The organism is Streptomyces sp. NPDC054813 (genome assembly GCF_053611365.1).
In genome coordinates, this window is the sequence record NZ_JBSHAF010000004.1 from 302,203 (window position 1) to 359,619 (window position 57,417).

A 57,417-nucleotide genomic window follows, 5' to 3' on the forward strand; every position below is an offset into this window, starting at 1 on the left:
CTGCGCACGAGATCCGTGAGGGAACCATGACCGACCACGCGCTACCACCCGTCGTCGACGCCGCAACCTGGGAACACCGGCTCGAGGCACTGCGTGCCCGGGAGAAGGCCGCAACGCGGGAGCTCGACGCCATCGCCGCCGAGCGTCGCCGCCTGCCGATGGTCGAGATGCCCGACTACACACTCGAGGGCGAAGACGGCCCCGTTCGGCTGGCAGACGTCTTCGAGGGCAAGAGGCAGCTGATCGTCTACAACCACATGTGGTTCACCGGCAAGGAATGGCAGTGCCCGGGCTGTACAGGGTTCACCTCGCAGTACACCCGCCTGGAGTTCCTGGACAACTACGATGCGCGGTTCGTCATCGTCACCCAGGGCCCGATCAAAGAGGCACTCGCCTACAAACAGCGGGTCGGCAACCGGATGACGTGGTACTCGACCGCGAACAGTGCGTTCGGGTCCGACGTCGGCGCACCGCCCGACGGTGGATTCGCAGTCAACGTGTTCCTGCGTGACGGCGACACCGTCTATCGCACCTGGCACACCGACGGCCGCGGCACCGAGCAGCTCAGCCACAGCTTCGCGCTGATCGATCTCCTGCCGTACGGACGTCAGGAGGAATGGCAGGACTCGCCCGGGGGCTGGCCCCAGTCCCCCACGTACAGCCGGTGGGCGACGTCCGAGAACATCGCTGCGCTCTATGGCCCGGGTTCCGACTGAACTCGTCACGGACGGCGAGCGGGTGAACCCGACGGCTTGTCAACGGCCATGGCACGCACGCGAAAGGAGGTCGCCGACACGCCCCTGCCGAATCTCAACGCCCGACGAGCGCCAGGCTCACCTCAGTGCGCGTGCCCACCCGGTGCCGACGCGGCGTTCTTGACCGTAAGAGGCAGCAGCTTCTTCCCGGTCGGGCCGATCTGGATGGCCGTGTCCATCTGCGGGCACACCCCGCAGTCGAAGCACGGGGTCCAGCGGCAGTCCTCGACCTCTGTTTCGTCGAGGGAGTCCTGCCAGTCCTCCCAGAGCCAGTCCTTGTCGAGGCCGGAGTCGAGGTGGTCCCAGGGGAGGACCTCCTCGTAGGTGCGCTCGCGGGTGGTGTACCAGTCGACGTCCACGCCGAAGGCGGGCAGGGTCTTGTCGGCGCAGGTCATCCAGCGGTCGTAGGAGAAGTGCTCGCGCCAGCCGTCGAAGCGGCCGCCGTCCTCGTAGACCGCGCGGATCACGGCGCCGATGCGGCGGTCGCCGCGGGAGAGCAGGCCCTCGACGATGCCGGGCTTGCCGTCGTGGTAGCGGAAGCCGATCGAGCGGCCGTACTTCTTGTCGCCGCGGATCTTGTCCCTCAGCTTCTCCAGGCGCGCGTCCGTCTCCTCCGCCGACAGCTGCGGGGCCCACTGGAAGGGGGTGTGGGGCTTGGGGACGAAGCCGCCGATCGAGACCGTGCAGCGGATGTCGCCCTGGCCGGAGACCTCGCGGCCCTTCTGGATGACGTTCATCGCCATGTCGGCGATCTGCAGGACGTCCTCGTCGGTCTCCGTGGGCAGGCCGCACATGAAGTAGAGCTTCACCTGGCGCCAGCCGTTGCCGTAGGCGGTGGCGACCGTGCGGATCAGGTCCTCCTCCGAGACCATCTTGTTGATGACCTTGCGCATGCGCTCGGAGCCGCCCTCGGGGGCGAAGGTGAGGCCGGAGCGGCGGCCGTTGCGCGTCAGTTCGTTCGCCAGGTCGACGTTGAAGGCGTCGACGCGGGTGGAGGGCAGGGAGAGGCCGATCTTGTCCTCGGTGTAACGGTCGGCCAGGCCCTTGGCGATGTCGCCGATCTCCGAGTGGTCCGCGGAGGAGAGGGAGAGGAGGCCGACCTCCTCGAAGCCGGTCGCCTTGAGGCCCTTGTCGACCATCTCGCCGATGCCGGTGATCGAGCGCTCGCGCACCGGGCGGGTGATCATGCCGGCCTGGCAGAAACGGCAGCCGCGGGTGCAGCCGCGGAAGATCTCGACGGACATGCGCTCGTGGACCGTCTCGGCGAGCGGGACGAGGGGCTGCTTGGGGTACGGCCACTCGTCCAGGTCCATGACGGTGTGCTTGCTGACCCGCCACGGCACGCCCGACTTGTTGGGGACCACGCGGGCGATACGGCCGTCGGGGAGGTACTCGACGTCGTAGAAGGCCGGGATGTAGACGGAGCCCGTCCTGGCGAGGCGGAAGAGGACCTCCTCGCGGCCGCCGGGGCGGCCCTCCGCCTTCCAGTCGCGGATGATCTTCGTCATGTCGAGGACGGCCTGCTCGCCGTCGCCGATGATCGCCGCGTCGATGAAGTCGGCGACGGGTTCCGGGTTGAAGGCCGCGTGGCCGCCCGCCAGGACGATCGGGTCGTCCGGGCCGCGGTCCTTCGACTCCAGGGGGATCCCGGCCAGGTCGAGGGCGGTGAGCATGTTGGTGTAGCCCAGCTCCGTGGAGAAGGACAGGCCGAACACGTCGAAGGCGCCCACCGGGCGGTGGCTGTCCACCGTGAACTGCGGGACGCGGTGCTCGCGCATCAGCGCCTCCAGGTCCGGCCACACGCTGTATGTGCGCTCGGCGAGGACGCCCGCCTGCTCGTTGAGGACCTCGTAGAGGATCATGACGCCCTGGTTGGGCAGGCCGACCTCGTACGCGTCCGGGTACATCAGCGCCCAGCGGACGTCGCAGTCCTCCCACGGCTTGACCGTGGAGTTGAGCTCTCCGCCGACGTACTGGATCGGCTTCTGCACGTGCGGGAGCAGAGCTTCGAGCTGCGGGAACACAGACTCGGCGATCTGAGCGGCGGCTTCGGCAGGCATCTCGCGGACCTTTGTGAGCTGACTGGGGGCACCCCCGGCCGGAGGCTGGGGGAGGGTGGTCATCCAGCGTAGCGCGCCCGGCGGTGTCCCCCGTACGTCCGCTCAGACGGGCGCATCCTTCTTGATCTCCTGCCAGGCGCCCGGCGTCTTCGCCTCCACCTGCGCCGCCCGCCGTTCCTCACGGCCGTACAGCAGCCCGTAGGTGAACGCGCTCTCCCCGGCCGCGTGGGCCACCGCGGACAGTTCGCGCAGGGTCTCGCGGGCCATCACGCTGTCCTGGTGCTCGCCGAGCAGGGACTGGAGCGACTTCATGGACTTGACCAGGGACTTCGCCGGGCCGCCGAGGGCGGGGCGGGCCGCCTCGGCCGCGTAGCGGGTGCGCTTGGCCTTCTTGCGGGCGTTGTGCAGGCCGAGGTCGCGGTCGTGGCCGGGGGGCTGTGCCATGGCGGCCTCGATCAGGTCGGTCACCTTCGCGAAGTCCTTGTGCACGGCCTTGGCGAGGACCTTCTCCGGGTTCCCGGCGGCCGCCTTGCGCAGCGGCGGGTCGGCGATCAGGGTGTCCAGGGTGTCCAGCAGGGCGAGGTAGCGCTGGGAGTCGAGGACACCGAGCAGTCGGCCCCGGGAGCCGCGCGCGCCGGCCTCGGCCCAGGCGTGCAGACGGTCGTGGACGGGGCCGGAGACGAGCGGGCCGGGGACCTCGTCCAGGGCGGTCATCAGGCGTTCGGCGAGGACCTCCTGGTCGCGGCCCACGCCGAGCTCCCCGGCCAGCCACTTCAGCTCGTCCGCGACCGGGTCGGTGACCTGCCGGTCGAGGACCTTGCCGAAGGAGCGGAAGGTGCTGCGCAGCCGGCGGGTGGCCACTCGCATGTCGTGGACGCCCTCCTCGGTGTCCAGGCGTACGGCGGGGTCGAGTTCGACGATCGCGTCCCGCTGGGCGCGGACATAGGCCAGGACGTGGTCGCCGGCCGTGACGGGTGCGCCGGAGTCCGGCTTCGGCGGGTGCGGTTTGCCGCCCTTGGTCTCGGCCAGGGCCCGGGCCAGTTTCGAGGCGGACTCGGACGGCCGTACGCCCGCCTTGCCCAACCGTTTCTCCACCTTGTCGAGGAAGGCCGGGTCGCCGTCGTCGGCGAGTTCCACCTCGATCTCGGTCCACTGGGCCTTGCCCGCGCCGCCGAAGAGCCGCTCGGCCCGGACGCGGTCCACGCTCACCTCGGCGAGCAGGGCGCCGTCCGCGTCGACGAGGTGGCGGATGTCGCGGGTGGTGCGCAGCCGGATCACCGGGACCAGTTGGCCCTCGCGGACCCGGGAGCGGGCCAGACCGGCCAGTTCGTCGGGGATCGTGCCGGAGAGCGGGGCGTGGATCTCGTCACGGACGCCGGGGGCCACCGGGAGTTTGAGGTGCCAGCCGGCGTCGGTGCCTCCGGTGCGGTGGCGCAGGGTGACCCGGGCCGAGGCCAGACGCAGGTCGGAGGTGTCGTGGTAGGTCGCGTCGAGTTCGGCGGTGCCCTTGTCCACGACGTTCGCCACGCCGGCGACGCCGGTCAGGTCGGGCAGTCCGCTCTCGTCGGATTCATACTTGCGCTCGATCTCACGCTTCGTATCCGCCATGAACCGAATCTAGTGTCCATCGCCGCGCAGGGACAGCGGGCACCGGAGGTGAATCGGAGGAAAAACCTGAATGAGGGCGAGGTGAACACATCGGAAGCGACATGTGCACCTCACCCTCGGGTGTCCGGCTGTGCCGGCATCGGTCCCGCTACGCCGACATCGGGCGCTGCACCCTGATCGACTGCAACAGCCCCACCGCCACCCACACCGCGAACATCGACGACCCGCCGTACGAGACGAACGGCAGCGGCAGGCCGGTGACCGGCATGATGCCGAGGGTCATCCCGATGTTCTCGAACGCCTGGAACGCGAACCACGCCACGATGCCCGCCGCCACGACCGTGCCGTACAGCTCGGTCGTCTCGCGGGCGATCCGGCAGGCGCGCCACAGGACGACGCCGAGGAGCACGATGATCAGGCCCGCGCCGGCGAAGCCCAGTTCCTCCCCCGCCACCGTGAAGACGAAGTCGGTCTGCTGCTCGGGGACGAACTGGCCGGTGGTCTGCGAGCCGTGGAAGAGGCCGGCGCCGGTCAGGCCGCCGGAGCCGATGGCGATCCGGGCCTGGTTGGTGTTGTAGCCGACGCCCGCGGGATCGAGGTCGGGGTTGGCGAAGGCCGCGAAGCGGTTGATCTGGTACTCGTCCAGGATGTGCAGCTGCCAGACCGCGATCGCGCCGAGCAGACCGGTCGCCAGCAGGCCGAAGATCCAGCGGTTGGAGGCGCCGGAGGCGAGCAACACGGCCAGGATGATGATGACCATGACCATGACCGAGCCGAGGTCGGGCATCAGGAGCACGATCAGGATCGGTACCGAGGCCAGGCCCAGGGCCTGCAGGACCGTGCGGTGGTCGGGGTACTTCTTGTCGCCGGCGTCGACCCGGGCCGCCAGTATCATCGCCATCCCCAGGATGATGGTGATCTTGACGAACTCGGACGGCTGGAGCGAGAAGCCGCCGCCGAGCACGATCCAGGAGTGCGCGCCGTTGACGGTGGAGCCCAACGGGGTGAGCACGGCGAGGATGCCGAGCAGCGACAGTCCGTAGAGGATCGGCACCGCGTTGCGCAGCTGGCGGTGGCCGATCCAGACCGTGCCGATCATCAGGGCGAGCCCGATGCCGGTGTTCATCAGGTGCCGGAACAGGAAGTAGTACTGGTCGCCCTGGTTGATCTCGGTGCGGTTGCGGGTCGCCGAGAACACCAGCAGCGAGCCCAGCAGGGACAGCGCCAGGGCGGCCATCAGCATCGGCCAGTCCAGGCGGCGGGCCAGCGAGTCCCGGGCGAAGACCCGGGTCCAGCCGGCCCGCGCGGGACCGTAGCCGGAGACGGAGAAGCTGTTGGCTCCGGTCATGCCGGGAACCTCCCGCCAGAAACGCTCGTCACGTCAGCATCCTCCGGCTTCCCCTCTTCCGCGCCCGCCTGCGGGTGTTCCGGTTGCCCGTCGACGGCGAGGCCGTGGTGGCCGGGGTCTGCTGGCCGTCGGCGCCCTTGTCGCCCTGTTGGCTCGCCTGGAAGTCCTTCGCCGGGTCCTTGGAGATCTTCGGGGAGGCGATGGTGCCGTCCGTGCGGACCTTGGGCAGGCCCTGCTGCGGGGTGGAGAGAAGCGCCTTGTTCTTGTCGATGGAGCCGTCGGCACCGACGCCGTACAGCGCGCTGTAGATGTTGCGGACCGCCTCACCGGAGGCACCGGAACCGGTACCGGCCTGGGCGATGGTCATGATGACCGTGTAGTCCTTGCTGTAGGTGGCGAGCCACGACGTGGTCTGCTTGCCGTAGACCTCGGCGGTACCGGTCTTGCCGTGCAGGGCGATCTTGTCCTGCGGCCAGCCGCCGAACTTCCAGGCCGCGGTACCGCGGGTGATGACGCCCGCGAAGGCGTCGTCCATGCCCTTGATGGTGGCCTGGCTGACGGGCAGCTTGCGCAGCGCCTTGGGCTTGATCTCCTGGACGGACTTGCCGTCGGCGCTGACGACGGCCTTGCCGATGGTCGGCTGGTACTCGGTGCCGCCGTTGGCCACCGCGCTGTAGATCATCGCCTCCTGGAGCGGCGTGACGAGGGTGTCGCCCTGGCCGATGGAGTAGTTGATCTCGTCGCCCTCGCGCATCTTGTTGCCTTCGAGGCAGTTCTCGTACTCGATCTTCTCGACGTAGGTGCCGTCCTTCTTGCCGGACTTGCACCAGGCGTCCTTGTTGGCCTTCCAGTAGTCGAGCTTCCACTGGCGGTCGGGGACCCGGCCGGTGACCTCGTTGGGGAGGTCGACGCCGGTCTCCTTGCCAAGGCCGAACTGGTGGGCGGTCTTGAAGAACCAGTCCTTGGGCTCGCCCTTCTTCGGGTTGATGCCGCCGTCCTTCTTCCACTCGCGGTCGGCGAGACCGTAGAAGACGGTGTCGCAGGACACCTCCAGGGCCCGGCCGAGCGAGATCGGGCCGAAGTTCTCGCCCTCGAAGTTCTTGAAGACCTGGCCGCCCACCGAGTACGAACTCGTGCAGGGGTAGCCGCCGTCCCACACGTAGCCGGCCTGGACCGCGGCGGCCGTGGAGACCACCTTGAACGTCGAACCGGGCGCCGCCTGACCCTGTATGGCCCTGTTGAGCAGCGGGTAGTCGGAGTTCTTGCCGGTGAGGGCCTTGTAGTCCTTGGCGGAGATGCCGCCGACCCAGACGTTCGGGTCGTAGGTCGGCGCGGAGGCCATGGCGACGATCCGGCCGGTCTTGGCCTCCATCACGACGACGGCGCCGGAGTCGGCCTTGTAGTTCTCGCTGGTGATCTTGTCGTACTGCTGGCGGGCGGCCTTCATCGCATTGTCCAGCTCGTACTCGGCGACCCGCTGGACGCGGGAGTCGATGCTGGTGACCAGGTTGGAACCGGGCTCGGCGGCATCCGACTTGGCCTTGCCGATGACCCTGCCGAGGTTGTCCACCTCGTAGCGGGTGACACCGGCCTTGCCGCGTAGTTCCTTGTCGTACTCGCGCTCCAGGCCGGAGCGGCCGACCATGTCCGAGCGCAGGTAGGGCGAGCTGGTGTTCTGGGCCTGCTGGATCTCGTCGTCGGTGACCGGGGAGAGGTAGCCGAGGACCTGGGAGGTGTTGGACTTGCCGGGGGCCGGGTAGCGGCGCACGGCCTCGGGCTCGGCGGTGATGCCGGGGAAGTCCTCGGCGCGCTCACGGATCTGCAGGGCCTGCTTGGCGGTGGCCTCGTCGGTGATCGGGATCGGCTGGTAGGGGGAGCCGTTCCAGCAGGGCTGCGGGGTCTTGGAGTCGCAGAGGCGGACCTTCTGCGTGACCTCGGTGGGGCTCATCCCGAGGACGCCGGCGAGCTTGGTGAGGACCGCCTTGCCGTCGTCCGCCTGCTTGAGCAGGTCGGTACGGGAGGCGGAGACGACCAGCCGGGTCTCGTTGTCCGCGATGGGGACTCCGCGCGCGTCCAGGATCGAGCCGCGGACGGCGGGCTCGACGACCTGCTGGACGTGGTTGCCGGAGGCTTCCTTCTGGTACTCGGCGCCCTCACGGATCTGCAGGTACCACAGGCGGCCGCCGAGGGTGCCGAGCAGGGAGAGGACCAGGATCTGGATGACGACGAGTCGGATCTGGACCCGTGGGGTCCGTCCGGTCTCGGGAATGTTGGTCACTGGGTTGCCTCCCCCTCTCAGTGCTGTACGTATGTGTCATATACGACGAAGCTGTGGGCGGCGCCGCCGGGTCGCCGGGTGAACTCCGGTGCGCTCACAGGCGCTTGACCCCCTTGATGCGGCCGACGCGGACGTTGCGGGTGCGGGCCCTGGCCCGCAGGGAGCCGAGACCGCCGCGCTGGCCGCCGACGCGCAGTCCAGTGCCGGAGGAGAGCCAGCCGGAGGAGATGTCGCCCGCCTTGGTGCCGGAGTTGGCCTCCGTCAGCGGGTCGCTGTCGGCGCGGCGGGCCAGCCACATGATGCCGGGGACCACGAACGGGGCGAGCAGCAGGTCGTAGAGGGCGGCGCTGATCAGCAGGCTGGTCATGCCGACGTGCCGGGCGGCGGTGTCGCCGACGAGGGCGCCGACACCCGCGTACAGCAGGGTGGAGCCGACGGCGGCGGCGACCACGACGAGCATCGGCCCGGTCGCGGACTTCAGCCGGCCGTTCTCCGGCTTGATCAGGCCCGCGAAGTAGCCGACGACGCACAGCACCAGGGCGTAACGCCCGGCCGCGTGGTCGGCGGGCGGGGCGAGGTCGGCGAGGAGTCCGGCGCCGAAGCCGACGAGGGCGCCGCCCACATGGCCGTACACCATGGCGAGGCCGAGGACGGTGAGCAGCATCAGGTCGGGGACGGCGCCCGGGAGGTGCAGGCGGGCGAGGACGCTCACCTGGATCACCAGGGCGACGACGACCAGGGCGGAGGAGAGCAGGATCCGGTTGACACGCATGAAGGGATTCAGCTCCTACCGCTGCTGCTGGTCGTTGGTGTCGGTCGAGCCCGTGCCCGAGTTCGTACCCGAGTCCGATCCCGTGTTCGCGCTCGCGGACGGGGTGACCGTGACGGTCACCGTCGGGGTCGGCGTCGGCTTCGGCTTGGCCGGGAGCACCTCGTCGCGCGGGTCCTTCTTCGGTGCCTCGACGACCACGCCGACGATGTCGAGCTTGGTGAAGGACACGAACGGCGTGACGTAAAGAGTGCGGGTGAGGCCGCCGTTGGACGGGTCGACGCTGGAGACCGTGCCGACCGGGACGCCTGGCACGAAGGGCCGGTCGGCCTCGGAGCCGAAGGTGACGAGCCGGTCGCCCTTCTTCACCTCGGCCTTGCCGTTGAGGAGTTCGACGCGCAGCGGGCGGTCGCCCTGCCCGGAGGCGAAGCCGAGTTCGTCGCTGCCCTCCATGCGGGTGCCGACGGTGAAGTCGGGGTCGTTGGCGAGCAGCACGGTGGAGGCGTCCGGGCCGACGGTGGTGACGCGGCCGACCAGGCCGTTGCCGTTCAGCACGGTCATGTCCCGCTTGATGCCGTCGTTGGCGCCGACGTCGATGGTGATGGTCCAGGAGAAGCCCTGCGCCGACCCTATGGCGATGACCTGGGCGCCCTTGATGCCGTACTGGCCCTCGCCGGCCATCTTCAGCATCTTGTCGAGCTGGTTGAGACGGCTGCGGTTACGGTCGTTGCTGCCGAGCTTCGCCTTGAGGGTCGCGTTCTGCTTCTCCAGCCGGGCCAGGCGGTCGTGCCGTCCGCCGGAGTCGCGGACGGCGGAGACGGCGTTGCCCACCGGGTCCACCACCGTCGACATGCCGTTCTCGATCGGGCCGAAGACCGCGGCCGCGGCCTGCCGGGCGCCGTCGACCGGGGAGTTCCTGCCACCTCGGATGTCCACCGTGATCAGCGCGAACGCGATGGCGATCAGCAGCACCAGGAGCAGCCGGCTCTCTTTCGTGTCCCTCACGTGCGGCGGCCGTGCCTTCCTCGATAGGAACTTGCGGGAGCTTGTTTTGTTGGTCGGGGGGAAGTCGGGGGGCGGAGCTCGTTCTTGCGAGCCTATGCCTCCATATCAACGATCCGCCGCACGAGAGGGGATCATCTCGTACGGCGGAATCGAAGAGTTACGTCATCTGCGCGGCTGGGCGTCCAGGACCTGCTGGAGCGCCTCGAATTCCTCGACGCACTTGCCGGAGCCGAGCGCCACGCTGTCCAGCGGGTCCTCGGCGATGTGGATCGGCATGCCGGTCTCCCGGCGCAGCCGCTCGTCCAGACCGCGCAGCAGCGCTCCGCCGCCGGTCAGAACGATTCCCCTGTCCATGATGTCGCCGGACAGCTCCGGCGGGCACTTGTCCAACGTGGTCTTGACGGCGTCCACGATCGCGTTGACGGGTTCCTCGATCGCCTTGCGGACCTCGGCGGCCGAGATGACCACGGTCTTCGGCAGCCCGGACACCAGGTCCCGGCCGCGGATTTCGGTGTGCTCGTCGGCGTCCAGGTCGTACGCCGAACCGATCGTGATCTTGATCTGCTCGGCCGTCCGCTCACCGAGAAGGAGGCTGTACTCCTTCTTGATGTGCTGGATGATCGCGTTGTCCAGCTCGTCGCCCGCGACGCGGATCGACTGGGCGGTGACGATGCCGCCCAGCGAGATGACCGCGACCTCCGTGGTGCCGCCGCCGATGTCCACCACCATGTTGCCGGTGGCCTCGTGGACCGGCAGGCCCGAGCCGATGGCGGCGGCCATGGGCTCCTCGATGATGTGCACCTGGCGGGCACCGGCCTGCGACGACGCCTCGATCACCGCGCGGCGCTCGACCCCGGTGATACCGGAGGGCACACACACGACGACCCGCGGCCGCGCCAGGTAGCGCCGCTTGTGGATCTTCAGGATGAAGTAGCGGAGCATCCGCTCGGTGATCTCGAAGTCGGCGATCACGCCGTCCTTCAGCGGCCGTACGGCGACGATGTTGCCGGGCGTGCGCCCGATCATCTTCTTCGCTTCCGCGCCGACCGCGAGAATTCCACCGGTGTTCGTATTGATCGCGACAACGGACGGCTCGTTGAGTACGATCCCGCGACCCCTGACGTACACCAGCGTGTTGGCGGTCCCGAGGTCGACAGCCATGTCACGGCCGATGAACGACATTGAGTTCCCCATCAGGATTCGTCTGGCCTTCCCGGGAGCTTTTGAGGGCATTTCAGGTCGGCGAAGTGGGTGCTGTGACGTGAAGGCTTACATCGTAGACGCGCCTGCACGAACACTGCGCGAGGGTCTTCGCCATTGTCATCACGTACAGGGCCGCCTCGCTTGTGGAGACGGTCCGACGGGGGCACTCGTTCCCCCGATCGGCACGCATATGCCGAGGGACGGCCGAAATCATTCGGCCGTCCCAGGCCAGACGGAGTAGCGGACTGACGATCCGTCAGAAAAATCTACGGAAACTCTACGGGGCCCCGCCCCGGGGAGTCAGGCGCGGCCCGGGAAGAAGATCTTGATCTCGCGTTCGGCGGACTCCTCGGAGTCGGACGCGTGGATCAGGTTCTCGCGGACGATCACGCCGAAGTCGCCGCGGATGGAGCCCGGCGCGGCGGCGATCGGGTCGGTGGGGCCGGCCAGTGCGCGGATGCCCTCGATGACACGCTCGCCCTCGACGATCAGGGCGACCACCGGGCCGGAGGCCATGAACTCGACCAGCGGCTCGTAGAACGGCTTGCCGACGTGCTCGGCGTAGTGCTGCTCCAGCGTCGCCCGCTCCAGGGAGCGCAGCTCCAGCGCGGTGATCCGCCAGTCGGCCTTGCGCTCGATACGGCCGATGATCTCGCCGGTCAGGCCGCGACGGACGGCGTCGGGCTTGAGCAGGACGAGGGTGCGCTGAGTCACGTGAGGGCTCCTTCGCGGTACTTACGTGTGCGGTGAGGAGAGGCTACAGGGCTGGTCCGGACGCCCGTCACGCAGTGTCAGCTCCCGGGGCCGAAGACTGGGCCGCCTGGTCCGCCTGTGCGGCGAAGCGGGCCTTCGCCTCGTCGATCTTCCTGCCGTAGTGCACCGACGCCCACCACAGGGCCGCGAAGACCGCGCCCAAGAAGTACATCGTCGGCACGAAGACGCCGGAGGCGATCAGCGCGATCTGCAGGGCCCAGCCGAGGGCGATGCCGCCTGGGCGGGTGATCACACCGCACAGGGCCACGCAGAGGAACATCGCGATGCCGCTGACCAGCCACACCGTGGCGGTGGACAGGTCGGGGTCCTTCATGGCGACCAGCGCGGCGAAGCCGATGACGAAGAACTCGCCGATCAGGGTGGAGGAGCAGAGCGTCCGCATGGTCAGGCCCTCCCCAGCAGCAGCCGTGCCTCGCCGACCGTGATGACCGAGCCGGTGACCAGCACCCCCGCGCCCGCGAACTCGCCCTCCTCCTCGGCCAGCGTGATCGCGGCCTCCAGGGCGTCCGGCAGCCGCGGCTCGACCTGGACGCGGTCCTCGCCGAACACCTCGACGGCCACCGCGGCCAGTTCGTCCGTGTCCATCGCGCGATGGCTGGAGTTCTGGGTGATCACGACCTCGGCGAAGATGGGCTCGAAGGCCTCCAGGAGACCCTGGACGTTCTTGTCGCCGCTCGCCCCGACCACGCCGATCAGCCGGCTGAAGTCGAAGGCCTCGCCGACCGCCTCGGCGGTGGCGCGGGCGCCGGCCGGGTTGTGCGCGGCGTCCAGGACGACGGTGGGAGAGCGCCGTACGACTTCGAGCCGGCCCGGCGAGGTGACCGCCGCGAAGGCCTTGCGGACCGTGTCGATGGCGAGGGGCTCCGGGCGCTGGGAGCCGACGCCGAAGAACGCCTCCACGGCGGCCAGCGCGACGGCCGCGTTGTGGGCCTGGTAGGGGCCGTGCAGGGGGAGGAAGACCTGGTCGTACTCGCCGCCGAGGCCGCGCAGGGTGAGCAGCTGGCCGCCGACGGCGACCTGGCGGGCGACCACGCCGAACTCCAGGCCCTCCCGGGCCACCGTCGCGTCCACCTCGACGGCCTTCTTCAGCAGCACCTGGGCCGCGTCCACCGGCTGCTGGGCCAGGATCACGGTGGCGTCCTGCTTGATGATCCCGGCCTTCTCGCCGGCGATCTCGGCGGTGGTCTCGCCGAGCCGGTCGGTGTGGTCGAGGTCGATGGGGGTGACGACGGCGACGTCACCGTCGATCACGTTGGTGGCGTCCCAGGAGCCGCCCATGCCGACCTCGACGACGGCGACGTCGACCGGGGCGTCCGCGAAGGCCGCGTACGCCATGGCGGTGAGCACCTCGAAGAAGGAGAGCCGGTACTCCTGCCGGGAGTCGACCATCTCGACGTACGGCTTGATGTCCTGGTACGTCTCGATGAACCGCTCGGCGCCGATCGGGGCGCCGTCGAGGCTGATGCGCTCGGTGATCGACTGCACATGGGGGCTGGTGTAGCGGCCGGTGCGCAGGTCGAAGGCGCCGAGCAGGGTCTCGACCATGCGGGCGGTGGACGTCTTGCCGTTGGTGCCGGTGATGTGGATCGAGGGGTACGACCGCTGGGGGTCGCCCAGGACGTCCATGAGGGCGGTGATCCGGGTGACCGACGGCTCCAGCTTGGTCTCGCCCCAGCGGGTGGCCAGCTCCGCCTCGACCTCGCGCAGGGCCCGGTCGACGTCGGGGTCCTCGGGGCGGCCCGGGACGTCGGCCTGCGCCGGGCCGCCCTGGGTACGCAGGGTCCGGCTGCCGGCCTCGATCACCGCGAGATCGGGGTCGCGTTCCGTCTCGGCCTCGACGATGTCGTCGAAGTTCTCGTCGAAGCTGTCATGGGGGTCGCGCGGGGGCAGATCACTCACGGCACCAGTCTACGGAGCCCGGCACCGGCCCGGCGGCCCAGGAGGGCTACGAGGGTTCTGCCGGGGGCAGGGCCTGTTCGCACCAGATGGTCTTGCCTGCGGCGGTCTGCCGGGTGCCCCAGCGCTGGGTGAGCTGGGCGACCAGCAGCAGGCCGCGGCCGCCCTCGTCGAAGACCCGGGCCCGCCGCAGGTGGGGGGCGGTGCTGCTGCCGTCGGAGACCTCGCAGATCAGCATCGTGGTGTCCCGGATGAGCCGCAGCTGGATCGGGGAGCCGCCGTAGCGGATGGCGTTGGTGACCAGCTCGCTGACCACCAGTTCGGTGGTGAAGGACAGGTCCTCCAACTGCCAGGCGCCGAGCTGGTCGGTGGTCAGGGTCCGGGCCCGGGCGACGTGCTCGGCGTCCGCGGGGACCTCCCAGGTGGCCACCCGGTCGCAGGGCAGGGCATGGGTGCGGGCGAGCAGCAGGGTGACGTCGTCGGCGGGTTCACCGGTGCGCAGCGCGGCCACCACGTGGTCGCAGGTGGCCTCCAGCGACTCCCCGGGCGTCGCCAGCGCACGGCGGAGCCGCTCGAGGCCCTGGCTCAGGTCGAGGTTGCGGGAGTGCACCAGGCCGTTGCTGAACAACGCGAGGGTGGTGCCTCCGGCGAGGTCCAGCTCGGTCGTCTCGAACGGCAGTCCGCCGAGCCCGAGGGGCGGTCCGGCCTGGCCGGGGGCCTTCTCCACCGCGCCCTGCGGGGTGATCACGAAGGGCAGCGGATGACCCGCGCTGGCGAGGGAGCAGCGCCGCGAGATCGGGTCGTAGACGGCGTACAGGCAGGTCGAGCCCACCTCTCCGGCCGGTTCCAGGGCGCCGTCGTCGAGGTGGAGAACGAGGTCGTCGAGGTGGGTGAGGAGTTCCTCGGGCGGCAGGTCGACGTCGGCGAGGGTGCGGACCGCCGTGCGCAGCCGGCCCATGGTGGCCGAGGCCTGGATGCCGTGGCCGACGACGTCCCCGACGACCAGCGCCACCCGGGTCCCCGACAGCGGGATCACGTCGAGCCAGTCGCCGCCGACTCCGGCCCGGGTGCCGGTCGGCAGGTAGCGGTAGGCGACGTCGACGGTCGTCCGCTCGGGCAGGTCGTGCGGCAGCAGGCTGTGCTGGAGGGCCAGCGCGGTCTCGCGCTCCCGGGTGTAGCGCCGCGCGTTGTCGATGGCGGCCGCGGTCTTCGCGGCCAGTTCCTCGGCGTCGGACAGGTCGTCCTTCTCGAACGGCGGGGAGTCCCGGGTCCGCCAGAAGGCGATCATCCCCATCTGGACGCCCTGCGCCGACAGTGGCGCGGTGATCAGCGAGCCCATGCCGAAGGCGAGCAGCCGGTCCGCGCACCGGGTGTCGGCGACCCACCCCGCCGGAGCGGTGCGCAGGTCGGAGTGGAGGGCCGCGCCGGTGCCGGGGACGGCCCGGCAGGGCGCGGCCGGTGCGCCGACCGGGCCCAGCGGCGACTCGTCGCGGATGCCGCCCCGGGCGACCCGCTGCAGGCCCGCGCCGTCGTCGTTCGCGGGCTCCCCACCGGTCAGGACGGCTGCCGCCAGGTCGACGGTGACGTAGTCGGCGAAGCGGGGGACGGCGACCCGGACGAGTTCGTCGGCGGTCCGCCGCACATCGAGGGTGTTGCCCACGGCCGTACCGGCGTCGTAGAGCAGCCTGAGCCGCCGGTGGCTCTTCTCCAGGGAGGCGGCCATGCTGTTGAACGCCGTCTCCAGCTGCCCGATCTCCCGTCTGCCGGAGGGCGGCACCCGTGCGCTGAGGTCACCGGCGGCCAGCCGGGTGGCGGTGACGGCCATCCTGCGCACCGGCCAGACGATCACCCGGGTCACATAGGCCCCGTAGCCGACGATCAGCAGGACCGCCCCGGCGACACCGATGGATGCCGCGAAGGTCAGCCGGTCCATCCGGTGCTCAAGGGCGTGCTCCTGCGTGTCGATGACGACGCGCTCGTCGGCGAGGTAGTCGCTGAGCTGGCCGCGGAGCGCCTCGACGAGCTGTCTGCCCTCCCGCGTGCGTGCGCTGGTGACCGCATCGGGGTCGCCGCGCCGGGCCGCGTCGACGAGCGGGACCGAGTAGTCGTCGATGAAGGACTGCCCGGACTCCCGGATCTGCCGGGCGAGCCGCCGCTGGGAGGGGGAGGGGCTCATGTCCACGAGCCGCTGTGCCTGCACGGGGAACGCGGCCCGTCCCGCCCGCCACGGCTTGAGGAACTCGTCCTGCCGGGTGATGACGTAGCTCAGCTGACCGCCCTCCATGTCGACCACGGCCTTCTCGACGGTCAGGGCCTGGGTAAGGGCCGGCCGGCCGCCCCGGGCGGTCACCAGGGAGCCGCGCGCGTCCTGGATCGCCCACAGCAGCATCAGGAAGACGAGGCCGATGAGCACGGCGAGCAGGGCGCCCGTGACAGCCGTCAGGGGAACCAGCCCCCTGTGCGGAGGTGTCTTCGTTCGGCCCCTGCGCAGCATGCGGGCGTTCCCTCCGCCACGAAGCATCAAAACGGAAAATTCAGGTCATGTTCCTACTTTTGGATTGTAGGGCGGTGGCCGGTCCGCGCTTGATGACGGAGGAAATACGCGCAGGCGCCCGGCGGCCCGGGGAACGGGCTGCCGGACGCCTGCCAGGACGTGCGGGTCAGGCCTGCGGAAGGCGGTCCAGCTGGGTCTGGATGCGGGCGATGGCCTCGTCCGCCTTGGCCAGCCGGCCGCGGATCTTGTCCACCACGTTGTCCGGGGCCTTCGCCAGGAACGCCTCGTTGCCCAGCTTCGCCGTCGCCTGGGCCTTCTCCTTCTCGGCGGCCGCGAGGTCCTTGGCGAGGCGCTTGCGCTCCGCCGCCACGTCGATCGTGCCGGAGAGGTCGAGGGCGACCGTGGCGCCGGCGACCGGGAGGGTGGCCGTGGCCGCGAAGGCGTCGCCCTCCGGCTGGAGGCGCAGCAGCTGGCGGATGGCCGCCTCGTGCGGGGCGAGCGCCGTGCCGTCGAGGGTGAGGCGGGCCGGGACCCGCTGGCCGGGCTGCAGGCCCTGGTCGGCGCGGAAGCGGCGGACCTCGGTGATGACGGACTGGAGGCTCTCGATCTCCCGCTCGGCCGCGTCGTCGCGGAAGCCGCTGTCGGACGGCCAGTCGGCGATGACGACCGACTCGCCGCCGGTCAGCGTCGTCCACAGGGTGTCCGTGACGAAGGGGACCACCGGGTGGAGCAGCTTCAGGGTGACGTCGAGGACCTCGCCGAGGACCCGCTGGGAGACCTCGGCGCCCCGGCCGCCCGCCTGGAACGTCGTCTTCGACAGCTCGACGTACCAGTCGAAGACCTCGTCCCACGCGAAGTGGTAGAGGGCGTCGGACAGCTTCGCGAACTGGAAGTCGTCGTAGAACGCGTCGACTTCGGCGACCGTCTTGTTGAGGCGGGACAGGATCCAGCGGTCCGTCGCCGACATCTCGGACGCGTCCGGGAGCGGGCCCTGGACGGTCGCGCCGTTCATCAGGGCGAAGCGGGTCGCGTTCCAGATCTTGTTGGCGAAGTTGCGGGAGGCCTGGACCCAGTCCTCGCCGATCGGGACGTCGGTGCCCGGGTTGGCGCCGCGGGCCAGGGTGAAGCGGACGGCGTCGGAGCCGTACTTGTCCATCCAGTCCAGCGGGTCGACGACGTTGCCGAAGGACTTCGACATCTTCTTGCCGCGCTCGTCACGGACCAGGCCGGTCAGCGCGATGGTGCGGAAGGGGACCTCGCCGTCCATCGCGTAGAGACCGAACATCATCATCCGGGCGACCCAGAAGAAGATGATGTCGTGGCCGGTCAGCAGGACGTCGGTCGGGTAGAACTTCCGCAGGTCCGCGGTCTGTTCGGGCCAGCCGAGGGTGGAGAACGGCCACAGGCCCGAGGAGAACCAGGTGTCCAGGACATCGGTGTCCTGCTTCCAGCCCTCCGCCTCGGTGCCGGGCGGCTGCTCGTCGGGGCCGACGCAGACGACCTCGCCGTCGGGGCCGTACCAGACCGGGATCCGGTGGCCCCACCACAGCTGGCGCGAGATGCACCAGTCGTGCATGTTGTCGACCCAGTCGAAGTACCGCTTCGACATGTCCTCGGGGTGGATCCTGACCCGCCCGTCGCGGACCGCGTCACCGGCCGCCTTCGCCAGCGGGCCGACCTTGACCCACCACTGCATGGACAGCCGCGGCTCGATGGTCGTGCTGCAGCGCGAGCAGTGGCCGACGCTGTGGACGTACGGCCGCTTCTCGGCGACGATCCGGCCCTGCGAGCGCAGCGCCGCGACGATCGCGGAACGCGCTTCGAAGCGGTCCAGGCCCGCGAAGGGACCGTGGACCGTGATGACGGCCCGCTCGTCCATCACGGTGATGGACTCGAGGTTGTGCCGCTGGCCGATCGCGAAGTCGTTCGGGTCGTGGGCCGGGGTGACCTTGACGGCACCCGTGCCGAACTCCGGGTCGACGTGCGTGTCGGCGACGACGGGGATCGTACGGTCCGTCAGCGGGAGCTTGATGCGCTTGCCGATCAGGTGCTTGTACCGCTCGTCGTCCGGGTGGACGGCGACGGCGGTGTCACCGAGCATCGTCTCCGCACGCGTGGTGGCGACGACGACGGTCTCGTCACCCTCGCCGTACTTGATGGAGACCAGCTCGCCGTCGTCCTCCTGGTACTCCACCTCGATGTCCGAGATGGCCGTCAGACAGCGGGGGCACCAGTTGATGATGCGCTCGGCGCGGTAGATCAGCTCGTCTTCGTAGAGCTTCTTGAAGATGGTCTGGACGGCCTTGGACAGGCCCTCGTCCATGGTGAAGCGCTCGCGGTCCCAGTCGACGCCGTCGCCGAGCCGGCGCATCTGGCCGAGGATCTTGCCGCCGTACTCTTCCTTCCACTGCCAGACGCGCTCGACGAACTCCTCGCGGCCGAGGTCCTGGCGGGACTTGCCCTCCTCGGCGAGCTGCTGCTCGACCTTGTTCTGGGTGGCGATACCGGCGTGGTCCATGCCGGGCAGCCAGAGCGACTCGAAGCCCTGCATGCGCTTGCGGCGGGTCAGCGCGTCCATCAGCGTGTGCTGGAAGGCGTGGCCCAGGTGCAGGGAGCCGGTGACGTTCGGCGGCGGGATGACGATGGTGTACGCGGGCTTGTCGCTCTTGGCGTCGGCCGCGAAGTAACCCCGCTCTACCCAGCGCTCGTACAGCGGCCCCTCTACGTCGGCCGGCGCGTACTGGGTCGGCAGTTCGGTGCTGGGCGCTGTGGGCTGCTGCTGAGCGTTCTCGGTCACGCGCTCAGTTTAGAGGTGTCACGGGGCAGTCCCGAAACGCGTTTGTTCTGTAACGGTGAGCACCCTCGTGCCATGAGCCCCCTGTGGCTGAGCCAGGATGTCAGGAACACATAAGCATCTGGAGGGGAACCCAGAGATGAGCTACAACCAGCCGGGCCCGTACGGAGGGCCGCCGCAGCAGCCGGGACCGTACGGGCAGCAGCCGGGTCCGTACGGCCAGCCGCCGCAGGCGCCCCAGCCCGGCTACGGCTACCCCCAGCAGGCCCCGCCGCAGCCGGGCTACGGCTACCCGCCCCAGGGCGTTCCCCCCGTCCCGCCGCAGCAGAACCCGTACGGCCAGCAGCAGCCGCCCTACGGCCAGCCCCCGTACGGCCAGCAGCCCTACGGCGTTCCGCAGCCGCCGGCTCCGGGCGGTGGGAAGAAGAAGACGGGGCTGGTCATCGGCGCGGTGGCGGTGGTCGCCGCCGTCGCGGTCGGCGCGTACTTCGTGCTCGCCGGGGGCGGGAGCGGCGGGCTCAAGGACGACGGGCCGCACAAGCTGACCGCGCCGGCCTCGGTCCTGTCCGCCAAGTACAAGCGAGTGGGCGACTCCAGCGAGCAGAAGACGAGTTCGAGCGACGCCGAGGACCTCGCCAAGTCCGGCGTCACCGACGCCACTTCGGTCACCGCGATCTACTCGACCGTCGACCTGGAGTCCCTGGACACCAGCAACCCGGCGGACGTGGCGAAGGCGCAGACCGCCGAGAACGTCACCCTCTTCGGCGTGTACGGGTCGGTGAAGGACCCGCAGGCCGCGCTGGATGCCACCTTCGCCAACATGAAGAAGGACAGCACCTCGGACGACGACGTGCAGTTGGTCGGCGATGCCCAGTCCGTCTCGCCCGACGGGCTGGACGGCGCGGTGATGAAGTGCCAGCAGGCGAAGGGCAAGAACCAGCTCACCGGCAAGGCCCAGACGGCCTACCTGTGTATCTGGGCGGACTACAGCACCATCGGCATGGTGGAGCCGACCGCGGCGGTGAAGACGTACGGCATCGACGAGTCGGCGAAGATCGCGGCCGATGTACGGAGTGAAGTGCGCGTCGCCAAGTAGCCACGGCCGACCCACGCGAAAGCGCCGGGCCCTCCTCGCAGGGCCCGGCGCTTCGGTGTTGACGTGGTTACGCCGACTTCTGCTCGCCCGCGCCCCGGCCGCGCGCGTCGCGCGGGATCAGGGTCGGGTTGACGTTGGAGTGGACGACGTCGGCCGTGATGACCACGCGGGCCACGTCCTTGCGGGACGGCACCTCGTACATCACGGACATGAGGACTTCCTCCATGATGGCGCGCAGGCCGCGCGCACCGGTCTGGCGGAGGATGGCCTGGTCGGCGATGGCCTCCAGGGCCTCGCGCTCGAAGTCCAGCTCCACGCCGTCGAGTTCGAAGAGGCGCTGGTACTGCTTCACCAGCGCGTTGCGCGGCTCGATCAGGATCTGGAGCAGGGCCTCGCGGTCCAGGTTGTGCACCGAGGTGATGACGGGCAGCCGGCCGATGAACTCGGGGATCATGCCGAACTTCACCAGGTCCTCGGGCATGACGTCCTCGAACTGGTCCTTGGACTGCAGCTCGCGCTTGGAGCGGATCGTCGCGCCGAAGCCGATGCCCTTGGCGCCCGCCCGGGACTCGATGATCTTCTCCAGGCCCGCGAACGCACCGCCCACGATGAACAGCACGTTCGTCGTGTCGATCTGGATGAACTCCTGGTGCGGGTGTTTGCGGCCACCCTGCGGCGGGACGGAGGCCGTGGTGCCTTCGAGGATCTTGAGAAGGGCCTGCTGCACACCCTCGCCGGAGACGTCTCGCGTGATCGAAGGATTTTCGCTCTTACGGGCTACCTTGTCGATCTCGTCGATGTAGATGATCCCGGTCTCGGCCTTCTTGACGTCGTAGTCGGCCGCCTGGATCAGCTTGAGGAGGATGTTCTCGACGTCCTCGCCCACATAGCCCGCCTCCGTCAGCGCGGTCGCGTCGGCGATCGCGAACGGGACGTTCAGCATGCGGGCCAGGGTCTGCGCCAGGAGCGTCTTGCCGGAGCCCGTGGGGCCCAGTAGCAGGATGTTGGACTTCGCCAACTCGATGGCGTCCTCGCGGCTTTGGCCGCCGCCGTTCTCACCCGCCTGGACCCGCTTGTAGTGGTTGTACACCGCGACCGAGAGGGCCTTCTTGGCGGGCTCCTGCCCGACCACGTAGCCCTCCAGGAACTCGTAGATCTCGCGGGGCTTGGGGAGTTCCTCCCAGCGCACCTCGCTCGTCTCGGCGAGTTCCTCCTCGATGATCTCGTTGCAGAGGTCGATGCACTCGTCGCAGATGTACACACCGGGCCCTGCGATGAGCTTCTTGACCTGCTTCTGGCTCTTGCCGCAGAACGAGCACTTGAGCAGATCGCCGCCGTCACCGATGCGTGCCACGGTGTGCTTCCCCTTCGCCTGGGAGACGCCTGGACTCTTTCGAATCCAGCGGCTCCTGGTGCTGCCTTATGTCGACGGTACCTTGCCGGGCCCCCCGTACGGGCCCCCCTTGGCACGGTTCACTTTGACGTGCACCTTGCCGAGCCCGCAGTCAAACCGGGCCAAGGGCGGCAGAGACTACATCCTCTGTCAGCGGACGTCAGCGTTGTTCATCTTCCGGGTGGAGATGATCTGGTCCACGATGCCGTACTCCAGCGCTTCCTCGGCCGTGAGGATCTTGTCGCGCTCGATGTCCTCGCGGACCTGCTCGATCGGCCGGTTGGAGTGCTTGGCCAGCATGTCCTCCAGCTGCTCACGCATCCGCGTGAACTCGTTGGCGATGATCTCCAGGTCGGAGAGCTGCCCGCGGCCGGTGGAACCGGCCGGCTGGTGGATCAGCACACGGGAGTTCGGCAGCGCCATGCGCTTGCCGGGCGTGCCGGCGGCCAGCAGGATGGCCGCGGCGGAGGCCGCCTGGCCCATGCAGACCGTCTGGATGTCGGGCTTCACGAACTGCATCGTGTCGTAGATCGCCGTGAGGGCGGTCATGTCGCCGCCCGGGCTGTTGATGTAGATCGAGATGTCCCGGTCGGGGTCCATCGACTCCAGGCACAGCAGCTGCGCCATGACGTCGTTGGCGGAGGCGTCGTCGATCTGGACGCCGAGGAAGATCACGCGCTCCTCGAAGAGCTTCGCGTACGGGTCGTACTCGCGAATGCCCTGGGAGGTGCGCTCCACGAAGCGCGGGATGACATAGCGGGCGTCGGGCCGGGGACCGTCGTAACGGGCGTCGGCGGCGCCGGGGAAGTTGCTCATGAGGGTGTTCACCGTCCTGGTGGCGTTCGGGGGGCTGGAGTCTCGGCGGAGCGTGGCGTGGCCGGGCTCAGGAGGCGCCGGTGCCGCCGCCTCCCGGAACACCGGAGGCATGCGTGATGATCTCGTCAATGAGACCGTACTCCTTGGCCTCTTCCGGGGTGAACCAGCGGTCGCGGTCGCCGTCGCGGACGATCGTCTCGACGGTCTGGCCGGAGTGCAGGGCGGTCAGCTCGGACATGGTCTTCTTGGTGCGCAGCAGGTACTGGGCCTGGATCTTGATGTCCGAGACCGTACCGCCCAGGCCCGCGGAGCCCTGGTGCATCATGATGTCCGTGTGCGGCAGGGCGAAGCGCTTGCCGGAGGTGCCGCCGGTGAGCAGGAACTGGCCCATCGAGGCCGCCATGCCCATGCCGATGGTGACCACGTCGTTCGGGATGTACTGCATGGTGTCGTAGATCGCCATGCCGGCCGTCACCGAGCCGCCGGGGCTGTTGATGTAGAGGTAGATGTCCCTGCCGGGATCGGCCGCGAGCAGCAGCAGCTGCGCGGTGATCTTGTTGGCGATGTCGTCGTCCACCTGCTGACCCAGGAAGATGATCCGCTCGCCGAGCAGCCGGTTGTAGACCTGGTCGCCGAGGCCACCACCGAAGGAAGGCTCGCCGGCGGCGGAGGGCATCAGATTCGTCACGTATCCACCTGCTCGTCTTACGACGGCGCCGGGCCGTCTCACGTTTCCGTAGCCGGGGGCTTGGCTGCCCTCGTACTCATGGACCCTAACGCGATGGTCCCTTCGGGGAATCCCGGTAACAGGGCTGTTCGCCGGGGGCGTAGAGCGGGTGCCTCCGGCAGAAGGGCCGCTGTCAACCTGCCGTGACTGTGCCGGTGGGCGGGCGCCTGCGGGTGCGTGGTGGCTGGTCGCGCCCCGCGGCGGAGCCGCTGACGTAGGCAGCCCCACGCCCCTCGGGTGGGTCTGCCTCACGCGAATGAGCAGGGGCCCCCGGGCAGTGCCCAGGAGCCCCTTGTACGTCGCTGGAGGCGCCGTGGGCTCAGCCCTCGGACTTCTCCTCGTCCGTGGCGTCCGCGGACTCGGCGGCGGCCTCGGGGGCCTCCGTCTCGTCCTCGTCCTCGTCGTCCAGGTCGACGAGCTCGCCGTTGGTGTCCTTCACCGTGGCGGCCTCGACCACGACGGCCAGGGCCTTGCCGCGGGCGACCTCGCCGACCAGGAGCGGAACCTGGCCGCCCTCGACGACGGCCTGGGCGAACTGGTCGGGGGACATGCCGGAGGAGGCCGCGCGCCGCATGAGGTGCTCGGTGAGCTCCTCCTGGTTGACGTTCAGCTTCTCGACCTTGACCAGCTCGTCGAGGACGAACTGGGTCTTGATGCCCTTGACCGCGGCTTCCTTGGTCTCGGCCTCGAACTCCTCGGCGGTCTTGCCCTGGATCTCGAGGTACTTCTCCAGGTCGAGGCCCATCTGGCCGAGCTGGTGGTGCTCCAGGTTGTGCTTGCGGGTGTTGATCTCGTCCTCGAGCAGCTTCTCGGGGACGGGCACCTCGACGAGCTCCAGGAGCTTCTCCAGGACGCGCTCCTGGGCCTGGGTGGCCTGGTCGTACGTCTTCATGTTGGCCAGACGCTTGCGGCTGTCGGCCTTCAGCTCGTCCAGGGTGTCGAACTCGGAGGCGAGCTGCGCGAACTCGTCGTCCAGCTCGGGGAGTTCGCGGGCGGCGACCTGGGTGACCTTGACGGTGACCTCGGCCTCGCGGCCGGCCGCGGAGCCGCCCTTGAGCTCGGAGGTGAAGGTGGCCTCGCCACCGGCCTCCAGGCCCTTCACGGCGTCGTCGATGCCGTCCAGCAGCTCGCCGGAGCCGATGGTGTAGGAGACGCCGTCGGCGATGCCGTCCTCGAGCACCTCGCCGTCGACCTTGGCCTCCAGGTCGATGGTGACGACGTCGCCGTCCTCGGCGGCCCGCTCGACCGGGGAGGTGGAGGCGAAGCGCTCGCGGAGCTGCTCCACGGACTTCTCGATGTCCTCGTCCGTCACCTCGACGGCGTCGACCTCGACCTCGATACCGGAGTAGTCCGGGATCTCCAGGGCGGGGCGGATGTCGACCTCGGCGGTGAAGTTCAGCGTCTCGCCGTCCTTCAGCTCCGTGATGTCGACCTCGGGCTGGCCCAGCGGGTTGAGCTCGGCCTCGTTGACCGCCTCGGTGTAGAACTTCGGGAGCGCGTCGTTGACGGCCTCCTCCAGCACCGCACCGCGGCCGAACCGCTGGTCGATGACGCGGGCCGGGATCTTGCCCTTGCGGAAGCCCTTCACCGTGACCTGCTGGTTGATCTTCTTGTACGCCGCGTCGAGGCTGTCCTTGAGCTCCTCGAAGGGCACCTCGACAGTGAGCCGAACCCGGGTCGGGTTCAGGGTCTCCACGGCGCTCTTCACGGTTCGGTCTCCTTGTGGCTGACTGCTTGGGTTCTGCCGGGACCAGAGAGGCACCGGCGGAGTTTCGCCGCCCGGAGGAGTTCGTAGGCCGCCGAGTGGGGGCCGGGACACGCGGGCGCGCAGCTTGCATAGTAACCGCAGCCGCTCAGCGCCCCAAAAGGCGATCAAGACGGACGCCGTCATTCAGTGGTCGGGGTGGCGGGATTTGAACCCACGGCCTTCCGCTCCCAAAGCGGACGCGCTACCAAGCTGCGCCACACCCCGTTTCGGTGCGACACGTAGGGTACATGCCCGGGCCGCCCGCGGCGGCCGCTTTGTTCACCCGCGTCGGCATCACATCCGTGCAGACCAACACGTTGGCCTACGCGGTGGACGACCCGCTACGATGCCTTCTGTGCCGCGGTCAGGGACCTGCGGCGCGTGTTGTGCGGGCGTAGCTCAATGGTAGAGCCCCAGTCTTCCAAACTGGCTACGCGGGTTCGATTCCCGTCGCCCGCTCCAAAATGGCTCAGGCCCAGGTCAGGTAGTAAATTTACTACCCGCCTGGGCCTGAGTCGATCAAGGGCAGATCAGCCCTCCGTGCCCCCCACGTGCCCGTTCCGACCGGAACCGCGCTTGAACGCCTTCACGATCATGTCGTCAACGGCGCCGGCGATCTCGCGCTCGCGCTCGTAGTCGGCGTGCTGGTAGATCAGTGCCGCGCGGGCCGTGCTGTGGCCGAGGCGGGTCATCAGCTCTTTAGTACTGGCGTTCGTCCGAGAGGCCGGCGTGTTACCCGTGTGCCGGAGATCATGGAACCTCAGCCCCTCGACCCCGGCTTCGGCGCAGGCCTTGTGCCACAGCCGGTTGAAGTGGTTCCGGCGTGGCGTGGCCTTCTTTGCTCCGACAAACACTCGGCCGGCAGTACTGCTTTCCGCGTAGACGTTCATATGGGTGACGACGAACGGCAGCACCGAGGCAGGGACCGCCACCAGCCGCTTGCCGGCCGCGCTCTTCGGTGCCTTGTAAACCCTCTTACCGCTGGTCAACTCCGAGATGGCACCGCGCACCCTGATCATCCCGTGTTCCAGATCAATGTCCGATCGATGCAGAGCGACCAGCTCGCCCCAGCGCAGCCCGCAGAACGCAGCGAGCAGGACCAACGCCTTGTAACAAGGCTGAATCCGGTCGGCGACCGCAAACACCTCGGGGATGCTCGCCGTGGGCCGCTCCGGGGTGACCACCGTGCCGCCGTTCTTGATCTGGCACGGGTTGCGGCGGATCAGATCGTCTTCAACGGCCGTGCCCATGATCGTGCGCAGCAGGGCATACGCCTTGGCGACCGTTGACGGACCCACGCCGTCATCGAGGCGCGCCCTCCGCCAGGTGCGCACGGCGGCCGGCGTGATGTCCGCGATCGCCATCGAACCGAAGGTGGGCGCCAGGTGGATCCGGAGCAGCGATGCGTACGGCTCAGCGGTTCGGGGCGCCAACGGACGCTCCTTCACCCATGCCGCCGCGTAGTCGCCGAACGCCACCTTTCCGGCGTCGGGGTCGCGCCAATCGCCCTGCCGAAGCTGGGACTGCATGTCCGCCAACCAGTCGTCAGCGTCGCGCTTCGTGCGGAAGGTGTCCGGTGCTGGATGGTCGGCCCCGTCCAGACCCCGATACCGGGCCTGGTAGCGGCCGGACGGGAGCTTGCGGACACGGCCGACCTGTCGACGCTTGCCAGTCATCAGGCAGCCACCCCCCGAAGCAGGGAGCCACGCCGGCGAGACGGCACGGTGTTGGCGTCGATGAACTCGCGCACAGCGCTCTCAGGGATGCGGACGTGGCGTCCGACCTTGACGTACGTGATGCGCCGTTCCTCGATCAGGCGCCGGGGGAAGCGCACGGTCGTACCCAGGATCGCGGCGACCTGGTCAACGCTGAGGTACCGGTCATGCATGGTCGTGTTCTCCTTCCTGGCGCAGGTCTTGCAGGGCTTCGCGGGCCGTTTCGCGGTTGAGTCGGATCTCCCGGCGGATGTTGGCGGCGAGCCAGGATTCGCCGGGGGTGTGGCCGTGGCCCGCGTAGGCCCAGTGGGCGAGCGTGAGCGTGGTGGTCTCGGTCTCGTCGTCGAAGTCGGGCAGGCCGAGGGAGCGGCGTTGCTGCTGCGCGCGGTAGTCGGCGCGGACCTGTCCCGGGGCACCCAAGGTTGTTGAGTAGCGGCGGGACTTAGTCAAGGCCCGCGCATGGCGCGGGCGCGCGCCGCCTCGACGGCGCGGCCTGCCTCCTGTCTCCGCCCCGGCTGGCCGCGCCCGGCGGCGCGCTGCGTGCAGCGGGCAAGCACGAGAAAGCCTGCACAGCCCGGAAGGCGGACACGGCGGCATCGCTGAGCGGCTTACGTGACACGAGCGCGGCCTTCTGCGGCCATAGCGGCAGTGCTGTCGATCAGGCCAGCAGCGGGAGGGGCGGCGTCCGGGCCAGGCGATGTCGCCGGGCGGAAAAGGCCGGCGGGGCCGAGCGCCGTACCGCCACCGTCACGGATGCGGGAGCGTGAGCGGACCACCCCAGAGAAATCGGCTGAGGGGGAGCTGGCTGCTGCCGCGCTGTGGCCGAGCCCGTCGCGGGCGCTCCGCTAGGCGCACCGCCCTGAGGCTGCAGGATCACTGATGCCTAATCAGGTCTGACTGCGACGTTCGGCTTCGGGCGACCTGAAACAAGGGTGTACGACTGAGTGCCGGTCTAGATCCAAATACCTCGGCATCAACGCCATCCGCCGCGACCCCGCACAGCGAGCCGGGTACCGTATGCCCGAACAGCACACCGCCGGACCACACGCGGGTGTGGTCGGGACCGACGGAGAGGGCTGGTAGGAAAGCTATGGAAGAGCCGCGTCGCCTCGGCGGCCGGTACGAGCTGGGCCATGTGCTCGGCCGTGGCGGCATGGCCGAGGTCTACCTGGCGCACGACACCAGGCTCGGCCGCTCCGTGGCGGTGAAGACGCTGCGCGCGGACCTCGCACGCGATCCGTCCTTCCAGGCCCGGTTTCGCCGGGAGGCCCAGTCGGCCGCCTCGCTCAACCATCCCACGATCGTCGCGGTGCACGACACGGGCGAGGACCACATCGACGGGGTCTCGATCCCGTACATCGTGATGGAGTACGTCGACGGGTCGACGTTCCGCAAGCTTCTTCACAGCGGCCGCAAGCTGCTGCCGGAGCGGTCCATGGAGATGACCATCGGCATCCTCCAGGGCCTGGAGTACTCTCACCGCGCCGGCATCGTCCACCGCGACATCAAGCCCGCGAACATCATGCTGACGCGCAACGGCCAGGTCAAGGTCATGGACTTCGGCATCGCCCGTGCCATGGGCGACTCCGGCATGACGATGACGCAGACGGCCGCAGTCATCGGCACCGCCCAGTACCTCTCCCCGGAGCAGGCGAAGGGCGAGCAGGTCGACGCGCGCTCGGACCTCTACTCGACCGGCTGCCTCCTCTACGAGCTGCTGACAGTCCGCCCGCCCTTCGTGGGCGACTCCCCGGTCGCGGTGGCCTACCAGCACGTCCGCGAGGAGCCGCAGCCGCCGAGCGTCTTCAACCCCGAGATCACGCCCGAGATGGACTCGATCGTGATGCGGGCGCTGGTCAAGGACCCGGACTACCGCTACCAGTCCGCCGACGAGATGCGTTCCGACATCGAGGCCTGCCTCGACGGCCAGCCGGTCGCCGCCACAGCGGCCATGGGCTCGGTCGGCTACGGCGGCTACCCCGACGATCAGCCGACGACGGCTCTGCGCACGGACTCCAGCGCCGGCGCGACCACGATGCTGCCGCCGATGAACCGCTACGACGGCGGCTTCGGCTACGACGAGCGCCCGGACCGCCGCCGGCAGAAGAAGAACAACAACACGTCGACGATCCTGCTGGTCGTGGCCGGTGTGCTGCTGCTGGTCAGCGCGATCCTCATCGGCAAGTGGTTGGGCAAGCAGTTTTAGTCTGGTCGTTGGTTGGAGCTGACACCAACGCCTGACACCAACAGCGGCGCACACAGTCGGATCTGATAAAGATGAGGCTCATCAATCACAAAGCCTCGTAGAGTCGAGCCGTCCCGACAACAGGTGCCCCGGGGGTGCCCGACGCGGATGCCGAACCGGTGGGAGTAAGAGGCGGCTCGCGGGGTGGCCGTACGAGCGTGGCGCGCGATCGGCGTCCTGAGTAGTCCCCACCGGACCCCGGCTGTACAGCAGCGAAGTACAGCAATCACCGCGACCGCAGCCGGTCATCAGTGACCGCACCCACACGGGCGAGCAGCGCTGCAGACCTCAGCGACCGCCCTGTCCGTAGTTCGCATCGAGCGGCAGCAACGACCGCACGGGACACCCTCATCACGCGAACGGCGACAGGCCCTTGCTCTCCAGGTGAGCGAGCAGCGAGTCGAGGCATGCGTCTGCGGTAGCCAGGTCAGCACGGAAGAACGAGTCCTCGCCAAGCGGCCCACCACTGACGATGACCATCCACGCCTTCCTGTGCTCAACCATGCGGTCACCGTCGACCTTGAACACGGTCGTGACTCCGCGGTCGGCCAGCCACTCCATCAGTTCAAGCATGTTCACTCGCACCCCTCCGGAGAGATCATCCCATCCCCAGAGCACGCGCCCTCGGGCCGTCCCTGGGCCGTGCGAGGGCGCTCAACGACGACCAACGCTGACAACCGTCGACAGCTAAGCCGCAGGTCGCAGCGTTGATCGATTACACGGCCGCAGGTCAGAGAATCGACCCTTCACTTCTTCGGCTACTGAGCGCGCCTGAGGGCAGGCAGCGGACCTCTCAAAGCACCGGCGCTGTCACGCTAAAGTCCTCACCCCCGTAGAGGGATTCGTAGTGGATCTCGATCACGAGGCGTCTCGTGATGAGATCCCAGAACCAGTCATGCTGGTCGTTGCTGAACTCATCCAGCCTCAGCAGCCAGGTGGATTGCCCTGGCAGCATTAGGGCCCCCGAGCGCATGGAGTGTGCCTTAGGTTCCGTTGGAAGCGACTCCGCTAAGAGTTGCTGCGTGCGGTAGTTCCACTCCCCGATGACCGCCCCATCCAACGAGACCACCGATGACGTTATGACGGCCGGACCGAGACCGCCATTGACAACGTTGAGCCCGGCTTCAGTGCCCTTGTAGTGCTTGACGCGACGCATCTGGAGCGCGGGCCTCACTGACTGGCGACTGTGCCGCCTGCTGTCCCTGGTCTGCGTGTAGCTGACCCAGAGCGAGCCGAGCGCTATGACTGTGGCTGCAACTGCGGTGACCGTGTCTGCGCCCATACGCCCGCCCCCATGCGACCCGTGGATGGTCATCGGTTCCTCCCCGCTTGACCACCATTCCAGTCCGCAACGGGCGTGCACGCTGAGCCGAGAGCGCCTGATGCAACCGCTGAACGAGTCCGAATCAGGACCTACTTAAATCCGGTCGGAATCAACCACACTTGAACACATGGGGGGTTTATCCGATCGATACCAGTTCGTATGTGATCGCTGCGGTGACGCAAGCTCCACCGTGCGCGATCGAGGGCGCATCGACCTCATGGCCAGGCTCTGCGATGTCTGCTGGAACACCATCGCCAACGAGATGGCCAAAGTCGACGGGGCCACGGCTGCCCCGCGACCCGATCCTGACCCGGACGACGTGTCATGGATCGAGCCACCCATTTGCCCCACATGCGGAGCAATCGTTCAGGTATGTCCCACGAACTACGACCGGTGGGTCAGCCTCGCCACGGTGGAGTTGCCCGCCAAGGACGTCCCAGAGCCCTTCCGGTGGCGTTTGACGAAGCTTCCGGCCCGATCCCCCATCGCCACGGACATCGTCGCCGTACGGGTCCGTGGAGTCGATCCGCTCCCGGGTGAGCCCGTCGTGCCGGCTCATCGCATGATGTGCGTCCCCGAGTAGCCTGAGACATCGATCGCAGCACGAGGGCGGTCGGCCGCCATGCCCGCTGCGTGCCCGATCGAGCGGCGACCGGCGGGGAGCCACGGGGAACGTCGGCGAGCGACGCGAGAACCTTGCGGTCGGCGTGTCCGGCGAGCGGCGACCCGGCCCCGGACGCGCAGAGCGGGCGACGGGAATCGAGCCCGCGTAGCCAGTTTGGAAGATCGCGTACGTGGATCCGGGCTGAGCTGGCGAGACGCTGACGTGCGGATGACGGAGCGGACGCCGTACAGGGCGTACGGACGGAGCGGACGCCGTACAGGGCGTACGGAATCTACGTCTCGTACTCTTCGCCCACGGATCGCATCCACGGATCGCGCTCCGTCGCGCGCGGGCGCGCGCCCGCGCGCGCTCGCGCTCGCGCGGTCAGAAGTTGATCGAGTTGATGGTCTGCGCTATCGAGTCGAGGAAGCGCTGGATCGAGGGGGCCATCCCGGTCGACGCGAGGAAGAAGCCGAAGAGGACGGCGACTATCGCGGGGCCGGCCTTGATGTTCCCCCCTCTGATCAGCACTACCAGGATGATCGCCAACAGCAGCACCACAGACAGTGAAATGGCCACAACTGATCACGCCCTCGGTCGGTTCCGCTCTCCCGGCCCGGGGGTACGACCCCGCACCCCCGCCAGAACCATCGTGCCACCAACCCGGCCGCACTATGCGGCCCGTGACACAACGTCGACAACCCACCGCCCACCGGCCCCCGCCCGCACAGTAATTCGACGCCCCACCCGGCCGTAGATCCAAGGCAATTGGCCGACTTGGTTTCGGTGTCCACACAACGCCCGCGCAGCCAATTCGAATTGTTGACACAGGTATCACAAGGCGGGGCCACACGCAGGCGTTATGCACCAATTAGTCAGGATGAATAGGGACATCGCGGGTGTAAGTGCCCCATGAAACCGCATGGGTATAGGAGTCGACCCGGGTAATTAGACCGGCGGTTCACAAGTGATCACGGAAGATATCCAGCATTCGCGTCGGTGGTTTTACGAAATCCCACAGGCGACGCTAGGGTGCCTCAGATGTTTGCCGCCGCCACGTCCCCCGGCCAGAACCCAGCACCGCGTCCCCCGGCCCGGCCGCCGGCGGACAGACAGCGCGACGCGTTCTTCGACAACGCCAAGTACCTGGCGATCGTGCTCGTCGCGATGGGTCACTCCTGGGAGCCGCTGAAGGGCGACAGCCGCGTCCTGGAGGCGCTGTACTGCGTCGTGTACGCCTTCCACATGCCGGCGTTCATCATCATCTCCGGCTACTTCTCCCGGAATTTCGACATGCGCCCGGACCGGCTGAAGCGGCTGGTCACCGGGGTCGTCGTGCCGTACGTCCTGTTCGAGACCGCCTATTCGCTGTTCGAGCGGTACATCGACCACTCCCCCGGCCAGGACATCAGCCTGCTCGACCCCTGGTACCTGACCTGGTTCCTGTGCGCGCTGTTCGTCTGGCGGCTGACCACGCCGATCTGGCGGGCGGTCCGCCACCCGCTGCCCGTCGCCTTCGTCATCGCGATGCTGGCGTCCGTGTCCCCCACCATCGGTGACGACCTGGACCTCCAGCGGGTCCTGCAGTTCCTGCCGTACTTCGTGCTCGGCCTGTGCCTGCGGCCCGAGCACTTCCGGCTGGTACGCCGGTGGCCGGTGCGGATCGCCGCGGTACCGGTGTTCGCGGTCGCGCTGGCGTTCTCCTGGTGGTCGGTGCCGCGGATGAACACCGCGTGGTTCTACCACCGCGACGCCGCGCAGGAACTGGGTGTGCCGTGGTGGTGCGGGCCGGTGATGGTGCTCGCGATGTTCGGCTGCTCGATGGTGCTGACGGCCGGCTTCCTGTCCTGGGTACCGGGCCGGCGGATGTGGTTCACGACACTGGGCGCGGGCACGCTGTACGGCTATCTGCTGCACGGTTTCGTCGTGAAGTACGCCGACCACGCGGGCTGGTTCGACCCGCGGTGGCTGCACCGCCCGCTCGGCGAGATCCTCGTCACCGCACTCGCCGGCGCCGTTGTCACCCTGCTGTGCTCCGGGCCCGTCCGGCGGGTGTTCCGGTTCGCCATGGAGCCGAGGATGGCCTGGGCGTTCCGGCAGGACGCGGCGGAACTGGCGCGGGGGCGGCAGAGCCAGGAAGGCCGGGAAACCCGGGAGAAGGCCAACGTGTGATTCCGCCTACGCGGGCAGACCGAGGAGGGCGCGCATCCGGGCGTACTTCTCGGTCAGCCGTTTCCGGGTGTCCTCGTCGAGTACGGCGAGCCGGCCCGGGTCGGCGTTGTGCGCGAGGTCGGCCTGTTTGACGAGGAGCGCGCCCGGGGTGTCCAGGATGCGGCGGGCGTACGCCTCGGGGGGTTCGCCGGGGTGTTTGGTGACGGCGAGGACGATGGCCCTGGTGCGGGCGGTGAGGGGGGCCGCCGCCAGCCGGTCCGCCGTGAGGGCGTGGTCCTCGACGGCGTCGTGCAGCCAGGCGGCGGCGATCTGCTCCGGGTCACCGCCGCGGACGCGGACGCCTTCGGCGACGGCGGCGAGGTGCTCGGCGTAGGGGCGGCCGGCCTTGTCGGTCTGCGCGGCGTGCGCGGCTCGGGCGAGCGCCTCTACTTCGGGGAGGGACAGCGGGGTCGGGGTCACGGTGCGAGTATCCCGTGGCGGGGGTGGGGGTGGGGACGCTTACCGGCGCTTGCCGGGTGCCGCTGCGCCCACCCGTGCCGCCTGGGGGCACCTCCCAGGCCCTTGAGGCACTGGGGGAGGCACGCCTGCCCGCAGCTGCAGCGCCCTGAAGGGGCGCGACCAGCCCCCACCGGCCCGCAGCCGGCCACCCGCCCGCAGCCCACCCTCGCGGCGGCTACCTCACCGCGCCGCCTCCCGGCAGATCAGCAGCAGCGCCCGGTCGTCGTTCACGTCCCTCGCCACCGCCTCGATCAGGTGCCACGCCGCCCCGTGGAAGCCGCCGGCGACATAGCGGTCGGCCTCTCCCGTGAGGCGGTCGATGCCCTCCACGATGTCCCGGTCCGACGTCTCCACCAGGCCGTCCGTGAAGAGCATCAGGACGTCACCCGGGCGCAGCGAGCCCTTGACCGAGTCGAACTGCGCGCCGTCGTAGACACCCAGGAGCGGCCCTTCCGCGGCCTTCTCCTCCCAGCGGCCGCTGCCCGCGCTGAGCTGCAGGCCCGGGGGGTGGCCGGCGGAGTAGAGCTCGTAGTCGCCGGAGTCCAGGTCGAGGACCAGGTGGATCGAGGTGGCGAAGCCCTCGTCCCAGTCCTGGCGGAGGAGGTATCCGTTGGCGGCGGTGAGGAAGGCGTGCGGGGGCAGGGACCCCAGGAGGCCGCCGAACGCGCCGGACAGCAGCAGGGCGCGGGACGCCGCGTCCATGCCCTTGCCGGAGACGTCCGTGAGGACGACCTCCATCGTGCGCCCGTTGTTCGTGCGGGCCGCGACCACGAAGTCGCCGGAGAAGGACTGGCCGCCGGCCGGCCGCAGCGCCATCTCGCGGTGCCAGCCCGGCGGCAGCTTCGGCAGCTTGCTCTGCACCCGGATGCGTTCGCGCAGGTCGAAGAGCATGGTGCCGCCGCGCCGCCAGGGCACGCCGACCCGGCTGCGGAACTGGGCGGTGAGCAGGCCGAAGAAGCCGCAGGCGGCGACGACGAGGACCACGCCCGGGGTGACCCGGGAGGGACCCTCCGTGTAGGGGCCGAGCCGTACCGACTCCACGATCAGTGCCGTGGCCCCCGCCGCGTACAGGCCGAGCAGGCTCGCCGGGCGCAGCAGCAGGCCGCCCGCGATGATCGGCAGGACCAGGGAGGCCGGGGAGAACCACACCGAATTGGCGAGGGTCATGGCCGCCAGCACCGGGACGGTCAGCAGGAGGCCGGCGAGCGCGATCCAGTCGGAACCGTCGCCGCGGAAGTAGTCCACGGCGCTTCTGCGCAGCCCGACGCGGACCCGGTGCCACTGCATCTTCCACCGGGCCGTAAGCGTCTCGGCCTTTCCGCGCCGCTCTCGGTCTACTGCCATTAGTTCGGGACCCTATCCATCGGACCAGCTGCTTGGCACGGGAGGTCCCACTTGTCCCCCGTCCGAGGTTCACCTGTGAGTGCGACTTCACAGTGAACTTCACCGGACGGCCCCGCGTCGCCGTCCGGGAGAAATTCGCTGGCTCGTCCCGCATTGCCCCTGGTAGGCATGGCGTATGGCGAACGACCGTACGACCGCGTTGAAGGTACTGCGTGCCGAGGAGTTCGACGGGTGGTGGGACCACCTGGTCCGGGCCTTCGGGGCCGGCCCGGCGTCGGCCGAGGAGCGTGAGCTGGACCGCTCCGTCACGGAGTTCGAGCGTTCGCTGGCCGCCTGGGACGGGGCCGACCTCGTCGGGACGGGCGGGGCGTTCAGCTTCCGGATGACCGTGCCGGGCGGCGCCGTGCTGCCCGTGGCGGGCGTCACCATGGTGAGCGTGTCCGCGACGCACCGGCGGCGCGGGGTGCTGACCGCGATGATGCGGCGCCAGCTCGACGACGTACGGGAGCGGGGTGAGGCGCTCGCCGCGCTGACCGCCTCCGAGCCGGCGATCTACGGCCGCTTCGGGTACGACGCCGCGACCCAGCAGCTGCAGGCCGAGATCGACACGAGCCGGGTGACGCTGGCCGTGCCGGCCGGCACCGACGACGTACGGCTGCGCTACGCCAGGCCGGCCGACGTGCTCGACGCGTGCGAGGTGGTGTACGCGGAGCTGGTGCCGCTGCGGCCCGGGATGCTGGCCCGGCAGCCCGGCTGGGAGCGGGCGGCGCTGGTGGACCCGGAGAGCGACCGGGACGGCGCGTCGGCGCTGCAGTGCGTGGTCGCCGAGCGGGACGGGCGGGTCACCGGGTACGCCCGGTTCCGTACCAAGCTGGGCTGGTCGCCGAGCGGGCACGACGGCACGGTGGCGTTGCAGGACCTGGCCGCGGTGGACGCGGCGAGCGACGCGGCGCTGTGGCGGTTCCTGTTCGGCATCGACCTGATGTCGAAGCTGACGCTGCGGGGGCGGCCGGTCGACGACGCCTGGCAGTACCTGGTCTCCGACATCCGGCGCTGTCTGACGCGGGTGCGGGACATGGGGTACCTCCGTCTCGTCGACGTCGGCAGGGCGCTCGCGGCGCGGACCTATCAGGCGCCGGTGGACGTGGTGCTGGAGGTGGCGGACGCCTTCTGCCCCTGGAACGAGGGGCGTTGGCGGCTGACCGGCGACGCCAAGGGTGCGTCCTGCGAACGTACGACGGACCCGGCCGAACTCGCCCTGTCCGTACGGGAGCTGGCGGCGGCGTACCTCGGTGGCGTGTCCCTGGTGTCGTTGGCGCGGGCGGGCCGGGTGCGGGAGCTGCGGCCGGGGGCGCTGGCCGAGGCGTCGACGGCGTTCGGGTCGGCGGCGCTGCCGTGGCTGCCGCACGGTTTCTAGTGCGCGTCCGGGTGCGCGCCGCTCAGCGGTTCTGGCAGCGGGGGCACCAGAAGAGGTTGCGGGCAGCGAGGTCCGCGGTGCGGATCTCGGTGCCGCAGATGTGGCAGGGCAGGGTGGCCCGGCGGTAGACGTACACCTCGCCGCCGTGGTCGTCGACGCGCGGCAGGCGTCCCATCGCCTCCGGGGTGTGCTCGGGGCGGACGGTGTCGATCCGGTTGTTCCGCACGCCTTCGTGCATGAGCCCGGCGAGATCGGCCCAGACGGCGTCCCACTCGGCCGGGCCGATCTCCTTTCCGGCACGGTAGGGATCGATTCCGTGTCGGAACAGCACCTCGGCGCGGTAGACGTTGCCGACCCCCGCGATGATCTTCTGATCCATCAGCAGCGCGGCGACGGTCGTACGGCTGCGGGAGATCTTCCGGTACGCGACGCCCGGGTCGGCGTCGGCACGGAGCGGATCCGGGCCGAGCCGGGCGTGTACGGCGTTCTTCTCCGCGTCGGTGATCAGGGCGCAGGTGGTGGGGCCGCGCAGGTCGACGTACGAGGTGGCGTCGGCGAGGCGGAGCCGGACGGTGTCGGTGGCCGGGGGGGCGGGGGCGTCGCCGAAGGTGACCTTGCCGAAGAGGCCGAGGTGGATGTGGACCCAGTCGCCGTCGCGGAAGCCCAGGAAGAGGTGCTTGCCGTGTGCTTCGGTACGGGTGAGGGGGGCGCCGTCGATCAGCTGGGCGGCGTCGGAGAACTTGCCCTGCGGGCTGCTGACCCGCACGGGTCCGGTGAGCCGCCGGTAGTCCAGCGCGAGCCGATGAATAGTGTGCCCCTCTGGCACTGAGGTGATTCCTTTCCCACCCGCCCACCCGACTCGCTCGAGGGGTGAACGTCGAAGGGCACGTGACGACAGCGCCCCGTCAGGGGCGCGGGGCTTTGTCGATGTGCGGCTCCGCCGCGTGGGCGCGAACAGCCCCCACGCGCCCGCAGCCGAACGCCTACCGGCCGTCCCCGGAGGGGTGGTGCGGCGGGATGGGCGGGAGGGCGCCCGTCGTCTCGTACTCCGTCAGCATGTCGATGCGGCGGATATGGCGCTCACCCTGCGAGAACGGCGTGTTCAGGAAGGTCTCGACGAACTTCGTCGCCTCCTCCTGAGTGTGCATCCGCGCCCCCACCGCGACGACGTTCGCGTCGTTGTGCTGCCGGCCGAGCGACGCGGTCTCCTCGCTCCAGGCGAGCGCCGCCCGCACGCCCTTCACCTTGTTCGCGGCGATCTGCTCACCGTTGCCGGAGCCGCCGATCACGATGCCGAGGGACTCGGGGTCCGCCGCCGTCCGCTCGGCCGCACGGAGGCAGAAGGGCGGGTAGTCGTCCTGGGCGTCGTAGATGTGGGGGCCGCAGTCGACGGGGTCGTGCCCCGCTTCCTTCAGCCACTCGACGAGGTGGTTCTTGAGTTCGAAGCCCGCATGGTCGGAGCCGAGATACACGCGCATGGGACGAGTGTGACATGGCCGTAAACACGCGGCAGTGCGGGGGCCACGCCCCGGAAAGTGTGAGTAACACTACGGAACCTCAGGAAAACCTCAAGTAACGATCTGGAATCAAAGGTTCAGGAATTCGCCAGCCTCCGTTTCACTGGACCAACTCGTACGCCGCTCGTACGGGACCCCCGCTCACCCCCGCTCAACGGCGCAAAGGAATTCCCCCCATGACTTCGCAGCCGACCACGACTGCCCCGCCCCCGGCCGGCGATCCCGGCAACGGTCTGCACGCAGGACTCAAGAACCGTCATCTGTCGATGATCGCCATCGGCGGCGTCATCGGCGCCGGTCTCTTCGTCGGTTCCAGTTCGGGTATCGCCACCGCAGGGCCCGGCATCCTGTTGTCGTACGCCCTCGTCGGCACTCTCGTCGTCCTGGTGATGCGGATGCTCGGCGAGATGTCCGCCGCCAATCCGACCTCCGGTTCGTTCTCCGCGCACGCGGACCGCGCGCTCGGCCGCTGGGCCGGGTTCTCCATCGGCTGGCTCTACTGGTTCTTCTGGGTCGTGGTGCTGGCGGTGGAGGCCACCGCGGGCGCCAAGATCCTGGAGGGCTGGATCCCGGCCGTGCCCCAGTGGGGCTGGGCGCTCATCGTGATGGTGGTCCTCACCGCCACCAACCTGATCTCGGTCGGCTCCTACGGCGAGTTCGAGTTCTGGTTCGCCGGGATCAAGGTCGTCGCGATCGGCGCGTTCATCGTCGTCGGCCTGCTGGCCGTCTTCGGTGTGCTGCCCGGCGTGCACGCGGACAAGGCGAGTTTCGCCAACCTCACCGACCACGGCGGTTTCCTGCCCCACGGGCCCGGCGCCATCCTCACCGGTGTGCTGCTGGTCGTCTTCTCCTTCATGGGCAGCGAGATCGCCACCCTGGCCGCCGGCGAGTCCGAGGACCCGCAGCGCGCGGTCACCAAGTCGACCAACAGCATCATCTGGCGGATCGGCGTCTTCTACCTCGGCTCGATCCTCATCGTCGTCGCGCTGCTGCCCTGGAACGACCCGTCGATCAAGGAGAAGGGCTCGTACGTCGCCGCCCTCGACTCCCTCGGCATCGCGCACGCCGGCGAGATCATGAACTTCATCGTGCTGACCTCGGTGCTGTCCTGTCTCAACTCCGGTCTGTACACGGCCTCCCGGATGGCGTTCTCGCTCGGGCAGCGCGGCGACGCGCCGAAGGCGTTCGCCCGGACCACCTCCCGCGGTGTGCCGATGGCCGCGATCCTCGCCTCCGTCGTCTTCGGGTTCGTCGCCGTCTTCTTCAACTACCGGTTCCCGGACTCCGTCTTCCTCTTCCTGGTCAACTCCTCCGGTGCGGTGGCCCTGTTCGTCTGGCTGGTCATCTGCTTCTCGCAGCTGCGCATGCGGAAGATCATCCAGGCCGAGGCGCCGGAGAAGCTCGTCGTGAAGATGTGGCTGTACCCGTATCTGACCTGGGCGACGGCCGGTCTGATCGTGTTCGTCCTGGGCTACATGCTGACCGACACCGAGGGCGAGAGCAGCGGCCGTACGACCGTGCTGCTGTCCTTGCTCGTCGCGGCGCTCGTGATCGCCGTCGCCGTGGTGAAGCAGAAGGTCACGGGGAGCCGCGTGGCGGCGGCCGCCGCGGAGGCGGGCGAGCCCGCCGACAAGGTGTCCGTCGGCTGAGCCGACCGCCGGTCACAGCAGGGTGAAGCCCTCCTTGACCTGCTCGTACGTCCGCACGGCCTGGGTTTCGATCGCCGGCTGGTACCAGGTGTTGATCTGGTACGACTTGCCGTCGGCGTCGAAGCCCAGCAGCCGTGCGTGCCAGCGGACGCCCTTGAGGGAGAAGGTGTACTCCCAGACCACCGCCGGGTAGCCGCGGAACCTCGTCTCGACCAGCCGGATCTTGCTGTAGTCCTGACCCTGGTGGGCGCTGCGTTCGGAGGCGCTCCAGCTGTCCATGAGGTCGCCGCGGGCCAGGGAGGACTTGGCGACGAGTTCCTGGCTGCCGTCGGGAGAGGTGTAGTGCACCTCGGCGCCGGTCTTCACGTCCCTGCGCCAGCCCTTCGGGGTCACCCAGGCGAAGCCGCCGGCCTCCTCGTGGGCGCCGGGCGGGAGGGTGCGGGGGCGGGCGGTGCCGGCCACGGTGGCCGACGGGGAGGTTGCGGCCGAGGGGGTTGAGGAGGTGCCGTTCGCTGTGTCGTTGCCGCCGCCGCCTTTTGTGGTGGCGAGGAGGATGGCGACGGCGGTGGCTACGGCTGCGGTTCCCAGTACGGCCAGGAGAGTTGTGCGTTTGGGGGCTTTGCGGCGGTGGGGCACTGCGGGTGCGTTGTGGCTGGTCGCGCTCCGCGGCGGAGCCGCTGATTGATGCAGCCCCGCCCCCCTGACGGGGCGCTGCAGTTCGGGGCGTGGTGATGTGACGCCTGCTTGAGGGAGGGTCGGGCCCGCTGAATTGCTGGGCGGAGTCTCCGAGCGGACCTCGGAGCGTTCCGTCGCCGCCTCCGTCGAAGCACTCACCGGCGGGGACGTCCGCACCTCCGTCGGCTGCGGCTGCGGGCGTTCGTCCTCGGGCTCCGGAACACGCAGCTTCGTCAGCTCCACGTACGCCGGTGTCGGGCGCTCCGCTGAAACCGGAGCCGAAACCGGAGCCGGGGTCGGGGCCGGAGCCGGGTACGTCTCTGTCGGGGTCTGGGGTGGGTATGCCACCGGGCGCAGGGTCTGTTCGACCTCCGCCAGGCCGGGCCGGGCCGTCGGTTCCTTCGCCAGCAGCGCTGCCAACAGGTCGCGCAACGGGCCCGCAGCCGCGGGGAGTTCGGGCTCCTCGTAGAGGACCGCGTGCAGGGTGGCCAGGGTCGTGTCGCGGGAGAAGGGGGAGCGGTCGCCGAGGGCCGCGCACAGGGTCGCGCCGAGCGACCAGACGTCGGACGGCGGGCCCTGCGGGCGCCCGGAGATCCGCTCGGGTGCCATGTAGTCGGGGGAGCCGACGAGCATGCCGACCATGGTGAGCGCCTTGGCGTCCTGGATCGCCGCGATACCGAAGTCGGTGAGGACGACCCGGCCGGCGGTGTTCTCGACGAGGACGTTCCCGGGTTTGATGTCGCGGTGCAGCACTCCCCCGGCGTGCACCTGGCGCAGCGCGGCGACCAGGCCGAGGCCGATCCGGGCCGCGGCGCGCGGGCTCAGCGCCCCTTCCTCGGCCATGATCCACTCAAGGGAGCGGCCGTTGACCAGCTCCATGACGATCCACAGGCGTTCGCCCTCGTCGACGACGTCGTAGACCCGTACGACGTTGGGGTGGTCGATCCGGGCGGTGGCCCTGGCCTCGCGCAGGGTGCGTTCACGGCGGGTGCGGGTGTCCTCGGCGTCGAGGCCGTCGATCCGCATCTCCTTGACGGCGACCTGCCGGTCGAGCGTCTCGTCGGCGGCCCGCCACACCCGCCCCATTCCCCCCTGCCCGATACTCTCGGCCAGCCGGTAGCGACCGGTCACCAGCAGCCCCGGGACCCCACCCCGCCCCGCGCTCTCGGCGTTCCCTGGACCAACCGCATTCCCTGGACCACCGGAATTCCCTGGACCAACGGAATTCCCCGGGCTCTCTGGACTCCCTGAATTCTCCGGCAATTCGCTGCACCCCCTCAACGACCGCCCCTGCTGACACACAATGGTCACACTTACGGCCGTACCAGCATAGTGCGGAGAAATCTTGTGGTACCTCTTCAAGTGACCGCGAATTCAGGCGCGGTCCAGGGGGTTGCAAGGGGGACGAACATGAGTTCTCGTCGTATGGCAGTCGTCACGGGATCGCTGGTCACGGCATCTTTCTCGGCCGTGATGATCCTCCCGTTCACGGCGGCCGCCGATGACCAGGGACCGGCAAGCGGCAAGGGGGGAAAGGCGGTTGACCAGGCACCGGCGGGTGTGAAGCTGACGACCACGCTGCCGGAGAAGATCTCGGTCGACAACAGTTCGCAGAAAACGGCGATTACCGCCACCGTCAAGAACGAGGGAACCAAGGACAGCGCCGGCATCAGGCTTTTGGTGGTCGGTTTCGACGGCCTGAAGGTCACGAACGTGCAGGGCTGCGACGCCATCGCGGCGAAGGATCTGCCGGCCGGTTCGAACAGCGGCTTCAGTTGCCCGGTCGGCGCGCTCGGCGCGGGCAAGTCGAAGTCCTACCCGGTGGACGCCACGTTCGATCTGGGCAAGACCGGGAAGATCTGCCTGCCCGTGCAGAGCGCGGACGGGAAGAAGACCTTCTGGCAGCAGGGCCCGGTGCCGTTCGGTACGACGAACCCGTCGCCGAACGCCCCGGCCACCCCGCTGCTGCTCGGCACCGACAACAAGCCGGTGGGGCCGGGCGGCGACCAGCTGCCGAAGACCGGCGCGGGCAGTGACGTGCTGCCGCTCGGCGCGGCCGGCGCGGCGCTGATCGCGGCCGGGGCGGCGGGCGTGTGGTGGTCGCGGCGGCGGACCTGCTGAGCAGGACACCCACGGGAAGGGGCCCGGGGGGCGTGCGCGCCCCGGGCCCCTTCCCGTATTCGGTGCCGTCAGCTCTTGTCGGCGAGCTTCCAGGCGGCCGGCAGCGCGCCCATCGCCAGGGCCGCCTTCACCGCGTCGCCGATCAGGAACGGGGTGAGGCCGGCGGCGATCGCCGCGGACGCGGACAGGTGGGCGGTGTAGGCCAGGTACGGCACACCGATCGCGTAGATGATCGCCTCGCCGAGCAGCATCGCGCCCGCCATCCGCAGCACGTTGCGGTCGGCGCCGCGCCGGGCCAGGGAGCCCACGACGGCGGAGGCGAGCATCATGCCGAGGATGTAGCCGAAGGAGACGGAGACCCCGGAGGTGCCGCTCGCGAACCACGGCACGCCCGCCAGACCCGCCAGCGCGTACAGGGCGAGGGAGAGCAGGCCGCGGCGGGCGCCGAGGGCGGTGCCGACGAGCAGGGCCGCGAAGGTCTGGCCGGTGACCGGGACCGGGGAGCCCGGTACCGGGACGGCGATCTGGGCTGCGAGGCCGGTGAGCGCGGCGCCGCCGACCACGAGGGCCACGTCGCGCACCCGGGACGCGGGCAGGAGGTCGGCGAGGACGGTGCCGGTGCGGGGCGACGCGGCTGCGGTGGCGGTGCTCATGGGGACTCCGCGAGGTGAGGGTGGGCAGACAAGCAGGGAACACCGTGACGCTATCCCGGGCCGCCTGAGCCGAACACGTCAGCGATCGACAAAGGCCGGATCGGGCGCTTGGTGGGCTCCCCACAAAGGATGCGAGCTACACACGGTTTGAGGTGACGCCGATCACTGAGGCAGAGATGTTTCAGTCACGTCAACGGCGTTGAACAGGTCTGTGGAGTTCCACCAATCGAATCCTAGTGGTCTGGTGGGATTCCGGGTCGCTGGCCTACGCTTTCGGACATGGTCGCCCAGTCCCGGAACTTCACGTCGCGTCGCTATGTCGACCTGCGACGGCAGGGGGCTGCCACCTGTCGCCGTCCGGTCTGAGGCCGCGCGGCAGGGACCGGACCCGGCGCGCCTCACTCTCCGAGACGTGTCGGCCCCCGTTCCCGAGGACGGTTCCCATGCCCCGTACCGCGGCACCCCCGCTCATCTCTCCCCCCGGCGACCGGCGGCGGGCCAGCGCCAGCGTGGTCCTGCGGTCGGTGCTGGAGCACGGACCGGTGGCCCGCTCCACCATCGCCCGGCTGACCGGGCTCTCCCCGGCCTCCGTCACCGACTACTGCGCCCGGTTCACCGAACTCGGCCTGATCCGGGAGGCGCAGGCGCCTCGCCGGGCCGGCGGGGTGGGCCGGCCGCATGTTCCCGTCGACCTGGACGACTCGCGGTTCGTGGTCGGCGGGGTGCACGTGGCCGTGCCGTACACCACGGTCGCACTCCTCGACCTGCGCGGACGGGTGCTCGTACGGCGGGAGTTGAAGCACCGGGACACCGAGCCGCGCGGAGTGCTGGAGCGGGCCGCCGCCGGGCTGGCCGCGCTGCTCGACGGGGTGCCGGGCTGCCGGCCGCTGGGCGTCGGGGTCGCGGTCGGCGGCTGGGTGGACCGGGACTCCGGAACCGTCGTCGAGCACCCGCTGCTGGGCTGGCGCGAGGTACCGGTGCGGGAACTGCTCGGCGCGGCCACCGGGCTGCCGGTCCATGTGGACGGGCACGCGCGGGCGTTGGTCAACGGGGAGCGGCTCTTCGGGCGGGCCCGGGGCAGCCGGAGCGTGCTGCACCTGTTCGTCGGGAACGTGGTCGACGCGGCCTTCGCCACCGGTGACGAGGTGCACCACGGCCCGCGCTCGCAGGCGGGCACGATCGCCCATCTCCCGGTGCCGGGCGGCACCGAGCCGTGCAGCTGCGGGCGCACCGGCTGTCTCCAGGTGGAGCTGAGCGAGCGGACGCTGGTGCGCCGGGCCCGGGCGGCCGGGGTCGTCGACGGCGTCAATCCGATGGACGTCCTCGCGGCGGCCGGCGCCGGTGACCCGGTGGCGGTGCGGCTGCTGGTGGAGCGGGCGCGGCTGACCGGGCGGGCGGCGGGGCTGCTCCTCGACGTACTCAACCCGGAGAGCGTGGTGGTCACCGAGGTGGGCGTACTGAACCGCGAGGACTGCCTGGCCGCGCTGCGGGAGGCGGTCGGACCGGAGCGGGCCGCCGTGGTGGCGCCGACCAGCTTCGGGGACTCCGTGCTGGCGGTGGCGGGCGGTTCGGTGGTCCTCGACGTGCTGTACCGGGACCCGTTGAGCGCGTCACCACGGCTTATTTAATTCAGAAACTCGGAATATTGACAGCCGTCGCGCACGGCAAGGAACATCCTTCTCATGACCTGTCGCACCCTCTGTTGCTGACGTCTTGACGCGCCCCGAGCGCGCATTCACCGCTGTGTGAGATCTCTCTTTCCGGCCTTCTGTCGCCGGAAATTCTCCCTGCCTTTCTGCTGCTTCTCAGCTGCTTTTCTCCCGGGAGCCCTCCCATGCCTTCTGCGTCCCCCTCCGGCGTCGACCGCCGGCTCTTCCTCACCTCGCTGCTCGGCGCCTCGGCGGCCGTGGCCGGGCTCAGCGGCTGCGCAGGCGGCACGGCCGCCGCCGAGACCACGGGCGCCTCGACCGCTCCGCTGGCCGCCAAGGTCCCGGCCGGCACCAGCCTGAAGATCGCCTCCTATCTGAACACCCAGCAACTGCAGTTCAAGCTGGCGAAACTGCCCGCACTGCCGTTCACGGTGTCGAGCTGGCTGAACATCGGGGCCGGCCCCGATGTCATCAACGCGTTCCGCGCCAAGTCGCTGGACCTCGCCAACAACGCGGGAATTCCGCCGATCCAGGCGCAGTTCCAGGGTTTCGCGGCGAAGATCGTGGCGATCAACATCACCCGCAAACCCAACTATCTGTTCGCCACCAAGCCCGGCAGCGACATCCGCACGGTCGCCGATTTCAAGGGCAAGAAGCTCGCCTTCTCACAGGGCCAGGCCCAGGGGGTCGTGCTGCTGCGGGCGCTGAAGGAGGCCGGGCTCGCCTACGACGACGTGCGGCTGGTCCCGCTGACCAGCAACCAGTTCTTCACGGCCCTGCAGTCCGGCCAGGTGGACGTGGCCCCGCTCCCCAACACCCAGGCGCCGGCCTACCTCCAGCAGTACGGCGCGAAGGGCGCCCACACGATCGCCACCGACGTCGTCGACCTGCTCAACCTGCTGTGGGCCCCGCAGGCGGTGCTGAACGACCGGGCCAAGGCGGCCGCGGTCGCCGCGTACATCCCGCAGTGGGCCAGGGGCCTGGTCTGGCAGTGGGAGAACCCGGACACCTGGAACGAGGAGTTCTACGTGAAGACCCAGAACCTGACCCTCGCCCAGGCCCAGGGCATCACGAAACTCGCCAACAAGCCGTTGTTCCCGCCGAGCTGGGACGAGGCGGTCAAGTGGGAGCAGGAGACCGCCGATCTGCTGGCGGAGGGCGGCTTCGTGAAGAAGACCGACGTCTCCTCGCTCTTCGACCACCGCTTCGAGTCCATCGCCGCGAAGGCCGTACCGGCGGAGTACCGGAAATGACCGCCGTGGCCACCGGCACCGTGCCGGTTCCCGTCGAGGAGGAGGCCCGCCGGGTCCGCCCGCGCCGCCGCCTCTCCCCCGGCCGCAGGCTGCCCGCCGCCCGGCTGGCCGGACCCCTGGTCTTCCTCGCCGCCTGGGCGAGCGCGTCCGCCGCCGGACAGCTCGACCCGGGGGCCGTCCCGGCGCCCTGGACCGTCCTGGACACCGCCGTCCACCTGTGGACGGCCGGGACGCTGCGCACCGACATCCTGACCTCCGTGGAGCGGGCCGGGTACGGCTTCGCGATCGGGCTGACCGCCGGGGTGCTGCTGGCCCTGGCCGCCGGGCTCAGCCGGACCGGGGAGGCGCTGATCGACGGGACCGTGCAGATCAACCGGGCGATCCCGACCCTCGGTCTGATCCCGCTGTTCATCCTCTGGCTGGGGATCGGCGAGACCTTCAAGATCGCCATCATCGCGATCGTCGTCTACATCCCGGTCTACCTGAACACGCACGCCGCGCTGTCCGCCATCGACAGCCGGTACGTCGAACTCGCCGAGGTGCTGGACCTGTCGAGGCTCCAGTTCATCCGGCAGATCGTGATCCCCGGCGCGCTGCCCGGATTCTTCGTGGGACTCCGGCTCGGTGTCACCGGATCCTGGCTGGGCCTGGTCGTCCTGGAGCAGATCAACGCCACCAGCGGCCTCGGCTACATGATGTTCCAGGCCCAGAACTACGGCCGCAGCGACATCATCCTGGTCGGTCTGCTGATCTACGGCGTCTTCGGCCTCGTCTCCGACACCGTGGTCCGTGGCATCGAACGGAGGGTGCTGTCATGGCGCCGCACACTGAGCAGCTGACCCGCCCCGCCGTTCGGCTCCGGGGGCTGACAAGGTCGTTCGGGGGCCGCACGGTCCTCGACGGCATCGACCTCGACCTGCCCGCCGGGCAGTTCACCGCCCTGCTCGGACACAGCGGCTCCGGCAAGAGCACCCTGCTGCGGGCGGTCGCCGGACTCGACCACGGGGTCGCGGGGAGTGGTGAACTCACCGCTCCGGAACGGGTGTCGGTGGTCTTCCAGGACTCCCGGCTGCTGCCCTGGCGCCGGGTGCTGGACAACGTGGTGCTGGGACTGGACGGCAAGGACGCCGACGCCAAGGGCCGCTCCGCGCTCGAGGAGGTCGGTCTCGGCGGCCGGGAGCGGGCCTGGCCGGGCGAGCTGTCCGGCGGCGAGGCGCAGCGTGCCGCGCTCGCCCGCTCCCTGGTGCGCGAGCCCGAACTGCTCCTTGCCGACGAGCCGTTCGGCGCGCTCGACGCACTCACCCGCATCAAGATGCACCACCTGCTGCGCGAGCTGTGGCAGCGGCACCGGCCGTCCGTGCTGCTCGTCACCCACGACGTCGACGAGGCGATCGTCCTCGCCGACCGCGTCCTGGTCCTGGAGAACGGCCGGATCGGCCTCGACCTGACCGTCGACCGCACCCGGCCGAACGCCCTCCACCGCAAGCAACTGCTCACCGCCCTCGGTGTCACGGAGGACCCCGCATGACCCGCCCGCTCCACCTCAACGCCTTCCTGATGAACACCGGTCACCACGAGGCCTCCTGGCGCCTCCCGGAGAGCGACCCCCACGCGCACACCGACCTCGCGCACTACGTACGGCTGGCCAGGACCGCCGAGCGCGGCACCTTCGACTCGCTGTTCCTCGCCGACGGCCCGCACCTGTGGGGCAGTGTGGGGCAGCGGCCCTCCGGGGCGCTCGAACCCCTCACCCTGCTCACCGCGCTGGCGACCGCCACCGAGCACATCGGCCTGATCGCCACCGCCTCCACCTCCTACAACTCCCCCTACAACCTGGCCCGCAGGTTCGCCTCCCTCGACATCGTCAGCGGCGGCCGGGCGGGCTGGAACATCGTCACCACGGCGGGGGCGGAGGCGGCCCGCAACTTCGGTCTGGACGCGGAGCCCGCGCACGCCGAGCGGTACGCCCGGGCCGCCGACTTCCTCGACGTGGCCCTGAAACTCTGGGACAGCTGGGAGGACGACGCGATCGTCGCCGACAAGGCGGCCGGCGTCTGGGGCGACGACGCGAAGATCCACCCGCCCCGCCACCAGGGGCCGTACTTCAGTGTCGAGGGCGCCCTCAACGTGCCGCGCTCCCCGCAGGGTTACCCGCTGCTGGTGCAGGCGGGGTCCAGCGAGGACGGCAAGGCGTTCGCGGCCCGGTACGCGGAGGCGGTGTTCACCGCGCAGCAGACCATCGAGGAGGCGCGGGCGTTCTACGCCGACCTCAAGGCCCGTACGTCCCAGGCGGGCCGCGACCCCGACCACATCAAGGTGCTGCCCGGCATCGTCCCCGTCATCGGCTCGACCGAGGCCGAGGCACGGGCGCACGAACAGTTCCTGGAGGACCACATCGTGCACCGGCACGGCGTGGCCAACCTGGAACGGCTGCTCCACCTCCCGGCCGGAACCCTGGAGTTGGACGCCCAGCTGCCCGCCGAGCTGCCGCCCGAGGACGCCATCGAGGGCGCCAAGAGCCGTTACACGCTGGTCGTCGGACTCGGCCGCCGCGAGCGGCTCACCGTACGGCAGCTGATCGGCCGGCTCGGCGGCGGCCGCGGCCATCTGACCTTCGCCGGGACCCCGGAGCAGGTCGCCGACGCGATCGAGACCTGGTTCACCCAGGGCGCCGCCGACGGCTTCAACATCATGCCGCCGGTGCTGCCCTCCGGCCTGGAGGCCTTCGTCGACCACGTCGTACCGATCCTGCGCGCCCGCGGCCTGCTGCGCAGGGATTACGGTCCGCGCCGCACCCTGCGGGAGCGCTACGGCCTGCCCCGCCCCGCCAACCAGTACGTCACTCCCGCACTCGCCACCCTCTGAAAGGACGCCCGCATGTCCATCGAGATCCGCAAGGTCACCGCGAACATAGGCGCCCAGGTCCTGGGCGTGGACATCGCCAAGCCGCTGGACGAGGAGCAGGTCGCCGCGATCCGCGAGGCCCTGAACGTCCACAAGGCCCTGGTCTTCGACGATGTCCACCTCGACGACGCGGGCCAGGAGGCCTTCGCCCGGCACTTCGGCGGCCTCACCACCGCCCACCCGACGGTGCCCGCCGTCGACGGCGCCCCGAACGTGCTGCCCGTCGACAGCGAGCGCGGCCGGGCCAACCACTGGCACACGGACGTGACGTTCGTCCTGAACCCGCCCCAGGCCAGCACCCTGCGCTCCCTCACGATCCCGCCGTACGGCGGCGAGACCCTGATCGCCAGTTCGGCCGCCGCCTACCGCGACCTGCCCGAGCCGCTGCGCGCGCTCGCGGACACGCTCTGGGCGGAGCACACCAACGACTACGACTACGCCGTGCCGGACGAGGAGATCGACGAGGGACAGGCGGCCCAGCGCGCCCAGTTCACGTCGATCAAGTTCCGCACGGTCCATCCGGTCGTCCGGGTGCACCCGCTGACCGGTGAGCGCGGCCTGTTCATCGGCGGGTTCGCCCAGCGGATCGTCGGCCTGTCGAAGGACGAGTCCCGCAAGGTCCTCGACGTGCTCCAGGCGTACGTCACCCGCCCCGAGAACATCCTGCGCCACCGCTGGTCCCCCGACCAGCTCGTCCTGTTCGACAACCGCATCACCCAGCACTACGCCATCGACAACTACGACGGCCGGCCGCGCCGCCTCCACCGCGTCACCGTCGCCGGTGACGTCCCGGCCGGCATCGAGGGCAAGGAGAGCTACTCGATCGAGGGAGACGCCTCGCACTACACGCCCGTGGCCGCGTGACCACGGTCGCCGCCGCCGGCTGACCCCCGCCCCTCCCCCGAGGCCCTCACGTGACGACACGTGGGGGCCTTCTTCCTTGCCCGCACCGCGCTTCTTGTTGCTGGCAGGACGTGGCCCGCCGTCACGCGGCCGCCAAATCCCGCGCGGATGTACTGCTGCTGGCTCCCTGAGTCACCGATGCGCCCCGCCTCGTGATCGTCTTCTCACCGCTCACGGGGGCAGGCGGAAGAAGGGAAACCCCCGCGAGGACGTGACTCGCGGGGGCTTTCCCGGTTTCCCGTAAGGGGGTCCGTCGGGGCTTGAGCCCGCGACGGGTCTACAGGTTGCTGAAGTCGGGGCCCTTGGTGCGGGTCCGCTTGATCTCGTAGAAGCCGGGGACGGAGGCGACCGCGAGGGTGCCGTCCCACAGGCGGGCCGCCTCCTCGCCCTTGGGGGCGGGGGTGACGACCGGGCCGAAGAAGGCGATCTGCTCGCCGTCCGGGCCGGGGACCGCGATGACCGGGGTGCCGACGTCCTGGCCGACCTTGTCGATGCCCTCCTTGTGGGAGGCGCGCAGCTCCGCGTCGAACTCGAAGTCCTCCTGGTCGGCGTAGTCGATCAGGTCGGCCGGCAGACCGACGTCCGCGAGCGCGCCCGCGACGGCCTCCACGGTCGGGCCCTCGCCGTTGTTGTGGATACGGGTGCCGAGCGCGGTGTACAGCGGGCCGAGAATGTCGGCGCCGTGCTTCTGCCAGGCCGCGGTGACCACGCGGATCGGCCGCCACGCCTTGGTCTCCAGCAGCTCGCGGTACTCCTCGGGCAGCTCGTCCAGCTTGGGCTCGTTGAGCACCGCGAGGCTCATGATGTGCCAGCGGACCTCGATGTCGCGGACCTTCTCCACTTCCAGGACCCACCGGGAGGTCATCCAGGCCCAGGGGCACAGCGGGTCGAACCAGAAGTCGACGGGGGTCTTGCCGGAACTCGTCACGGTCTCGGACATGGTTCTCCTCGGAATGCGGTCCTTTTCCAGCCGCAACACCGACATCGGCCACCCCATTCCCGGGTGCCCGCGGTCAGGTGCGCATGGGAGGATCGGTGCTGTTCCGGCGTACTGACAACCTTGAGGGAGTGCCGCCCGTGCCCGGTGAGAATCTGTCCCGCGACGAGGCCCGGGAGCGGGCCGCCCTGCTGTCGGTGGACGGCTACGACGTGTCGCTGGACGTGCGGTCGGCCGTCGGCGAGGGCCAGGGCGAGCCGCGCACCTTCCGCTCGGTGACCACGATCCGCTTCCGCTGCAACGAGCCGGGCGCGGCGAGCTTCGCCGACCTGATCGCACCGGGCGTGACCGCGGTGACACTGAACGGCAAGGACCTGGACCCGGGCGAGGTCTTCGACGGCACCCGGATCCTCCTGGAGGACCTGGCCGCGGAGAACGAGCTGGTGGTGGACGCCCAGTGCGCCTACTCCCGCACCGGCGAGGGCCTGCACCGCTTCGTCGACCCCGAGGACGGCGAGGTCTACCTCTACACGCAGTACGAGCCGGCCGACTCCCGCCGGGTCTTCGCGGGCTTCGAGCAGCCGGACCTCAAGGCGCCGTTCCGCTTCGAGGTGCGGGCGCCCGAGGAGTGGACGGTGTGGAGCAACGGGGCCGGTGAACTCGCCGACGGGGTGTGGCGGTTCGCGGAGACGAAGCCGATCTCGACGTACATCACGTGCGTGGTGGCGGGCCCGTACCACTACGTGACGGACGCGTACGCGCGCACGCTCCCCGACGGGACGACGCTGGAGATCCCGCTCGGCGCGATGTGCCGCAAGGGCCTGGCCCCCTACTTCGACGCGGACGACGTCTTCCTCGTCACCAAGCAGGGCCTGGACTTCTTCCACGACCACTTCGACTACCCGTACCCGTTCGGGAAGTACGACCAGGCGTTCGTGCCCGAGTACAACCTCGGCGCGATGGAGAACCCGGGTCTGGTGACGTTCCGGGAGGAGTACATCTTCCGGGGCAAGGTGACCCAGGCCTCCTACGAGGCGCGGGCCAACGTCATCCTGCACGAGATGGCGCACATGTGGTTCGGCGACCTGGTCACCATGGTGTGGTGGGACGACCTGTGGCTGAAGGAGTCCTTCGCGGACTTCATGGGCACCTTCGCGAACGTCAACGCGACCCGTTTCACCAACGCCTGGACCACCTTCGCCAACCGCCGCAAGGCCTGGGCCTACCGCGCCGACCAGCTGCCGTCCACGCACCCGATCACCGCCGACATCCGCGACCTGCAGGACGCCAAGCTCAACTTCGACGGCATCACCTACGCCAAGGGCGCCTCCGTCCTCAAGCAGTTGGTGGCCTACGTCGGCCAGGACGCCTTCCTGGAGGGCGCCCGCCGCTACTTCAAGCGCAACGCGTACGGCAACACCCGGCTCGGTGACCTGCTGTCGGTCCTCGAGGAGACCAGCGGCCGGGACATGAGCGCCTGGGCCGGGAAGTGGCTCCAGACGGCGGGGGTGAACTCGCTGACCCCGCAGGTGCTGCTGGACGGGGACGGCAGGGTGGCCGAGCTGGCGGTGGTCCAGGAGGCCGCCGAGTCGCACCCCGACCTGCGCCCGCACCGGGTCGCGGTAGGCCTCTACCGCCGTACGGCCGAGGGCAAGCTGGAGCGGTACGCGCGCACGGAGACGGACGTCGACGGCCCGCGCACGCTGATCGCCGACCTGGCCGGCGCCGAGGCCCCGGAGCTGGTCCTGGTCAACGACGACGACCTCACCTACTGCAAGATCCGCTTCGACGACACCTCGCTGGCGACGCTCCGGGACCACCTGGGCGCCCTGACCGACCCGCTCGCCCGCGCCCTGTGCTGGTCGGCGCTGTGGAACCTGACCCGGGACGCGCTGCTGCCGGCCCGGGACTTCGTCGACCTGGTGCTGCGGTTCGCGAGCCGCGAGTCGGACATCGGGGTGCTGCAGATGCTGCACGCGTGGGCGAACTCGGCACTGGTGAACTACGTGGCGCCCGAGTGGCGGGAGACCGCCGGGCGGCGGCTCGCGGAAGGTGCCCTGCGGGAGCTGCGGCAGGCCGAGCCGGGCAGCGAGCACCAGCTGGCCTGGGCGCGGTTCTTCGCGTCGACGGCGGCGGACGGGGCCGACCTGCGGCTGCTCCAGGAGCTGCTGTCGGGCACGGCCACGATCGACGGCCTGGACGTCGACCAGGAGCTGCGCTGGGCGTTCCTCGAACCCCTCGCCGCGCACGGCGTGGCCGACGAGTCCGCGCTGGCGGCCGAACTGACCCGCGACGACACCGCGTCCGGCAAGCGCCACCAGGTGCGCTGCCTGGCCGCCCGTCCCTCGGCGGCCGTGAAGGCGCAGGCCTGGGCACAGGTCGTGGAGTCGCAGGCGCTGTCCAACGCGCTGGTGGAGGCGACGATCGCGGGCTTCGCCCAGTCGTCGCAGCGGGACCTGCTGGCGCCCTACGCGGAGAAGTACTTCGAGGTCATCGCGCGGATCTGGGAGGACCGTTCGATCCAGATCGGCATGGACGTGGTCCGGGGCCTGTACCCCTCGCTCCAGGACCGCCCCGAGACGCTGGAGGCGACGGACGCCTGGCTGACGGCGCATGCCGACGCGCCGCCCGCGCTGCGCCGGCTGGTCCTGGAGGCCCGCGACGACCTGGCCCGGACGCTGCACGGACAGGAGTGCGACGCGCGGGCCGTGACCGGCTGACCTTTGGCCTTGGGTTTCCCGCCGGGTGACCGTTACGGAATTCAGTCAATCATGACCGTAACCCCTGGTCCGCACCCGATCGGACCAGGGGTTTTCGCCTCCTACTCGGCACTCGAACATCTGACCTTTAGCACCGTCCTGTCCGCATTCTTCAACAGGAACGTAACAGCGGTTAACGGGCAGACCGGACAAGGGAATCTCCGGTCCATGACCCACAACACCCCGCTCTCCCCCCGCCCCCTCCGCCACCTCTCCGACGTCCACCGCCGGGTGCTGACGACGGCCCAGCTCCGTTCCCACGGCGTCCCGGCCGCCGAGATCGCCGAGCAGTGCCGGGCGGCCGGCCCCTGGCAGCAGCTGCTCCCCGGGGTGATCCTGCTCCACCCCGGCCCGCCGACCAGCGAGGAACGCCTGCACGGAGCGCTGCTGTTCGCCGCCCGTGAGCCCGCCCCCGGCGTCCCGGTCCAGCCGGGCGCCGACTCCCCGCACCGCACGGTCTACCCGGAGGCGATGATCACGGGTCTCGCGGCGCTGACCCTCCACGGCTTCTCCGCCACCCCGCCGCTCCTCTCCCTGGACCACGTGGACGTCCTGGTCCCGCGCCTGCGCCGGATCCGCTCCACGTCCTACGTCCGGGTGCTCCGCACCCCGGCCCTGCCGACCCCCGAGCCGGTGACCGGCCTGCCCGTCGCCCCGGTCCCCCGCGCCCTCGCGGACGCGGTGGCGGACCTGACCGACGCGGAGGCGGTACGACGGCTGCTGACGGAGGCGGTCCGCGGCCACCACTGCGAACCGGCCGCGGTGGTACGGGCGTTGAACGAGGCGAAGCTGCTGTCCCGCCCGCATGTGGTGAACGCCGTCGACTCGCTGGTCGCCGAGGGCCGGGCCATCGCCGAGGACCGCCTCTACCGGATGGTCCACGAGTACGGCCTGCCCGCCCCGGTGTGGAACGTGGACCTGCGCCTGCCCGGCGGCCCCCACCTGGGCGGCCTGGACGCCTACTGGCCCGAGCAGGCGGTGGCGGTGGAACTGGACACCCGTGCCCCGCGCCAGGGCGATCGGCAGGACGACGACGCCCTGTGGTCCGAATACGCCTGCAAGCGCGAGCACCTGGAGCGGCTGGGCATCACCGTCGTCCACCTCACCCCGAAGAAGCTCCGCGACGCGATGGAGCAGCAGGCGGCAGTGGTCCGTACGGCGCTGATGGCGGCCGACGACCGCGACCCGGCCGCGTATGTCGTGGTGCTCCCCCGATAACGAGGGGGGCACCGCCAGGAGGGGAGAGGAGGGGCCGCCGGCCGGAGGGGGACCGGCGGCCCCTCCTCATGTCGCGGCGGCCCGTCACCGGCCCGCTCTCCTACTGCCCGCTGACGCCCGGGCGCAGTTCGTCGCGCACCTCGCCTGCGACGCGGTCGAGCAGGTCGGCGTACGCGGCGATCATCCGGGTACGGCTGAACCGCTCGCGGCTCGCCAGCAGCGCCGGTGCGAACGCGTCCCGCTCGGCCACCGCCGCCGACCACGCGAAGGCGATCGCGTCGGGGTCGAAGGGCGTCACGAGACCGTGCCCCTCCACGATCGACGCGCTGTCGCCGACGTCGGTCGTCACCGGTACCGCGCCGCACATCATGCCCTCGATCAGGCACAGCGGTGCCGCCTCGCCGGAGACGGAGGTGAGGGCGACGACGTCGGAGCCGGCGTAGACGGCCTCCATGTCGTGCCGTACGCCCAGCAGGTGCACGCGGTCGCCGAGGGCGGCCCGGTCGGCGCCGAAGGCGATCTCCATGTCGGCCCAGAGGGCGGGGTTGTCCTCGGTCATCCCGGCGCCGCACATGACCACGTGCCCCCCGCCCTCACGGGCCAGCCACGCCCGGGCCGCCCGCAGGAAGAGCGGCACGTTCTTCATGCCCGCGTACCGGGCGGCGAAGACGACGACGGGGGCGGTGGCCGGGATCCCGGCGGACTCGCGGAACGCGAGGCGCACCGCCGCGTCCGGGCGGAAGCGGAGCAGGTCGACCCCGTTCGGGATGACGTGCAGCAGCTCACCGGGGATGCCGGCCGCCTGGTACGCGTCCCGCGTCGACTCGGCGCAGCACACGCACGCCACGACCTTGCCCTCGGCGATGGCGGTCTTCAGCTCGTCCAGCGCCGGGCCCTGGTTCTCCGGGTCGGACCGGTGCAGGCAGACGACGACGGGGCGGCGGGGCAGCCCGGCCTGGTTGAGGAGCGCGAGCGGCTGCTCCTTCAGGGAGAGGATGACGTCCGCGCCGGCCATCGCCCGCGCGGTATCGGCCAGCTCGGGCCCGCTGAAAACCGACGCCGCGACCGTGCCGTCGACGAGACCCGCGGTACGGCCGAGGGAGGTGACGTCGATGCCGCCGGCGGTGAGCGCGCGGTAGCAGGCGTCGTCCTCCATCCGTTGCGTGGTGGCTTCCCGGTGGACCTCACCGTGCAGACTCAACACGCGATGCCACTGCTGACCGCCCTCGACGAGGCCCAGCAGCACATCACTGTGCACGATCCGGGCTCCCCCGGAGAAAAAACCCTCGTAGACCGAGAGCACACGAAGTCCGAGCCGAGCGCCCACACGACCACCTGCCTTGCACCAGATCGAGCCATCCCCGGGAACCGCGGGTTAGCCGATATGAGGCGGTACGGACGTTTCATTCGGATGAACGGTATGTCTCGTATCGGAGTCCGATTCATTTACACGGCGGGTACCGGGACCGTCACTCGCGGCATCGTCCGACCACCCTCGTTGTCACCCTTCTGACCTGCGGTTTTACGGGACCCTGGCGGGGCGGCGGGAGGCATGGGGCCGACCCGGTCGACGGCAAAAAATCGGCAAGCGCGCCACCCGAACGTACGACGGTGTCAGCGGCGGCCGCGGCGGGTGTTGAGCCGGGCGGCCTGACGGGTCAGGTGGTCGCGTTCGGCGAGGTCGGTCGCCTTCCGGGCCGCCTCGGCGTACAGCCGTGCCGCGGTCGGCAGGTCGCCGTCGCGCTCGTGGAGGTAGGCGGCGACCGCGGTGTGCCGGGGCAGGGCGGCGTCGAGCGCCGCGAGCGCGGCCAGGCCGGCGCGCGGTCCGTCGGCCTCGCCCACGGCGACCGCGCGGTTGAGCCGGACGACCGGGCTGTCGGTCAGGCGCGCGAGTTCGTCGTACCACTCGACGATCTGCACCCAGTCGGTCTCCTCCGCGGTGGGCGCGTCCGCGTGCAGGGCGGCGACGGCGGCCTGGGCCTGGAACTCGCCGAGGCGGTCGCGGGCGAGGGCAGCCTGGAGGATCACGACGCCCTCGGCAATCAGGCGGGTGTCCCAGCGGCTCCGGTCCTGTTCGGCGAGCGGCACCAGACTGCCGTCGGGCGCGGTGCGGGCGGCACGGCGGGCGTGGTGGAGCAGCATGAGGGCGAGCAGGCCCGCCACCTCGGGGTGGTCGATCGAGGCGGCGAGTTGCCGGGTGAGCCGGATGGCCTCGGCGGCGAGGTCGACGTCGCCGGAGTAGCCCTCGTTGAAGACCAGGTAGAGGACGCGCAGCACGGTGGCGACATCGCCGGGCCGGTCGAAGCGCACGCCGGAGACGGTGCGCTTGGCCCGGCTGATGCGCTGGGCCATCGTCGCCTCCGGCACCAGGTAGGCCTGGGCGATCTGCCGGGTGGTGAGCCCGCCGACGGCGCGCAGCGTGAGCGCGACCGCCGACGACGGGGTCAGTGACGGGTGGGCGCACAGGAAGTACAGCTGGAGCGTGTCGTCCACCGCCGGCGCCGGCCCGGGCCCCGGCTCCTCCTCGACCAGGTCCTCGCGCCGGCGGCGGGCGGTGTCCGCCCGGGTCGCGTCGAGGAACCTGCGCCAGGCCACGGTGACCAGCCAGCCCTTCGCGTCGCGCGGCGGGTCGGCGGGCCACACGCGGACCGCCTCGACGAGTGCGTCCTGTACGGCGTCCTCGGCCGCCGCGAAATCGGCTCCGCGGCGGACGAGGGTCCCGAGCACGCCCGGCGTGAGGCTCCGGAGCAGAGCCTCGTTCACTTCCGGGGTCATTCCGTGACGGTGGGCCGCACGCCGTAGAACGGGCGCAGCTCCAGCCACTCGTGGATCGGCTTGCCCCCGGCCCCGGGGGCGGCCGACAACTCCCCCGCCAGCTCGACGGCACGCTGGTAGCTGTCGACGTCGATGATCATCCAGCCGGCGATGAGGTCCTTGGTCTCCGCGAACGGTCCGTCGGTGACCGGCGGACGCCCCTCACCGCCGTACTGGACGAACGTCCCCTCCGGAGCCAGCGCCTGGCTGTCGACGAACTCGCCGCTCTTCTCCAGCCGCGCCGCGAAGTCGTTCATGTACTGCAGGTGGGCCGAGATCTCCT

At 70.0% G+C, this 57,417-nt stretch carries 45 protein-coding genes, 2 tRNA genes and 3 pseudogenes (1 of these 50 only partly in view); 17 read left to right on the forward strand and 33 right to left on the reverse strand.

Features of this window, described 5'->3' with window-relative positions:
• Window positions 1-26 precede the first annotated feature (26 nt).
• Window positions 27-716: a DUF899 domain-containing protein gene (locus tag ACWGJB_RS09860; RefSeq protein ID WP_453379682.1), complete on the forward strand. Its 690-nt coding sequence runs from the start codon at window positions 27-29 to the stop codon at window positions 714-716.
• Window positions 717-838: 122 nt separating this feature from the next.
• Here the strand turns inward: ACWGJB_RS09860 and ACWGJB_RS09865 are convergent, their stop codons facing one another.
• The 12 genes from ACWGJB_RS09865 to ACWGJB_RS09920 all read right to left on the reverse strand — a co-directional run bounded on the left by ACWGJB_RS09865 (window position 839) and on the right by ACWGJB_RS09920 (window position 18,987).
• Window positions 839-2,815 (reverse strand): TIGR03960 family B12-binding radical SAM protein, encoded by a 1,977-nt coding sequence (locus ACWGJB_RS09865; RefSeq protein ID WP_453379683.1) that lies wholly within the window; start codon window positions 2,813-2,815, stop codon window positions 839-841.
• Window positions 2,816-2,917: 102 nt separating this feature from the next.
• Window positions 2,918-4,423: a CYTH and CHAD domain-containing protein gene (locus ACWGJB_RS09870; RefSeq protein ID WP_453379684.1), complete on the reverse strand. Its 1,506-nt coding sequence runs from the start codon at window positions 4,421-4,423 to the stop codon at window positions 2,918-2,920.
• Between the two features lie 148 nt (window positions 4,424-4,571).
• Complete coding sequence (gene rodA / locus ACWGJB_RS09875) at window positions 4,572-5,771, reverse strand: rod shape-determining protein RodA (RefSeq protein WP_450755641.1); 1,200 nt, start codon at window positions 5,769-5,771, stop codon at window positions 4,572-4,574.
• Between the two features lie 28 nt (window positions 5,772-5,799).
• Window positions 5,800-8,049 carry a penicillin-binding protein 2 gene (gene mrdA, locus ACWGJB_RS09880; RefSeq protein ID WP_453379685.1) on the reverse strand — a complete coding sequence of 750 codons (2,250 nt, stop codon included), beginning with the start codon at window positions 8,047-8,049 and terminating at the stop codon, window positions 5,800-5,802.
• A gap of 94 nt (window positions 8,050-8,143) precedes the next feature.
• The gene (gene mreD / locus ACWGJB_RS09885) at window positions 8,144-8,821 is read right to left on the reverse strand and encodes a rod shape-determining protein MreD (RefSeq protein ID WP_360483879.1); all 678 of its coding nucleotides are present in this window, start codon (window positions 8,819-8,821) and stop codon (window positions 8,144-8,146) included.
• A gap of 15 nt (window positions 8,822-8,836) precedes the next feature.
• Complete coding sequence (gene mreC / locus ACWGJB_RS09890) at window positions 8,837-9,823, reverse strand: rod shape-determining protein MreC (RefSeq protein WP_453379686.1); 987 nt, start codon at window positions 9,821-9,823, stop codon at window positions 8,837-8,839.
• A gap of 162 nt (window positions 9,824-9,985) precedes the next feature.
• A complete protein-coding gene (locus tag ACWGJB_RS09895; protein WP_004931372.1) occupies window positions 9,986-11,005 on the reverse strand; it encodes a rod shape-determining protein in 1,020 nt (339 codons plus the stop codon).
• Between the two features lie 321 nt (window positions 11,006-11,326).
• Window positions 11,327-11,740, reverse strand: a complete 414-nt coding sequence (gene ndk, locus ACWGJB_RS09900; RefSeq protein WP_351691096.1) for a nucleoside-diphosphate kinase — start codon at window positions 11,738-11,740, stop codon at window positions 11,327-11,329.
• 67 nt (window positions 11,741-11,807) lie between these two features.
• A complete protein-coding gene (locus tag ACWGJB_RS09905; protein ID WP_453379687.1) occupies window positions 11,808-12,182 on the reverse strand; it encodes a DUF4233 domain-containing protein in 375 nt (124 codons plus the stop codon).
• Between the two features lie 2 nt (window positions 12,183-12,184).
• A complete protein-coding gene (gene folC, locus ACWGJB_RS09910; RefSeq protein ID WP_453379688.1) occupies window positions 12,185-13,699 on the reverse strand; it encodes a bifunctional tetrahydrofolate synthase/dihydrofolate synthase in 1,515 nt (504 codons plus the stop codon).
• A 46-nt stretch (window positions 13,700-13,745) separates the two neighbouring features.
• A complete protein-coding gene (locus tag ACWGJB_RS09915) occupies window positions 13,746-16,190 on the reverse strand; it encodes a SpoIIE family protein phosphatase (protein ID WP_453379689.1) in 2,445 nt (814 codons plus the stop codon).
• Window positions 16,191-16,356: 166 nt separating this feature from the next.
• A complete protein-coding gene (locus ACWGJB_RS09920; protein WP_453379690.1) occupies window positions 16,357-18,987 on the reverse strand; it encodes a valine--tRNA ligase in 2,631 nt (876 codons plus the stop codon).
• Window positions 18,988-19,123: 136 nt separating this feature from the next.
• Here ACWGJB_RS09920 and ACWGJB_RS09925 point away from each other — a divergent pair, with 136 nt between their 5' ends.
• Window positions 19,124-20,080: a hypothetical protein gene (locus tag ACWGJB_RS09925; RefSeq protein ID WP_453379691.1), complete on the forward strand. Its 957-nt coding sequence runs from the start codon at window positions 19,124-19,126 to the stop codon at window positions 20,078-20,080.
• A 67-nt stretch (window positions 20,081-20,147) separates the two neighbouring features.
• Here the strand turns inward: ACWGJB_RS09925 and clpX are convergent, their stop codons facing one another.
• The 5 genes from clpX to ACWGJB_RS09950 all read right to left on the reverse strand — a co-directional run bounded on the left by clpX (window position 20,148) and on the right by ACWGJB_RS09950 (window position 24,988).
• Window positions 20,148-21,434: an ATP-dependent Clp protease ATP-binding subunit ClpX gene (clpX, locus tag ACWGJB_RS09930; protein WP_351691081.1), complete on the reverse strand. Its 1,287-nt coding sequence runs from the start codon at window positions 21,432-21,434 to the stop codon at window positions 20,148-20,150.
• A gap of 189 nt (window positions 21,435-21,623) precedes the next feature.
• Window positions 21,624-22,289 carry an ATP-dependent Clp protease proteolytic subunit gene (locus ACWGJB_RS09935; RefSeq protein ID WP_365800683.1) on the reverse strand — a complete coding sequence of 222 codons (666 nt, stop codon included), beginning with the start codon at window positions 22,287-22,289 and terminating at the stop codon, window positions 21,624-21,626.
• A gap of 67 nt (window positions 22,290-22,356) precedes the next feature.
• Complete coding sequence (locus ACWGJB_RS09940; RefSeq protein ID WP_453379858.1) at window positions 22,357-22,965, reverse strand: ATP-dependent Clp protease proteolytic subunit; 609 nt, start codon at window positions 22,963-22,965, stop codon at window positions 22,357-22,359.
• Window positions 22,966-23,335: 370 nt separating this feature from the next.
• Window positions 23,336-24,724, reverse strand: coding sequence for a trigger factor (gene tig / locus ACWGJB_RS09945; RefSeq protein ID WP_453379692.1), 1,389 nt, complete (start codon window positions 24,722-24,724; stop codon window positions 23,336-23,338).
• A 187-nt stretch (window positions 24,725-24,911) separates the two neighbouring features.
• Window positions 24,912-24,988 (reverse strand) — tRNA-Pro (locus ACWGJB_RS09950).
• 163 nt (window positions 24,989-25,151) lie between these two features.
• On the opposite strand from ACWGJB_RS09950, the gene ACWGJB_RS09955 reads away from it, so the two are divergent.
• Window positions 25,152-25,225 (forward strand) — tRNA-Gly (locus ACWGJB_RS09955).
• A 68-nt stretch (window positions 25,226-25,293) separates the two neighbouring features.
• Here ACWGJB_RS09955 and ACWGJB_RS09960 read toward each other — a convergent pair.
• From ACWGJB_RS09960 to ACWGJB_RS09970, 3 genes and pseudogenes are all read right to left on the reverse strand, one after another.
• Window positions 25,294-26,439, reverse strand: coding sequence for a tyrosine-type recombinase/integrase (locus ACWGJB_RS09960; protein ID WP_453379693.1), 1,146 nt, complete (start codon window positions 26,437-26,439; stop codon window positions 25,294-25,296).
• The gene (locus tag ACWGJB_RS09965; RefSeq protein WP_453379694.1) at window positions 26,439-26,651 is read right to left on the reverse strand and encodes an excisionase family DNA-binding protein; all 213 of its coding nucleotides are present in this window, start codon (window positions 26,649-26,651) and stop codon (window positions 26,439-26,441) included. The genes ACWGJB_RS09960 and ACWGJB_RS09965 overlap by 1 nt, the downstream gene beginning before the upstream one ends.
• A pseudogene (locus ACWGJB_RS09970) lies at window positions 26,644-26,925 on the reverse strand (replication initiator); the annotation flags it as partial. The gene ACWGJB_RS09965 and the pseudogene ACWGJB_RS09970, both read right to left, overlap by 8 nt.
• A 643-nt stretch (window positions 26,926-27,568) precedes the next feature.
• Between ACWGJB_RS09970 and pknB the strand changes: the two are divergent.
• Window positions 27,569-28,666, forward strand: a pseudogene (gene pknB, locus ACWGJB_RS09975) (Stk1 family PASTA domain-containing Ser/Thr kinase); the annotation flags it as partial.
• Between the two features lie 408 nt (window positions 28,667-29,074).
• Here pknB and ACWGJB_RS09980 read toward each other — a convergent pair.
• From ACWGJB_RS09980 to ACWGJB_RS09990, 3 genes are all read right to left on the reverse strand, one after another.
• Window positions 29,075-29,296, reverse strand: a complete 222-nt coding sequence (locus ACWGJB_RS09980) for a hypothetical protein (RefSeq protein WP_453379859.1) — start codon at window positions 29,294-29,296, stop codon at window positions 29,075-29,077.
• 220 nt (window positions 29,297-29,516) lie between these two features.
• The gene (locus ACWGJB_RS09985) at window positions 29,517-30,038 is read right to left on the reverse strand and encodes a hypothetical protein (protein ID WP_453379695.1); all 522 of its coding nucleotides are present in this window, start codon (window positions 30,036-30,038) and stop codon (window positions 29,517-29,519) included.
• 997 nt (window positions 30,039-31,035) lie between these two features.
• Window positions 31,036-31,230: a hypothetical protein gene (locus tag ACWGJB_RS09990; RefSeq protein WP_360483848.1), complete on the reverse strand. Its 195-nt coding sequence runs from the start codon at window positions 31,228-31,230 to the stop codon at window positions 31,036-31,038.
• A gap of 462 nt (window positions 31,231-31,692) precedes the next feature.
• On the opposite strand from ACWGJB_RS09990, the gene ACWGJB_RS09995 reads away from it, so the two are divergent.
• Window positions 31,693-32,823 (forward strand): acyltransferase family protein, encoded by a 1,131-nt coding sequence (locus tag ACWGJB_RS09995; RefSeq protein ID WP_453379696.1) that lies wholly within the window; start codon window positions 31,693-31,695, stop codon window positions 32,821-32,823.
• 6 nt (window positions 32,824-32,829) lie between these two features.
• Here ACWGJB_RS09995 and ACWGJB_RS10000 read toward each other — a convergent pair whose 3' ends face one another.
• A complete protein-coding gene (locus tag ACWGJB_RS10000; protein WP_453379697.1) occupies window positions 32,830-33,282 on the reverse strand; it encodes an HD domain-containing protein in 453 nt (150 codons plus the stop codon).
• Between the two features lie 219 nt (window positions 33,283-33,501).
• On the reverse strand, window positions 33,502-34,665 hold the full coding sequence (locus ACWGJB_RS10005) for a PP2C family protein-serine/threonine phosphatase (RefSeq protein WP_453379698.1): 1,164 nt from the start codon (window positions 34,663-34,665) through the stop codon (window positions 33,502-33,504).
• A gap of 175 nt (window positions 34,666-34,840) precedes the next feature.
• On the opposite strand from ACWGJB_RS10005, the gene ACWGJB_RS10010 reads away from it, so the two are divergent.
• Window positions 34,841-36,082: a GNAT family N-acetyltransferase gene (locus ACWGJB_RS10010; RefSeq protein WP_453379699.1), complete on the forward strand. Its 1,242-nt coding sequence runs from the start codon at window positions 34,841-34,843 to the stop codon at window positions 36,080-36,082.
• Window positions 36,083-36,104: 22 nt separating this feature from the next.
• On the opposite strand, the gene ACWGJB_RS10015 is transcribed toward ACWGJB_RS10010, so the two are convergent.
• Window positions 36,105-36,908 carry an Fpg/Nei family DNA glycosylase gene (locus tag ACWGJB_RS10015; RefSeq protein ID WP_453379700.1) on the reverse strand — a complete coding sequence of 268 codons (804 nt, stop codon included), beginning with the start codon at window positions 36,906-36,908 and terminating at the stop codon, window positions 36,105-36,107.
• A gap of 157 nt (window positions 36,909-37,065) precedes the next feature.
• Entirely contained in the window at window positions 37,066-37,560 is a 495-nt protein-coding gene (locus ACWGJB_RS10020) for a ribose-5-phosphate isomerase (RefSeq protein WP_453379701.1), read from the reverse strand.
• Window positions 37,561-37,775: 215 nt separating this feature from the next.
• On the opposite strand from ACWGJB_RS10020, the gene ACWGJB_RS10025 reads away from it, so the two are divergent.
• Complete coding sequence (locus ACWGJB_RS10025) at window positions 37,776-39,248, forward strand: amino acid permease (protein ID WP_453379702.1); 1,473 nt, start codon at window positions 37,776-37,778, stop codon at window positions 39,246-39,248.
• A 12-nt stretch (window positions 39,249-39,260) separates the two neighbouring features.
• On the opposite strand, the gene ACWGJB_RS10030 is transcribed toward ACWGJB_RS10025, so the two are convergent.
• Window positions 39,261-41,009 carry a protein kinase domain-containing protein gene (locus ACWGJB_RS10030; protein WP_453379860.1) on the reverse strand — a complete coding sequence of 583 codons (1,749 nt, stop codon included), beginning with the start codon at window positions 41,007-41,009 and terminating at the stop codon, window positions 39,261-39,263.
• Window positions 41,010-41,333: 324 nt separating this feature from the next.
• On the opposite strand from ACWGJB_RS10030, the gene ACWGJB_RS10035 reads away from it, so the two are divergent.
• Complete coding sequence (locus ACWGJB_RS10035; RefSeq protein ID WP_453379703.1) at window positions 41,334-42,044, forward strand: LPXTG cell wall anchor domain-containing protein; 711 nt, start codon at window positions 41,334-41,336, stop codon at window positions 42,042-42,044.
• A gap of 68 nt (window positions 42,045-42,112) precedes the next feature.
• On the opposite strand, the gene ACWGJB_RS10040 is transcribed toward ACWGJB_RS10035, so the two are convergent.
• A complete protein-coding gene (locus ACWGJB_RS10040) occupies window positions 42,113-42,697 on the reverse strand; it encodes a biotin transporter BioY (protein ID WP_453379704.1) in 585 nt (194 codons plus the stop codon).
• 443 nt (window positions 42,698-43,140) lie between these two features.
• On the opposite strand from ACWGJB_RS10040, the gene ACWGJB_RS10045 reads away from it, so the two are divergent.
• From ACWGJB_RS10045 to ACWGJB_RS10075, 7 genes and pseudogenes are all read left to right on the forward strand, one after another.
• Window positions 43,141-44,325, forward strand: a complete 1,185-nt coding sequence (locus ACWGJB_RS10045; RefSeq protein WP_453379705.1) for an ROK family protein — start codon at window positions 43,141-43,143, stop codon at window positions 44,323-44,325.
• Between the two features lie 206 nt (window positions 44,326-44,531).
• Entirely contained in the window at window positions 44,532-45,599 is a 1,068-nt protein-coding gene (locus tag ACWGJB_RS10050; protein WP_453379706.1) for an ABC transporter substrate-binding protein, read from the forward strand.
• Window positions 45,596-46,438 (forward strand): ABC transporter permease, encoded by an 843-nt coding sequence (locus tag ACWGJB_RS10055; protein ID WP_453379707.1) that lies wholly within the window; start codon window positions 45,596-45,598, stop codon window positions 46,436-46,438. Before ACWGJB_RS10050 ends, ACWGJB_RS10055 begins: the two co-directional genes overlap by 4 nt.
• Window positions 46,414-47,127: an ABC transporter ATP-binding protein gene (locus ACWGJB_RS10060; protein WP_453379708.1), complete on the forward strand. Its 714-nt coding sequence runs from the start codon at window positions 46,414-46,416 to the stop codon at window positions 47,125-47,127. Before ACWGJB_RS10055 ends, ACWGJB_RS10060 begins: the two co-directional genes overlap by 25 nt.
• Window positions 47,124-48,464: an LLM class flavin-dependent oxidoreductase gene (locus ACWGJB_RS10065; protein WP_453379709.1), complete on the forward strand. Its 1,341-nt coding sequence runs from the start codon at window positions 47,124-47,126 to the stop codon at window positions 48,462-48,464. The genes ACWGJB_RS10060 and ACWGJB_RS10065 overlap by 4 nt, the downstream gene beginning before the upstream one ends.
• Before the next feature lie 12 nt (window positions 48,465-48,476).
• Window positions 48,477-49,367, forward strand: coding sequence for a TauD/TfdA dioxygenase family protein (locus ACWGJB_RS10070; protein WP_453379710.1), 891 nt, complete (start codon window positions 48,477-48,479; stop codon window positions 49,365-49,367).
• Window positions 49,368-49,468: 101 nt separating this feature from the next.
• A pseudogene (locus tag ACWGJB_RS10075) lies at window positions 49,469-49,537 on the forward strand (superoxide dismutase); the annotation flags it as partial.
• A gap of 146 nt (window positions 49,538-49,683) precedes the next feature.
• On the opposite strand, the gene ACWGJB_RS10080 reads toward ACWGJB_RS10075, so the two are convergent.
• Window positions 49,684-50,346, reverse strand: coding sequence for a mycothiol-dependent nitroreductase Rv2466c family protein (locus ACWGJB_RS10080; RefSeq protein ID WP_453379711.1), 663 nt, complete (start codon window positions 50,344-50,346; stop codon window positions 49,684-49,686).
• A 137-nt stretch (window positions 50,347-50,483) separates the two neighbouring features.
• Here ACWGJB_RS10080 and pepN point away from each other — a divergent pair, with 137 nt between their 5' ends.
• Together pepN and ACWGJB_RS10090 are read left to right on the forward strand one after the other, a co-directional pair.
• Window positions 50,484-53,063 (forward strand): aminopeptidase N, encoded by a 2,580-nt coding sequence (gene pepN, locus ACWGJB_RS10085; RefSeq protein ID WP_453379712.1) that lies wholly within the window; start codon window positions 50,484-50,486, stop codon window positions 53,061-53,063.
• A gap of 207 nt (window positions 53,064-53,270) precedes the next feature.
• Window positions 53,271-54,320, forward strand: coding sequence for a hypothetical protein (locus ACWGJB_RS10090; protein ID WP_453379713.1), 1,050 nt, complete (start codon window positions 53,271-53,273; stop codon window positions 54,318-54,320).
• 100 nt (window positions 54,321-54,420) lie between these two features.
• Here ACWGJB_RS10090 and ACWGJB_RS10095 read toward each other — a convergent pair whose 3' ends face one another.
• The 3 genes from ACWGJB_RS10095 to ACWGJB_RS10105 all read right to left on the reverse strand — a co-directional run.
• Window positions 54,421-55,623: a glycosyltransferase gene (locus ACWGJB_RS10095; RefSeq protein ID WP_453379861.1), complete on the reverse strand. Its 1,203-nt coding sequence runs from the start codon at window positions 55,621-55,623 to the stop codon at window positions 54,421-54,423.
• A gap of 311 nt (window positions 55,624-55,934) precedes the next feature.
• Window positions 55,935-57,083 (reverse strand): RNA polymerase sigma factor, encoded by a 1,149-nt coding sequence (locus ACWGJB_RS10100; RefSeq protein ID WP_453379862.1) that lies wholly within the window; start codon window positions 57,081-57,083, stop codon window positions 55,935-55,937.
• A gap of 8 nt (window positions 57,084-57,091) precedes the next feature.
• On the reverse strand, window positions 57,092-57,417 hold the 3' portion of the coding sequence (locus ACWGJB_RS10105) for a YciI family protein (protein WP_453379714.1). The gene runs 82 nt beyond the window's last position; only the last 326 of its 408 coding nucleotides appear in the window; its start codon lies beyond the right edge, outside the window; the stop codon is at window positions 57,092-57,094.

Coding starts and splice junctions, on each gene's coding strand:
- ACWGJB_RS10090 (WP_453379713.1), top strand. CDS start 53,271: ATGACCCACAACACCCCGCTCTCCCCCCGCCCCCTCCGCCACCTCTCC.
- ACWGJB_RS09860 (WP_453379682.1), top strand. CDS start 27: ATGACCGACCACGCGCTACCACCCGTCGTCGACGCCGCAACCTGGGAA.
- ACWGJB_RS10045 (WP_453379705.1), top strand. CDS start 43,141: ATGCCCCGTACCGCGGCACCCCCGCTCATCTCTCCCCCCGGCGACCGG.
- ACWGJB_RS10025 (WP_453379702.1), top strand. CDS start 37,776: ATGACTTCGCAGCCGACCACGACTGCCCCGCCCCCGGCCGGCGATCCC.
- ACWGJB_RS10055 (WP_453379707.1), top strand. CDS start 45,596: ATGACCGCCGTGGCCACCGGCACCGTGCCGGTTCCCGTCGAGGAGGAG.
- ACWGJB_RS10065 (WP_453379709.1), top strand. CDS start 47,124: ATGACCCGCCCGCTCCACCTCAACGCCTTCCTGATGAACACCGGTCAC.
- ACWGJB_RS09980 (WP_453379859.1), bottom strand. CDS start 29,296: ATGCTTGAACTGATGGAGTGGCTGGCCGACCGCGGAGTCACGACCGTG.
- ACWGJB_RS09905 (WP_453379687.1), bottom strand. CDS start 12,182: ATGCGGACGCTCTGCTCCTCCACCCTGATCGGCGAGTTCTTCGTCATC.
- ACWGJB_RS10010 (WP_453379699.1), top strand. CDS start 34,841: ATGGCGAACGACCGTACGACCGCGTTGAAGGTACTGCGTGCCGAGGAG.
- mreD (WP_360483879.1), bottom strand. CDS start 8,821: ATGCGTGTCAACCGGATCCTGCTCTCCTCCGCCCTGGTCGTCGTCGCC.
- ACWGJB_RS09965 (WP_453379694.1), bottom strand. CDS start 26,651: ATGCATGACCGGTACCTCAGCGTTGACCAGGTCGCCGCGATCCTGGGT.
- ACWGJB_RS10060 (WP_453379708.1), top strand. CDS start 46,414: ATGGCGCCGCACACTGAGCAGCTGACCCGCCCCGCCGTTCGGCTCCGG.
- ACWGJB_RS10005 (WP_453379698.1), bottom strand. CDS start 34,665: ATGGCAGTAGACCGAGAGCGGCGCGGAAAGGCCGAGACGCTTACGGCC.
- ACWGJB_RS10050 (WP_453379706.1), top strand. CDS start 44,532: ATGCCTTCTGCGTCCCCCTCCGGCGTCGACCGCCGGCTCTTCCTCACC.
- ACWGJB_RS09985 (WP_453379695.1), bottom strand. CDS start 30,038: ATGACCATCCACGGGTCGCATGGGGGCGGGCGTATGGGCGCAGACACG.
- ACWGJB_RS10040 (WP_453379704.1), bottom strand. CDS start 42,697: ATGAGCACCGCCACCGCAGCCGCGTCGCCCCGCACCGGCACCGTCCTC.
- ACWGJB_RS09870 (WP_453379684.1), bottom strand. CDS start 4,423: ATGGCGGATACGAAGCGTGAGATCGAGCGCAAGTATGAATCCGACGAG.
- ACWGJB_RS09940 (WP_453379858.1), bottom strand. CDS start 22,965: ATGCCCTCCGCCGCCGGCGAGCCTTCCTTCGGTGGTGGCCTCGGCGAC.
- ACWGJB_RS10070 (WP_453379710.1), top strand. CDS start 48,477: ATGTCCATCGAGATCCGCAAGGTCACCGCGAACATAGGCGCCCAGGTC.
- ACWGJB_RS10080 (WP_453379711.1), bottom strand. CDS start 50,346: ATGTCCGAGACCGTGACGAGTTCCGGCAAGACCCCCGTCGACTTCTGG.
- ACWGJB_RS09895 (WP_004931372.1), bottom strand. CDS start 11,005: ATGTCGTTCATCGGCCGTGACATGGCTGTCGACCTCGGGACCGCCAAC.
- ACWGJB_RS10020 (WP_453379701.1), bottom strand. CDS start 37,560: ATGCGCGTGTATCTCGGCTCCGACCATGCGGGCTTCGAACTCAAGAAC.
- ACWGJB_RS10030 (WP_453379860.1), bottom strand. CDS start 41,009: ATGGGGCGGGTGTGGCGGGCCGCCGACGAGACGCTCGACCGGCAGGTC.
- ACWGJB_RS09995 (WP_453379696.1), top strand. CDS start 31,693: ATGTTTGCCGCCGCCACGTCCCCCGGCCAGAACCCAGCACCGCGTCCC.
- ACWGJB_RS10035 (WP_453379703.1), top strand. CDS start 41,334: ATGAGTTCTCGTCGTATGGCAGTCGTCACGGGATCGCTGGTCACGGCA.
- ACWGJB_RS09925 (WP_453379691.1), top strand. CDS start 19,124: ATGAGCTACAACCAGCCGGGCCCGTACGGAGGGCCGCCGCAGCAGCCG.
- ACWGJB_RS09935 (WP_365800683.1), bottom strand. CDS start 22,289: ATGAGCAACTTCCCCGGCGCCGCCGACGCCCGTTACGACGGTCCCCGG.
- ACWGJB_RS09915 (WP_453379689.1), bottom strand. CDS start 16,190: ATGCTGCGCAGGGGCCGAACGAAGACACCTCCGCACAGGGGGCTGGTT.
- ACWGJB_RS09960 (WP_453379693.1), bottom strand. CDS start 26,439: ATGACTGGCAAGCGTCGACAGGTCGGCCGTGTCCGCAAGCTCCCGTCC.
- ACWGJB_RS09865 (WP_453379683.1), bottom strand. CDS start 2,815: ATGCCTGCCGAAGCCGCCGCTCAGATCGCCGAGTCTGTGTTCCCGCAG.
- rodA (WP_450755641.1), bottom strand. CDS start 5,771: ATGACCGGAGCCAACAGCTTCTCCGTCTCCGGCTACGGTCCCGCGCGG.